The organism is Bradyrhizobium sp. AZCC 2289 (genome assembly GCF_036924615.1).
GTDB lineage: Bacteria > Pseudomonadota > Alphaproteobacteria > Rhizobiales > Xanthobacteraceae > Bradyrhizobium.
In genome coordinates this window covers 4,297,013-4,351,798 of record NZ_JAZHRY010000001.1, presented here as the reverse complement: position 1 = coordinate 4,351,798, position 54,786 = coordinate 4,297,013, and the positions used below count along the sequence as shown (strand labels likewise).

The 54,786-nt window shown below is 62.2% G+C and carries 58 protein-coding genes, 1 tRNA gene and 5 pseudogenes (2 of these 64 only partly in view); 33 read left to right on the top strand and 31 right to left on the bottom strand.

Going from position 1 to position 54,786, the window contains the following annotated elements; translation table 11 throughout:
- Both rho and hemJ read right to left on the bottom strand, forming a co-directional pair.
- Window positions 1-63 carry the start of a transcription termination factor Rho gene (rho, locus tag V1289_RS20750; protein ID WP_074272080.1) on the bottom strand. 1,203 nt of this gene lie to the left of the window's left edge, so the window shows 63 of its 1,266 coding nt (coding positions 1-63); its start codon is at window positions 61-63; its stop codon lies beyond the left edge, outside the window.
- 258 nt (window positions 64-321) lie between these two features.
- Window positions 322-744 (bottom strand): protoporphyrinogen oxidase HemJ, encoded by a 423-nt coding sequence (hemJ, locus tag V1289_RS20745; protein WP_334407575.1) that lies wholly within the window; start codon window positions 742-744, stop codon window positions 322-324.
- A 453-nt stretch (window positions 745-1,197) separates the two neighbouring features.
- Here hemJ and V1289_RS20740 point away from each other — a divergent pair, with 453 nt between their 5' ends.
- The 4 genes from V1289_RS20740 to dnaQ are packed head-to-tail and all read left to right on the top strand — an operon-like array spanning window position 1,198 to window position 4,021.
- Complete coding sequence (locus tag V1289_RS20740) at window positions 1,198-2,034, top strand: pyruvate, water dikinase regulatory protein (RefSeq protein WP_334398609.1); 837 nt, start codon at window positions 1,198-1,200, stop codon at window positions 2,032-2,034.
- Between the two features lie 10 nt (window positions 2,035-2,044).
- Window positions 2,045-2,653, top strand: a complete 609-nt coding sequence (locus V1289_RS20735; protein ID WP_334398608.1) for a Maf family protein — start codon at window positions 2,045-2,047, stop codon at window positions 2,651-2,653.
- Window positions 2,654-2,680: 27 nt separating this feature from the next.
- On the top strand, window positions 2,681-3,280 hold the full coding sequence (coaE, locus tag V1289_RS20730) for a dephospho-CoA kinase (protein ID WP_334398607.1): 600 nt from the start codon (window positions 2,681-2,683) through the stop codon (window positions 3,278-3,280).
- A gap of 42 nt (window positions 3,281-3,322) precedes the next feature.
- On the top strand, window positions 3,323-4,021 hold the full coding sequence (dnaQ, locus tag V1289_RS20725; protein WP_074272084.1) for a DNA polymerase III subunit epsilon: 699 nt from the start codon (window positions 3,323-3,325) through the stop codon (window positions 4,019-4,021).
- A gap of 42 nt (window positions 4,022-4,063) precedes the next feature.
- Here the strand turns inward: dnaQ and secB are convergent, their stop codons facing one another.
- Entirely contained in the window at window positions 4,064-4,552 is a 489-nt protein-coding gene (gene secB, locus V1289_RS20720; RefSeq protein WP_334398606.1) for a protein-export chaperone SecB, read from the bottom strand.
- Window positions 4,553-4,993: 441 nt separating this feature from the next.
- On the opposite strand from secB, the gene V1289_RS20715 reads away from it, so the two are divergent.
- Genes V1289_RS20715 through V1289_RS20705 form a run of 3 tightly spaced genes read left to right on the top strand, consistent with a single transcriptional unit; the run spans window position 4,994 to window position 7,858 of the window.
- A complete protein-coding gene (locus V1289_RS20715) occupies window positions 4,994-5,698 on the top strand; it encodes a Tim44/TimA family putative adaptor protein (protein WP_309180916.1) in 705 nt (234 codons plus the stop codon).
- Window positions 5,676-7,262: a murein transglycosylase A gene (gene mltA / locus V1289_RS20710; protein WP_442896044.1), complete on the top strand. Its 1,587-nt coding sequence runs from the start codon at window positions 5,676-5,678 to the stop codon at window positions 7,260-7,262. Before V1289_RS20715 ends, mltA begins: the two co-directional genes overlap by 23 nt.
- Complete coding sequence (locus tag V1289_RS20705; protein ID WP_334398602.1) at window positions 7,259-7,858, top strand: Smr/MutS family protein; 600 nt, start codon at window positions 7,259-7,261, stop codon at window positions 7,856-7,858. The genes mltA and V1289_RS20705 overlap by 4 nt, the downstream gene beginning before the upstream one ends.
- A gap of 154 nt (window positions 7,859-8,012) precedes the next feature.
- Here the strand turns inward: V1289_RS20705 and V1289_RS20700 are convergent, their stop codons facing one another.
- From V1289_RS20700 to hslV, 5 genes are all read right to left on the bottom strand, one after another.
- Window positions 8,013-9,155, bottom strand: a complete 1,143-nt coding sequence (locus V1289_RS20700) for a hypothetical protein (RefSeq protein WP_334398601.1) — start codon at window positions 9,153-9,155, stop codon at window positions 8,013-8,015.
- A gap of 185 nt (window positions 9,156-9,340) precedes the next feature.
- The gene (hslU, locus tag V1289_RS20695) at window positions 9,341-10,642 is read right to left on the bottom strand and encodes an ATP-dependent protease ATPase subunit HslU (RefSeq protein WP_309180911.1); all 1,302 of its coding nucleotides are present in this window, start codon (window positions 10,640-10,642) and stop codon (window positions 9,341-9,343) included.
- A gap of 64 nt (window positions 10,643-10,706) precedes the next feature.
- On the bottom strand, window positions 10,707-11,318 hold the full coding sequence (locus V1289_RS20690) for a DUF2585 domain-containing protein (protein ID WP_334398600.1): 612 nt from the start codon (window positions 11,316-11,318) through the stop codon (window positions 10,707-10,709).
- Complete coding sequence (locus tag V1289_RS20685) at window positions 11,315-11,800, bottom strand: GNAT family N-acetyltransferase (protein WP_334398599.1); 486 nt, start codon at window positions 11,798-11,800, stop codon at window positions 11,315-11,317. Before V1289_RS20685 ends, V1289_RS20690 begins: the two co-directional genes overlap by 4 nt.
- A gap of 14 nt (window positions 11,801-11,814) precedes the next feature.
- Window positions 11,815-12,366: an ATP-dependent protease subunit HslV gene (hslV, locus tag V1289_RS20680; protein WP_074272092.1), complete on the bottom strand. Its 552-nt coding sequence runs from the start codon at window positions 12,364-12,366 to the stop codon at window positions 11,815-11,817.
- 202 nt (window positions 12,367-12,568) lie between these two features.
- On the opposite strand from hslV, the gene hisB reads away from it, so the two are divergent.
- The 7 genes from hisB to coaA all read left to right on the top strand — a co-directional run bounded on the left by hisB (window position 12,569) and on the right by coaA (window position 17,332).
- Window positions 12,569-13,162: an imidazoleglycerol-phosphate dehydratase HisB gene (hisB, locus tag V1289_RS20675; protein ID WP_334398598.1), complete on the top strand. Its 594-nt coding sequence runs from the start codon at window positions 12,569-12,571 to the stop codon at window positions 13,160-13,162.
- Window positions 13,163-13,248: 86 nt separating this feature from the next.
- Complete coding sequence (locus V1289_RS20670; protein WP_334398597.1) at window positions 13,249-13,782, top strand: DUF2628 domain-containing protein; 534 nt, start codon at window positions 13,249-13,251, stop codon at window positions 13,780-13,782.
- Window positions 13,779-14,429, top strand: a complete 651-nt coding sequence (gene hisH, locus V1289_RS20665; protein ID WP_334398596.1) for an imidazole glycerol phosphate synthase subunit HisH — start codon at window positions 13,779-13,781, stop codon at window positions 14,427-14,429. Before V1289_RS20670 ends, hisH begins: the two co-directional genes overlap by 4 nt.
- Complete coding sequence (hisA, locus tag V1289_RS20660; protein ID WP_334398595.1) at window positions 14,417-15,166, top strand: 1-(5-phosphoribosyl)-5-[(5-phosphoribosylamino)methylideneamino]imidazole-4-carboxamide isomerase; 750 nt, start codon at window positions 14,417-14,419, stop codon at window positions 15,164-15,166. Before hisH ends, hisA begins: the two co-directional genes overlap by 13 nt.
- A gap of 10 nt (window positions 15,167-15,176) precedes the next feature.
- Window positions 15,177-15,953: an imidazole glycerol phosphate synthase subunit HisF gene (gene hisF, locus V1289_RS20655; protein WP_334398594.1), complete on the top strand. Its 777-nt coding sequence runs from the start codon at window positions 15,177-15,179 to the stop codon at window positions 15,951-15,953.
- Between the two features lie 80 nt (window positions 15,954-16,033).
- Window positions 16,034-16,357: a phosphoribosyl-ATP diphosphatase gene (locus tag V1289_RS20650; RefSeq protein ID WP_334398593.1), complete on the top strand. Its 324-nt coding sequence runs from the start codon at window positions 16,034-16,036 to the stop codon at window positions 16,355-16,357.
- Window positions 16,358-16,375: 18 nt separating this feature from the next.
- Window positions 16,376-17,332: a type I pantothenate kinase gene (coaA, locus tag V1289_RS20645; RefSeq protein ID WP_334398592.1), complete on the top strand. Its 957-nt coding sequence runs from the start codon at window positions 16,376-16,378 to the stop codon at window positions 17,330-17,332.
- Between the two features lie 151 nt (window positions 17,333-17,483).
- Here the strand turns inward: coaA and V1289_RS20640 are convergent, their stop codons facing one another.
- The 3 genes and pseudogenes from V1289_RS20640 to V1289_RS20630 all read right to left on the bottom strand — a co-directional run.
- Window positions 17,484-19,736, bottom strand: coding sequence for an ATP-binding protein (locus V1289_RS20640; protein ID WP_334398591.1), 2,253 nt, complete (start codon window positions 19,734-19,736; stop codon window positions 17,484-17,486).
- Window positions 19,737-19,889: 153 nt separating this feature from the next.
- On the bottom strand, window positions 19,890-20,354 hold the full coding sequence (locus V1289_RS20635; protein WP_334398590.1) for a hypothetical protein: 465 nt from the start codon (window positions 20,352-20,354) through the stop codon (window positions 19,890-19,892).
- Between the two features lie 920 nt (window positions 20,355-21,274).
- Window positions 21,275-22,093, bottom strand: a pseudogene (locus V1289_RS20630) (ATP-binding protein); the annotation flags it as partial.
- Between the two features lie 93 nt (window positions 22,094-22,186).
- Here V1289_RS20630 and V1289_RS20625 point away from each other — a divergent pair.
- The 3 genes from V1289_RS20625 (at window position 22,187) to V1289_RS20615 (ending at window position 23,528) form a co-directional block, all read left to right on the top strand.
- The gene (locus V1289_RS20625) at window positions 22,187-22,624 is read left to right on the top strand and encodes a hypothetical protein (RefSeq protein ID WP_334398589.1); all 438 of its coding nucleotides are present in this window, start codon (window positions 22,187-22,189) and stop codon (window positions 22,622-22,624) included.
- 165 nt (window positions 22,625-22,789) lie between these two features.
- Complete coding sequence (locus tag V1289_RS20620; RefSeq protein ID WP_334398588.1) at window positions 22,790-23,035, top strand: hypothetical protein; 246 nt, start codon at window positions 22,790-22,792, stop codon at window positions 23,033-23,035.
- Window positions 22,971-23,528, top strand: coding sequence for a GNAT family N-acetyltransferase (locus tag V1289_RS20615; RefSeq protein ID WP_334398587.1), 558 nt, complete (start codon window positions 22,971-22,973; stop codon window positions 23,526-23,528). The genes V1289_RS20620 and V1289_RS20615 overlap by 65 nt, the downstream gene beginning before the upstream one ends.
- Window position 23,529: 1 nt before the next feature.
- Here V1289_RS20615 and V1289_RS20610 read toward each other — a convergent pair whose 3' ends face one another.
- Window positions 23,530-24,483, bottom strand: a complete 954-nt coding sequence (locus V1289_RS20610) for an IS1595 family transposase (protein WP_334398586.1) — start codon at window positions 24,481-24,483, stop codon at window positions 23,530-23,532.
- 105 nt (window positions 24,484-24,588) lie between these two features.
- Between V1289_RS20610 and V1289_RS20605 the strand changes: the two genes are divergently transcribed.
- The gene (locus V1289_RS20605; protein ID WP_334398585.1) at window positions 24,589-24,816 is read left to right on the top strand and encodes a helix-turn-helix domain-containing protein; all 228 of its coding nucleotides are present in this window, start codon (window positions 24,589-24,591) and stop codon (window positions 24,814-24,816) included.
- 260 nt (window positions 24,817-25,076) lie between these two features.
- On the opposite strand, the gene V1289_RS20600 is transcribed toward V1289_RS20605, so the two are convergent.
- Both V1289_RS20600 and V1289_RS20595 read right to left on the bottom strand, forming a co-directional pair.
- Window positions 25,077-25,889 carry a hypothetical protein gene (locus V1289_RS20600; RefSeq protein WP_334398584.1) on the bottom strand — a complete coding sequence of 271 codons (813 nt, stop codon included), beginning with the start codon at window positions 25,887-25,889 and terminating at the stop codon, window positions 25,077-25,079.
- A gap of 619 nt (window positions 25,890-26,508) precedes the next feature.
- A pseudogene (locus V1289_RS20595) lies at window positions 26,509-27,156 on the bottom strand (magnesium chelatase domain-containing protein); the annotation flags it as partial.
- Between the two features lie 115 nt (window positions 27,157-27,271).
- Between V1289_RS20595 and V1289_RS20590 the strand changes: the two are divergent.
- Window positions 27,272-28,387, top strand: coding sequence for a recombinase family protein (locus V1289_RS20590; RefSeq protein WP_334398583.1), 1,116 nt, complete (start codon window positions 27,272-27,274; stop codon window positions 28,385-28,387).
- Window positions 28,388-28,842: 455 nt separating this feature from the next.
- Here V1289_RS20590 and V1289_RS20585 read toward each other — a convergent pair whose 3' ends face one another.
- Window positions 28,843-29,385: a recombinase family protein gene (locus tag V1289_RS20585; RefSeq protein ID WP_334398582.1), complete on the bottom strand. Its 543-nt coding sequence runs from the start codon at window positions 29,383-29,385 to the stop codon at window positions 28,843-28,845.
- Between the two features lie 209 nt (window positions 29,386-29,594).
- On the opposite strand from V1289_RS20585, the gene V1289_RS20580 reads away from it, so the two are divergent.
- Window positions 29,595-30,089 carry a hypothetical protein gene (locus V1289_RS20580; RefSeq protein WP_334398581.1) on the top strand — a complete coding sequence of 165 codons (495 nt, stop codon included), beginning with the start codon at window positions 29,595-29,597 and terminating at the stop codon, window positions 30,087-30,089.
- Between the two features lie 135 nt (window positions 30,090-30,224).
- A tRNA-Pro gene (locus tag V1289_RS20575) sits at window positions 30,225-30,310 on the top strand.
- A 76-nt stretch (window positions 30,311-30,386) separates the two neighbouring features.
- Here the strand turns inward: V1289_RS20575 and V1289_RS20570 are convergent.
- From V1289_RS20570 to rsmI, 9 genes and pseudogenes are all read right to left on the bottom strand, one after another.
- Window positions 30,387-30,491, bottom strand: a pseudogene (locus tag V1289_RS20570) (ATP-binding protein); the annotation flags it as partial.
- A gap of 136 nt (window positions 30,492-30,627) precedes the next feature.
- Window positions 30,628-31,026 (bottom strand): type II toxin-antitoxin system HicB family antitoxin, encoded by a 399-nt coding sequence (locus V1289_RS20565; protein ID WP_334398580.1) that lies wholly within the window; start codon window positions 31,024-31,026, stop codon window positions 30,628-30,630.
- Window positions 31,027-31,031: 5 nt separating this feature from the next.
- Window positions 31,032-31,210 (bottom strand): annotated as a pseudogene (locus V1289_RS20560) (type II toxin-antitoxin system HicA family toxin).
- A 324-nt stretch (window positions 31,211-31,534) separates the two neighbouring features.
- Complete coding sequence (locus V1289_RS20555) at window positions 31,535-31,738, bottom strand: hypothetical protein (protein ID WP_334398579.1); 204 nt, start codon at window positions 31,736-31,738, stop codon at window positions 31,535-31,537.
- A 371-nt stretch (window positions 31,739-32,109) separates the two neighbouring features.
- Window positions 32,110-32,421, bottom strand: a complete 312-nt coding sequence (locus V1289_RS20550) for a hypothetical protein (RefSeq protein WP_334398578.1) — start codon at window positions 32,419-32,421, stop codon at window positions 32,110-32,112.
- Window positions 32,422-32,732: 311 nt separating this feature from the next.
- A complete protein-coding gene (locus V1289_RS20545) occupies window positions 32,733-33,704 on the bottom strand; it encodes an MBL fold metallo-hydrolase (RefSeq protein WP_334398577.1) in 972 nt (323 codons plus the stop codon).
- A gap of 176 nt (window positions 33,705-33,880) precedes the next feature.
- On the bottom strand, window positions 33,881-34,828 hold the full coding sequence (gshB, locus tag V1289_RS20540) for a glutathione synthase (RefSeq protein ID WP_334398576.1): 948 nt from the start codon (window positions 34,826-34,828) through the stop codon (window positions 33,881-33,883).
- A gap of 96 nt (window positions 34,829-34,924) precedes the next feature.
- The gene (locus V1289_RS20535) at window positions 34,925-35,350 is read right to left on the bottom strand and encodes a YraN family protein (protein ID WP_334398575.1); all 426 of its coding nucleotides are present in this window, start codon (window positions 35,348-35,350) and stop codon (window positions 34,925-34,927) included.
- Window positions 35,337-36,290: a 16S rRNA (cytidine(1402)-2'-O)-methyltransferase gene (gene rsmI, locus V1289_RS20530; RefSeq protein ID WP_334398574.1), complete on the bottom strand. Its 954-nt coding sequence runs from the start codon at window positions 36,288-36,290 to the stop codon at window positions 35,337-35,339. The genes V1289_RS20535 and rsmI overlap by 14 nt, the downstream gene beginning before the upstream one ends.
- Before the next feature lie 233 nt (window positions 36,291-36,523).
- On the opposite strand from rsmI, the gene V1289_RS20525 reads away from it, so the two are divergent.
- Window positions 36,524-37,750 (top strand): penicillin-binding protein activator, encoded by a 1,227-nt coding sequence (locus tag V1289_RS20525; protein ID WP_334398573.1) that lies wholly within the window; start codon window positions 36,524-36,526, stop codon window positions 37,748-37,750.
- A gap of 4 nt (window positions 37,751-37,754) precedes the next feature.
- Here the strand turns inward: V1289_RS20525 and hemW are convergent, their stop codons facing one another.
- Genes hemW through rph form a run of 3 tightly spaced genes read right to left on the bottom strand, consistent with a single transcriptional unit; the run spans window position 37,755 to window position 40,259 of the window.
- Window positions 37,755-38,912, bottom strand: coding sequence for a radical SAM family heme chaperone HemW (hemW, locus tag V1289_RS20520; protein ID WP_334398572.1), 1,158 nt, complete (start codon window positions 38,910-38,912; stop codon window positions 37,755-37,757).
- Entirely contained in the window at window positions 38,905-39,534 is a 630-nt protein-coding gene (gene rdgB / locus V1289_RS20515) for an RdgB/HAM1 family non-canonical purine NTP pyrophosphatase (protein WP_334398571.1), read from the bottom strand. Before rdgB ends, hemW begins: the two co-directional genes overlap by 8 nt.
- An 11-nt stretch (window positions 39,535-39,545) precedes the next feature.
- Window positions 39,546-40,259 (bottom strand): ribonuclease PH, encoded by a 714-nt coding sequence (rph, locus tag V1289_RS20510; RefSeq protein ID WP_334398570.1) that lies wholly within the window; start codon window positions 40,257-40,259, stop codon window positions 39,546-39,548.
- Between the two features lie 245 nt (window positions 40,260-40,504).
- Between rph and hrcA the strand changes: the two are divergent.
- Together hrcA and grpE are read left to right on the top strand one after the other, a co-directional pair.
- Window positions 40,505-41,595, top strand: a pseudogene (hrcA, locus tag V1289_RS20505) (heat-inducible transcriptional repressor HrcA).
- A gap of 105 nt (window positions 41,596-41,700) precedes the next feature.
- Window positions 41,701-42,306 carry a nucleotide exchange factor GrpE gene (gene grpE, locus V1289_RS20500; protein ID WP_334398569.1) on the top strand — a complete coding sequence of 202 codons (606 nt, stop codon included), beginning with the start codon at window positions 41,701-41,703 and terminating at the stop codon, window positions 42,304-42,306.
- 71 nt (window positions 42,307-42,377) lie between these two features.
- On the opposite strand, the gene V1289_RS20495 is transcribed toward grpE, so the two are convergent.
- The 3 genes from V1289_RS20495 to V1289_RS20485 all read right to left on the bottom strand — a co-directional run bounded on the left by V1289_RS20495 (window position 42,378) and on the right by V1289_RS20485 (window position 46,206).
- Window positions 42,378-44,138, bottom strand: a complete 1,761-nt coding sequence (locus V1289_RS20495; protein WP_334395305.1) for an IS1634 family transposase — start codon at window positions 44,136-44,138, stop codon at window positions 42,378-42,380.
- A 276-nt stretch (window positions 44,139-44,414) separates the two neighbouring features.
- Window positions 44,415-45,134, bottom strand: coding sequence for a bifunctional nicotinamidase/pyrazinamidase (gene pncA / locus V1289_RS20490; protein ID WP_334398568.1), 720 nt, complete (start codon window positions 45,132-45,134; stop codon window positions 44,415-44,417).
- A gap of 124 nt (window positions 45,135-45,258) precedes the next feature.
- The gene (locus V1289_RS20485; RefSeq protein WP_334398567.1) at window positions 45,259-46,206 is read right to left on the bottom strand and encodes a hypothetical protein; all 948 of its coding nucleotides are present in this window, start codon (window positions 46,204-46,206) and stop codon (window positions 45,259-45,261) included.
- Window positions 46,207-46,613: 407 nt separating this feature from the next.
- Between V1289_RS20485 and dnaK the strand changes: the two genes are divergently transcribed.
- The 9 genes from dnaK (at window position 46,614) to V1289_RS20440 (ending at window position 54,529) form a co-directional block, all read left to right on the top strand.
- Window positions 46,614-48,515 carry a molecular chaperone DnaK gene (gene dnaK / locus V1289_RS20480; protein ID WP_334398566.1) on the top strand — a complete coding sequence of 634 codons (1,902 nt, stop codon included), beginning with the start codon at window positions 46,614-46,616 and terminating at the stop codon, window positions 48,513-48,515.
- Between the two features lie 154 nt (window positions 48,516-48,669).
- Entirely contained in the window at window positions 48,670-49,803 is a 1,134-nt protein-coding gene (gene dnaJ, locus V1289_RS20475) for a molecular chaperone DnaJ (protein WP_309180879.1), read from the top strand.
- A 202-nt stretch (window positions 49,804-50,005) separates the two neighbouring features.
- Window positions 50,006-50,608, top strand: coding sequence for a class I SAM-dependent methyltransferase (locus tag V1289_RS20470; RefSeq protein WP_334398565.1), 603 nt, complete (start codon window positions 50,006-50,008; stop codon window positions 50,606-50,608).
- 133 nt (window positions 50,609-50,741) lie between these two features.
- Window positions 50,742-51,320 carry an NADPH-dependent FMN reductase gene (locus V1289_RS20465; RefSeq protein ID WP_334398564.1) on the top strand — a complete coding sequence of 193 codons (579 nt, stop codon included), beginning with the start codon at window positions 50,742-50,744 and terminating at the stop codon, window positions 51,318-51,320.
- A 6-nt stretch (window positions 51,321-51,326) separates the two neighbouring features.
- Entirely contained in the window at window positions 51,327-52,037 is a 711-nt protein-coding gene (pyrF, locus tag V1289_RS20460) for an orotidine-5'-phosphate decarboxylase (RefSeq protein WP_334398563.1), read from the top strand.
- Between the two features lie 30 nt (window positions 52,038-52,067).
- Window positions 52,068-52,370 carry a DUF1330 domain-containing protein gene (locus tag V1289_RS20455; RefSeq protein ID WP_334398562.1) on the top strand — a complete coding sequence of 101 codons (303 nt, stop codon included), beginning with the start codon at window positions 52,068-52,070 and terminating at the stop codon, window positions 52,368-52,370.
- A 154-nt stretch (window positions 52,371-52,524) separates the two neighbouring features.
- Window positions 52,525-53,340: a 4-hydroxy-tetrahydrodipicolinate reductase gene (dapB, locus tag V1289_RS20450; protein ID WP_334398560.1), complete on the top strand. Its 816-nt coding sequence runs from the start codon at window positions 52,525-52,527 to the stop codon at window positions 53,338-53,340.
- A gap of 38 nt (window positions 53,341-53,378) precedes the next feature.
- Window positions 53,379-54,002: a 2,3-bisphosphoglycerate-dependent phosphoglycerate mutase gene (locus tag V1289_RS20445; protein ID WP_334398559.1), complete on the top strand. Its 624-nt coding sequence runs from the start codon at window positions 53,379-53,381 to the stop codon at window positions 54,000-54,002.
- Window positions 53,999-54,529 (top strand): GNAT family N-acetyltransferase, encoded by a 531-nt coding sequence (locus V1289_RS20440; RefSeq protein WP_334398558.1) that lies wholly within the window; start codon window positions 53,999-54,001, stop codon window positions 54,527-54,529. The genes V1289_RS20445 and V1289_RS20440 overlap by 4 nt, the downstream gene beginning before the upstream one ends.
- Window positions 54,530-54,559: 30 nt before the next feature.
- Here V1289_RS20440 and V1289_RS20435 read toward each other — a convergent pair whose 3' ends face one another.
- Window positions 54,560-54,786 carry the final stretch of a glutamate ligase domain-containing protein gene (locus V1289_RS20435; protein WP_334398557.1) on the bottom strand. The gene runs 1,129 nt beyond the window's last position, so 227 of the gene's 1,356 nt are visible here — the last part of the coding sequence; the start codon falls outside the window, past its right edge; it ends in the stop codon at window positions 54,560-54,562.

Below are 54,786 nucleotides of genomic sequence, written 5' to 3'. Positions count from 1 at the left end.
CGCAAACGAGACGAGCTCGGCCGGCGTTTTTGCTTTGAGGTCTTGAAGTTTCATTTCCCGCATTGGGATGGTCCTGTGGAGAGTAACTAGAGGAGGGGTGCGAGGTGGCTTTAAGAAAAAGCGGACACGAAAAAAGGAAGGTCCGCAGGTCTAAGCAAGGAAAGCGCCGGTGAGGCTTCAAACCTGATGCGGCGGCCGGTCCAACGAAGAAACCGGAACGCAACCACATCCGCCTGCGTGGGGTGGGATTTCGACAATATAGAAAATCGGCTGGCTCTCCGCAAGCAGGCCAAGGGCCCGGATTGTGAGCACCGGCATGCCCTAAAACGGTTTGACCACTACCAGGATAACTATCCCGATCATCAGAACGGTTGGTACCTCATTGATAAGACGATATAATTTCTGGCTGCGGGTATTCCGGTCGGCGGCGAAATCCTTAACGCAACGGGAAAAAAAGCCGTGGACGCCCGACAGCACGATCACCAGCAAAAGCTTTCCGTGCAGCCAGCCGGCCGAAAACCAATGCCCGCTCCAGGCGAGGTAAAGCCCGGCCAGCCAGGTCAGGATCATCGCCGGGTTGATGATCGCCCTGAGCAGCCGCCGTTCCATCAGCTTGAACGTCTCGGACTGCTTCGATCCGGTCTCCGCCTCGCAATGATAGACGAACAGCCGCGGCAGATAGAGCATGCCGGCCATCCATGCGATGACCGAAATGACATGCAGCGCCTTGATCCACTCGTACATCGCGTTTCGCCTTGCCTTCAGCCGCGCCTGGAACGTTCCGACCACATCGGTATTTCGATCGACGTTCCGCCAGCGTGGGAGGCAGACATATCCGCATTCACCGCTTCCCTACACTAATAATTTTAGAATCTTAGGTTTGAGTCTAAGTAGCGGTGAATTGGACTCACACAAATCTATTCCGCCATTTCCTGTGCTTGTTCACATCGCTCAACAATTTTGTTGGCGAATTCGGTTATGCGAATAAGGCCACTCGCTTCAATCGCTTGCGCCATTTTGCGGTCAGCTTATCCAGAGACAAATCCACATATTCTCACTATCATCGCGGCACACCGGCGGACTTGTCCTCATGAGGGGCCCTGTGAACAAAAAGCCGGGTTATCCCTGAGACGGGAGCCCGCGGCCGATTCTGTCGGGTAAGGTCCACAAGGATTCACAGGATACACAGGGGTTCTGGTGCCTACGACCGGCAATTATTTTCATCTTCATCTGGTCTCCGATTCGACCGGCGAGACGCTGATCACGGTGGCGCGCGCGGTCGCTGCGCAATATGCCAACGTGACTGCCGTCGAGCATGTCTATCCGTTGGTGCGCAGCCAGAAGCAGCTCGACCGCGTGCTCGACGAGATCGAGGAAGCGCCGGGCATCGTGCTTTTCACGCTGCTGGAAAAGGATCTGGTCGGCCGGCTGGAAGCCAAGTGCAAGGAAATCAACGTGCCGAGCCTGTCGATCATCGGCCCGGTGATGCAATTGTTCCAGGCCTATCTCGGTGCTGTGACTACCGGGCGGGTCGGCGCGCAGCACGTCCTGAATGCGGAATATTTCAAGCGCATCGATGCGTTGAACTACACGATGATCCATGACGACGGCCAGCATGTCGAAGGTCTGGAAGAGGCCGACGTGGTTCTGGTCGGCGTGTCCCGCACGTCGAAGACGCCGACCTCGATCTATCTCGCCAATCGCGGCATCCGCACCGCCAATGTCCCGCTGGTGCCGGGCATTCCGCTTCCGCATCAGCTGGAGATGCTGAAAAAGCCGCTTGTCGTCAGCCTTCATGCGACGCCCGAGCGGCTGATCCAGGTCCGGCAAAACCGGCTCTTGAGCATGGGCGACCGCGACAACGACACCTATATCGATCGCCAATCCGTTGCCGATGAAGTGGCGTTTGCCCGCCGCCTGAGCGCCAAATTCAATTGGGCGTTGCTCGATGTGACGCGGCGCTCGATTGAGGAAACCGCCGCGGCGGTGATGAAACTATACGCCGACCGGCAGCGGCAGCGGCTTCCCGAATGATCCTTTCGCAATGAGCATCTGGCGCGGAAAAGACCCCTTGATCCTGGCTTCGCAAAGCCGCGCGCGGCAGATGCTGCTCGCCAATGCCGGCCTGCGATGTGACGCCATTGCGGCCGACATCGATGAACGCGCGGTGCAGAAGGCTTCGGGCCTATCGGCGCCCGGTGATATTGCAGGCCTGCTGGCGCGGGAAAAAGCCCTCGCCGTATCGTCGCAGATGCCGGGACGCTTTGTCGTCGGCGCGGATCAGACGCTTGCGCTCGGAAGCCGGCTGTTCAGCAAGCCCGCCGGGCGTACGCAGGCCGCCGATCAATTGCGCGCGCTCGCCAGCGGCACCCATGAACTGCACTCGGCCGTTGCCGTTGCGCAGGGTGGCAAGATATTGTTCGCCGATGTCGGCGTCGCGCGCATGACCATGCGGCGGTTGGGCGACAGCGAGATCGAGGCCTATCTGGATCAGGCTGGCGAAGCGGTCACGACCAGCGTCGGCGCCTATCAGCTGGAGGGGCTGGGAGTGCATCTGTTCGAGCGCATCGAAGGCGATCATTTCACCATCCTCGGCCTGCCGCTGCTGCAACTGCTCGCATTTCTGCGCAGCGAGAACCTGCTTGCCGTATGAACGAATTGCGAAAATGGCTGTGGTAAAATGTTGATCCTGGGACTGACCGGCTCGATCGGGATGGGAAAATCCACCACCGCAAAGCTGTTTGCGGAAGCCGGCGTCCCGGTTTACGACGCCGACGCCATCGTCCATCAATTATACGAGGGAGAGGCGGCGCCCGCGATCGAAGCTGCATTTCCGGGTACGACGTCGGATGGCAAGGTCGATCGCAACAAGCTGTCGGCGCGCGTGGTGCATGATCCCTCTGCCCTGAAGCAGCTCGAACAGATCGTGCATCCGATGCTGGGCGCCTCGCGGCAAAAATTCTTTGCGGATGCGGAGGCGTCGGGCGCACCGGTCGTGGTTGTGGATGTGCCGCTATTGTTTGAGACCGGCGGCGAAAAGCGTGTCGATGCGGTGGTGGTGGTGACGACCTCGCCGGAAAATCAGCGCGAACGCGTATTGGCGCGGGGCATCATGGACGACGCCAGGCTCGACGCCATTCTGGCACGGCAGTTACCCGATGCCGAAAAACGCAAGCGTGCGGATTTCATAGTGGATACCTCGCATGGCCTCGAGCCGGTGCGGGACCAAATCCGGGACATTCTGGCCGAGGTTGTTAAGATGCCGCGGCGGCGGGCTTGATTCGCCGTTCTCCGCCCTGAAAACCCGTGTTCTGAAAAGTCCATGCGCGAAATCGTTCTCGATACCGAAACCACCGGCCTTGATCCCTTGCGCGGCGACCGGCTGGTCGAAATCGGCTGCATCGAGATCTACAACCGCATGCCGACCGGCCAGACCTTTCACCGCTACATCAATCCCGAACGCGACATGCCGGCGGAGGCCTTTGCGGTGCATGGCCTGTCCGCCGAGTTCCTCGCCGGCAAGCCGGTATTCACCGAGGTGGTCGACGAATTCCTGGAGTTCATCGCCGACGCGCCGCTGGTGATCCACAACGCCTCGTTCGATATAAGCTTCATCAATGCCGAGCTCGACCGCATCAAGCGAACGCCGATTTCGCGCGACCGGCTGGTTGACACGCTGCTGCTGGCGCGCCGCAAGCACCCCGGCGTCTCGAACCGGCTCGACGATCTCTGCTCGCGCTATTCGATCGACAATTCCCGCCGCACCAAGCACGGCGCGCTGCTCGACGCCGAACTGCTCGCCGAAGTCTATATCGACCTGATCGGGGCGCGGCAGTCGCAACTGATCCTGGCCTCGGAGACCCGCGCCGCGCAATCCGGCGGCTACGGCGACACGCCGCGGCGGCAGCGCGAGGTGCCGCTCGCGCCACGGATCACCGACGCCGATCGCGAGGCGCATCGGGCCTTTGTCGCCACGCTCGGCGACAAGCCGATCTGGAACGATTTTCTGGCAGCCGGTTAGCCCAGGCCTGGCTGCCCAGGCTTTCCTGGAACCGGCTTGAACCTAGCTCGGCTTGACGCCGGACGCGGCCTGCGCGGCGGCCTGCCGCTCCATGTTCTGGCGGTACAGGCCGACGAAATCGACGGGATCCAGCATCAAGGGCGGAAAGCCGCCATCGCGCACGGAAGTGGCGATGATCTCGCGCGCGAACGGGAACAACAGCCGCGGGCACTCGATCATGACCAGCGGGTGCAGGTTCTCCTTCGGCACATTGACGATGCGGAACACGCCAGCATAGGCGAGATCGAAGCTGAACATCACCTTGCCGGCGTTTTCAGCCTTGCCTTCGACCGAAAGCACCACTTCGAACTCGTTTTCGGCCAGATTGTTGGCGGAAACGTTGATCTGGATGTTGATCGCAGGCTGCTGCTGCTGCGGCGCCAGTGAGGCCGGCGCGTTCGGATTTTCGAACGACAGGTCCTTGGTGTATTGCGCCAGCACGTTCAGCTGGGGAGGGGCCTGCTCGGCGGGCGCGCCGTTGCCGTTGGTCATGAAAATTTCTCCTGAAGCTCCAGCGAGCGGAGACCGGGTTTCGTCTGAATTCGCTCGGAAGGCGGAAATGCCTGTGCCGGGCGAGTGGCTATCATAGCCCCGCCTCATCCCACAAGGACGACGGATCGGGGCTGGTCCAAACCATCGGCGATTTGTGCCGGATATGGCTAATACCGCTCGGCCAGCCGCCTTCCGCCCATCCTAAATATTTGAATATGCGTGATTTCCGGGCATGATCGGGTTTCCCCTCGCGGCCAAAACGCGCTACAATTCACCCGCGCCAAAACGCGCCATTGGCCTGGCAAAGTTTCATGCCTACATGCTCCAGACTCAATCGTTGATGTAAACTCTGCCGTTCCCGGGTTCTACCAAGTGAGCTCTCGAGGGAACGCTCGACCGCCGGGCCCGTTGCCGGCGTGAGAATCAGAAAGCGAATACGACGTGGATATCTACACCATCATCTTCCTGGCGCTGGCGGTCTTTATTTTCCTGCGCCTGCGCAGCGTCCTCGGACAGCGCACCGGGAGCGAACGGCCGCCCTATGATCGCGCCGCGCCCAACGTCGTGCAGCGTACGCAGGACAATAACGTCGTTCCGATGCCCGGTGCCGTGATCGACCAGACGCCGCTGGCGCCGACCGCTGATGTGGTGGCGCCGACCGATCGCTGGAAGGGGATTGCCGAGCCGGGCACGCCGCTGGCCCAGGGCCTCGACGCCATTGCCACGCAGGATACCTCGTTCGATCCCAGGCACTTCCTGTCGGGCGCCAAGAGCGCGTACGAGATGATCGTGCTGGCTTTCGCCAACGGCGATCGCCGCGCGCTGAAGGACCTGTTGTCGTCCGAGGTCTATGAGAGTTTCGACGCCGTGATCAAGGATCGCGAGAAACACGAGCAAAAAACCGAAACGCGATTTGTTTCGATCGACAAGGCCGAACTGGTCAATGCGGAAGCCCGCGATCGCGCGGCGCAGCTGACGGTTCGTTTCGTGTCGCAGATGATTTCGGTCACCCGCGACAAGGCCGGCACTATTGTCGATGGCAACCCGGATAAGGTCGCCGATATCACCGATGTCTGGACATTCGCCCGCGACACGACGTCTCGCGATCCGAACTGGAAGCTGGTTGGCACCGGAAGCGCTAACTAACACGCGCAACCTTGCACGGTTGGCGTTGGCTGTGATCGCTGTCCTATTGCTGCTGGTACCGTTGGGTGCGTTTGCGGCCCGTCATCTCCGTCACGTGCATCCGCATCAGCCAACTCCTCGTGCCCTGCCATATCCGCAGCTCGAATGGCCGCTTCAGATCAGCGGCGGCCAATATTTGCCGCTGGCCTGGTCGGATATCGCGGGCTGGAACGACGACGATCATCTCGCCGCCTACAAGGCGTTTCGCACCAGCTGCAAACCGATCGCCGCCCAGACCGCGCCTCCCGCAGATTCGAAGGCGCTGGGCACGTCGCTGCGCGATCCCTGCCGTATCGCCAGAGGCCTCGAGCTGTCCGATGGCGCCAGGGCGAGGGCTTTCTTCGAGGAGCATTTTCTGCCCCTGCGCATTTCGCGGCTCGGCGAAGGCGAGGGGTTCGTCACCGGTTACTACGAGCCTGTCATCGACGGCTCCCGGACCCAGACCGACGTCTACAACGTGCCGGTCTATCGCCGCCCGTCCAACCTGTTCGTTCGCGGCACCACGCAAAACTCCGTCGGGCTGCCCAACAAGGGCGAGGTGTTCCGCAAGATCGGCCGCCGCAAGCTCGTGCCTTATTACGACCGCGCCGAGATCGAGGACGGCGCGATTGCCGGCCGCGGCCTCGAAATCTGCTGGCTGAAGGATCAGACCGATCTGCTGTTCTCGCAGATCCAGGGCTCGGCCCGCGTCCGTCTCGAGGACGGCTCGACCATCCGCATCAACTACGATGCGCATAATGGCTATCCCTATACGCCGGTCGGCCGCATCCTGATCGATCGTGGCATCATTCCCAAGGAACAGATGTCGATGCAGAAAATCAGGGAATGGATGGCGCAGAACCCCGACGGCGCCAAGGAACTGCGGCGGCAGAACCGTTCCTACATCTTCTTCCGGGAGGTAAATCTCTCCGACAAGGATGAAGCGGTCGGCGCGCAGGGCGTGCCGTTGACGCCGGGCCGCTCGATCGCGGTCGATAAATCGCTGCACGTCTATGGCACGCCGTTTTTCATCGAAGGCGAGCTGCCGATCGAGTCGGAGCAATCCAGGACGCCGTTTCACCGCCTGATGATTGCGCAGGATACCGGCTCCGCCATCGTCGGGCCGGCGCGCGCCGATCTCTATTTCGGCGCCGGCGTCGACGCGGGGAGGGTTTCCGGTCGGCTCCGGCACACTATGCGCTTCGTCATCCTGGTGCCGAAAGGCCTCGATCCGCTGGCGCGGGGCCGCAAGATGCCGGTGCCGGACGAGCGGCCTTCGGAGAAGATCGCAAAGCTGTTTCCGCAAACGGATCCCCTGAAGAGCGCCGCGAAGCCCCCGGTCACGGCCGCCACGCAGGCTTCAAACAATGCGGGCAAAGCTGCAGGCAGCGCGAAAGGCGCGGTGCCTGCGACAGCGCCTGTCGCTCAGGCTGCGCCCGCACCACTAGCCAAGCCGGTACCGTTGCCGGAAGCCCGGCCCAGGATCGAACCGAGCCCTGAAGGGCGCCGCCGTCGGCGTATCCGCCGCCATTACTGCTGCCGATGAAACGCCGGCCTTCGAATTCGATCCCGGAATTGCCGCCGCCGCCGCGGCGCAAGCGCGGCCTCAGCGAAGAAGAGCGCGCGCTGTGGGAAAGCGTTGCCAAGCAGGTCAAGCCGCTGCGCAAGCTCCACCGCGCCGCGAAGCCGCCAGCCGCCCTGCCTGAGGCGGAAGCCCCTGTCGGGCCAAAACCCGTTGCTTCGCCAAAGCCGCTAGCGCCGCCGAAAATAATTACTCCGCCCAGCCAGGAACCGCCGCCGCTGGCGCCGATCGGACGCCGCGAACGTTCGCATCTCTCGCGCGGCCGAAAGGAGATCGATGCCCGGCTCGACCTGCACGGCATGACGCAGTCGCGCGCGCATCGCGTGCTCTTCACGTTCCTGCAGCGCGCCCACAGCGACGGCCTGACCTTCGTGCTCGTTATCACCGGCAAGGGCAAAGTCGGCGGCGCCGAATCCGAACGCGGCGTGCTGCGCCGCCAGGTGCCGCTATGGCTGAGCCTGCCGGAATTCCGTTCGCTGGTGGTTGGATTCGAGGAAGCCCATATCGGCCATGGTGGCGAGGGCGCGCTGTATGTCCGGGTCCGGCGGTCGCGGCTGTAGAGAATTTTTCTGGTTTAGTGGCTTTCATGGTTCGAGGCGCAGGGCGTCGCCGTGCTCCTCACCATGAGAATCTCAGATCTCATCCTGAGGAGCGTCGCGAAGCGATGCATCTCGAAGGATGAAAGCCACAGAGCTGGAGATTGCCCCAGTTTTCTCAGAACGGCCGCACGATCCCGACCCGCGGGATGATCGTGACGATCCAGCCAAACACCGTGGTCCTTCGATCATCCGTCGGGATCAACGGCACGTCTTTTGAGGCGGGCAGCGTCTTCACCGCGTGCAGGATCAGGAACAGGCACACCGCCCAGTTCGAAATCCACCGCGAATAGTCGAACACCATCGCAAACATCACGAGGTAAGCGGCGCTGACGACGACGATCGCCGCGATCACGATGCGGCCATGCAGCTCGCTTGAAAGCGCGCCGATCAGCCGCGCGAAATATTGCCAGAGCGGCGTGTGCAGCCAGATCAACAGCGCAAACACCGGCAGGCCCAGCAGATTCGCGGGCATGCGCTCCCAGGTATCGTGGATTTCGCGCGAGAGCGGCTGATACCAGATGTAGACGAAAGCATCGGTGTATCTCGGCAGATCCTCCCGCGAGGTGTCGGCGATGCGGCTTTGCAGATGGGCGCTGAATTCGTTCGGGGATACCGTCATCGTTCCATAGAATTGCGCGGCGAAGAACAGTGCGGCGACGGCCAGCGCCGCTGTCATGCCGACGATGGCGTTCTGTCGCGTCAGGCCGACGACGAGGTAATGACGCAGCACCACGATGACGGCGATGGTCGGCACATACATCAGGAAATGGATGTGATGAATCAGGATCAGGAGCATCGACGCCAGTGCGGCGGAGATCACGAAAGCGACCGAGCGCGCCGGCGCCAGCAACAGACAAATCGCAATCGCGCAGCCATAGATGTCGAAATGCCCCAACGTATAGATGAAGTTCTTGAGGAAGAACGGCGATCCCGCTGTCAATACGAACAGCGGCAGCTGCGCGCGGTCGAAGCCGAACGTTCGCCGGAATAATTGAACGAACAAGCCGGCCGTGATCAGCAACATCGCGCCGCCGAGCGCGAATACCGGCCATACCGGCATCTTGTGGACGAACAGGGACGCGATTGCGCCAATCAGCGCGCGCTTGGTGAAGCCGAAATGATAGTCGACCAGCAGATGGATGTAGGGGACATAGGGTACAAGCGTGATCTTGTAGAGAAAAACCCCGATCAGTACGGCGACATTGACGGCAACCATCAAGGGCCAGGGGTTTTTCGGCATCCGCAGATTTAATTTCATCGTCGTCCCGGCCAAGCCAACGGGTCACGCGAATGCGCGCCCGATGATAAACTCCGCGGCGAGCCGGGACCCATAACCACCGTCGCCTGTCGTAAGCGGGATAGTGGCTCCAGCACGGCACCAAAGCTAATATTGGTGGTTATGGGTCCCTGCTTTCGCAGGGACGACGATCTTACCGGCAAACGTTACAAAATAAACCGGCTCAAATCCGCATTCTTGGCGAGATCGCCGACGTGCTTCTGCACATAGTCGGCATCGACCTGGATGGTCTCGCCGTGACGGTCCGGCGCGGCGAACGAAATTTCGTCGAGCACGCGCTCCATCACGGTCTGCAGCCGCCGCGCGCCGATATTTTCCACCGTGGAATTGACGGCGACCGCGATGTCCGCCAGCGCGTCGATGGCGCTGTCGGTGATGTCCAATGTCACGCCCTCGGTCTTCAGCAGTGCTACATATTGCTTGATCAATGAGGCTTCCGGCTCGGTCAGGATGCGGCGCATGTCGTCACGCGACAGCGCTTCCAGTTCGACTCGGATCGGCAACCGGCCCTGCAATTCCGGCAACAAATCCGATGGTTTTGCGATGTGGAACGCGCCCGACGCGATGAACAGGATGTGGTCGGTCTTGACTGCGCCGTGCTTGGTCGAGACGGTGGTGCCCTCGATCAGCGGCAGCAGGTCGCGCTGCACGCCCTCGCGCGAGACGTCGCCACCGACGCGGCCATCGCGGACGCAGATCTTGTCGATCTCGTCGAGGAACACGATGCCATTGTTCTCGACCGCGTTGATCGCTTCCAGCACCAGCTGATCGCTGTCCAGCAGCTTGTCGGATTCCTCGTTGACGAGGATCTCATGCGAGCCCTCGACCGTCAGGCGGCGGGTTTTGGTGCGCCCGCCCATCTTGCCAAAGATATCGCCGATCGAGATCGCGCCCATCTGGGCGCCGGGCATGCCCGGGATTTCGAACATCGGCATGCCGCCGGAAGATTGCGTCTCGATCTCGATTTCCTTGTCGTTGAGTTCGCCGGCGCGCAGCTTCTTGCGGAAGGCATCGCGGGTCGCGGGACTGGAGCCGGGCCCGACCAGCGCGTCGAGCACGCGGTCTTCGGCCGCGAGCTGGGCGCGGGCCTGCACATCCTTGCGCTTGCGCTCGCGGGTCTGTGAGATTGCGACTTCGACGAGGTCACGGATGATCTGTTCGACGTCACGGCCGACATAGCCGACCTCGGTGAATTTGGTGGCCTCGACCTTGATGAACGGCGCGCCGGCGAGCTTGGCCAGCCGCCGCGCGATCTCGGTCTTGCCGACGCCGGTCGGCCCGATCATCAGGATGTTTTTCGGCAGCACCTCCTCGCGCAAGGAACCGGTGAGCTGCAGCCGGCGCCAGCGGTTGCGCAAGGCGATGGAGACCGCGCGCTTGGCGTCGGACTGGCCGACGATAAAACGGTCGAGTTCGGAAACGATTTCGCGGGGGGAGAAGTCGGTCATAGGTCCTAGTTAAGGTTCGTATGTTGCGAGAACAAGCCGCATTTAATCGGATTCATTCAAGGCATCAAATGATCGGCGGCCCGGCCTGCCATTGCTTGATCGCCTCAAAGGGGTGGATCAGCATGATGATGTTCAAAGTGAGATTGTCGCGGATGTGAAGCGCCATCACGAGTTCGAACAACAGCGCCAACGCGATCGTGATCGCGACCGGGAGCTTTCTGGCCAGCAGAAACCCCAAAACCATGGCCAGCGTATCGGAGATCGAATTGACGATGGTGTCGCCAAAATAATCCAGCGAGATCGTGCCGGCGCGGTAGCGGTTGATGATCCAGTTCGAGTTCTCGACCAGCTCCCAGCCGCCTTCCACCAGCATGGCGATGATCAGGCGGCCCGGCCAGGCAAGGCGCGGGAAGGCGAGGAAGGCCGCGCCGTAAAACAGAAAGCCGTGCAGGATATGCGACAGCGTGTACCAGTCGGTAATGTGCTGCGAGTTTTCCGAGCTTTGCACCACGCCGTGCCAGAGTTTGACATAGCCGCAGGCGCAGATCGGCAGCCGGCCCATCGCGTAGAGGGTCGAGGCCTGCACGGCGAGGATGCAGGCCGCGATCGCCAGCCAGTGCCAAGCCGAAAGACCGTTGAAGACGGGAGGTTTGTCGGCGGAGTTGCCGGAGGTCATGGGTTGCGGACCATCAGAAGGGCTGCGCCATCGGGCGTATCCACTATGCGGACTTTTTCGAACCCGGCATTTTCATAGGCGCGCACCGCGCGGCGGTTGGCAGGATCGGGATCGGTGACGATGCGCGGCGCGCCGTTTCTCAGCTGGTCGTCGACGAAGGCGCGAATGAACGCCGAACCATGGCCGCGCGCGATCATGGCGGGCTCGCCAATGAAGAAATCGATGCCACGCGTACCCTCTGGATGGGTTCCGAAGCCTGAATTCCACGCGGTCAGATCATAACACTGGATGTAGCCGAAATCGCTGCCGGTTGCCGCGACGACATATTGATCCATTGCCGGCTCCGCGAGGTCGCCGCTGACCAGGGCATATTGCTCGTCCGGATCGCCCCACCATTCGCGGACATGGGGCTGGGCGAGCCACTGCCGGATCTTGGGAAGGTCTTTTGTCGTCATCGGTCGGAAGGCATAGAGCGCCGCCATGCTCGGCCGCCCTCCTACAGCGTTTCGATCGTCACGTTCCGGTTGGTGTATACGCAGATGTCGGCGGCGATATCCAGCGCGCGGCGTACGATGGTCTCGGCATCCTTGTCGCTGTCGACCAGCGCCCGCGCCGCCGCGAGGGCGTAATTGCCGCCCGAGCCGATCGCCATCACCCCGGCCTCCGGCTCCAGCACGTCGCCGGTGCCGGTCAGGACCAGCGATACATCCTTGTCGGCGACGATCATCATCGCCTCCAGCCGGCGCAGATAGCGGTCGGTACGCCAGTCCTTGGCGAGCTCGACCGCCGCCCTGGTCAATTGCCCCGGATATTGCTCGAGTTTGCTCTCCAGCCGCTCGAACAACGTGAAGGCGTCGGCCGTGGCGCCGGCAAAGCCGCCGATCACGTCGCCCTTGCCCAGTTTGCGGACCTTTTTGGCGTTGGATTTGATGACGGTCTGGCCGATCGAGACCTGGCCGTCGCCGCCGATCACCACCTTGCCGCCCTTGCGGACAGTCAAAATCGTGGTGCCGTGCCAGACCGGCAGCTCGTTCTGTGATGCTTGCATAGGAAACCCTCGTGTCCGGCCAGATTTAGGGATTCGCGGGAGGGGTTACAATCGCGCGATTCACCTCGGATTCTGGTCACCATAGGGGGAAGTTCGGTCTCCAAAAGCGTCATCCCGCAGTAGCGAAGGCGACATCGGCCTGTTAAAAGGGCCGCGTTTTCGGCCAAAGATCGATTAAGGGCCGACAGGGAAAGCACTTTTCATGCGCACGGCGACCATCAAGCGCAAGACCAAGGAGACCGACATCGAGGTTGCGGTAAACCTCGATGGGTCAGGCATATCCAAGGTTTCGACCGGTATCGGCTTCTTCGACCACATGCTGGATTTGCTGGCCCGGCATTCGCGCATCGACATCACGGTGAAGGCGGATGGCGACCTCCACGTCGACCACCACCACACCACCGAAGACGTCGGGATTGCGCTCGGACAAGCCGTGAAGCAGGCGCTCGGCACCATGGCCGGCATCACCCGCTATGCCTCGATCCATATGCCGATGGACGAGACGCTGTCGCGCGTCGTGATCGACATTTCCGGCCGCCCGGTGCTGGTGTTCAAGGTCGATTTTCCGCGCGACAAGGTGGGTACCTTCGACACCGAACTGCTGCGCGAATGGTTCAACGCCTTCACCATCAATGCCGGCGTGACTTTGCACGTCGAGACCCTATATGGCGAGAACAGCCATCATATCGCCGAATCCTGCTTCAAGGGTCTGGCAAGGGCGCTTCGGGCCGCGGTCGCCATCGATCCACGCGCCGCGGGTGAAGTGCCTTCCACCAAGGGTCAGCTCGGCGGCTGATTTTCGAGCATGATCCGGAAAAGTGGGAACCGGTTTTCCGAAACGATCATGCTCAATAGAACAGTTTTCATCGGCGGAGAGTGACGATGCCGGTCTATACAGTGCATGCCCCCGTGGCCAACGGCGCCGATCTTGAGGCGGCCGACAAGTTCAGGTTCGTGCGCGACGGTTTCCATTTCTGGGCCGCGGTCTTCAGCGTGCTGTGGCTGATCTGGCACCGGCTGTGGCTGGCGCTGCTCGGCTGGATCGTCGTGACGGCTGCCGTCGAAATCGGACTGGCACAGCTCGGGGTCGGCCGCGGCACGATCATGCTCGCCAATATGTTGATCGCGATCCTGATGGGGTTCGAAGCGGCCAGCCTGCAGCGCTGGACGCTGTCGCGGCGCAAATGGCGTCAGCTCGACATCGTGGTCGCCGATGACGAGGAGGCAGCCGAGCGGCGCTTCTTCGACCGCTGGACCGCCCGGCAACGTGGCCTCGCCAACGACCAATGGGCGGTCGATCGCGGTGGGCCGCCGCCGACGCGCAATATTCCGGGCCAGCCGTTCTCAAAGCCGCCGCCGCCGTTGCCGCAGGGCGGCATCATCGGATTGTTTCCGGAGCCGGGAGGGTCACGATGAGCGTAGCGATCATCGATTACGGCTCCGGCAATCTGCACTCGGCGGCCAAAGCCTTCGAGCGCGCCGCGCGCAGCATGGAGAATCCGCAGAAGATCGTGGTGACGCGCGATCCCGAAGTGGCGTTCCGCGCCGATCGCATCGTGCTGCCCGGCGTCGGCGCCTTCGCCGATTGCCGCCGGGGACTGGATGCAGTCGACGGCATGCTCGAGGCGATGACGGAAGCGGTGCGGGTCAAGGCGCGGCCGTTCTTCGGCATCTGTGTCGGCATGCAGCTGATGGCGACGCGCGGCAAGGAACACGTCACCACCAACGGATTCGACTGGATCGCGGGCGACGTCGTAAAGATTTCGCCGCGCGAGGAAAACCTGAAAATTCCGCACATGGGCTGGAACACGCTCGACATGATCCGCGAGCACCCGGTGCTGGAGCGGCTGCCGCTGGGGCCGAAGGGCCGCCACGCCTATTTCGTGCACTCCTATCACCTCAATGCGTCGAATGAGGCCGACGTGCTGGCGCGCGCCGATTACGGCGGGCCGGTGACGGCGATGGTCGGCAAGGACACCGCTGTCGGCACCCAGTTTCACCCGGAAAAAAGCCAGCGCTTTGGGCTGGCGCTGATTTCGAACTTTTTGAAGTGGAAGCCGTGATCCTTTTTCCCGCCGTCGACCTGAAGAACGGCCAGTGCGTGCGCCTCGAACAGGGCGACATGGCGCGCGCGACGGTGTTCAACCTCGACCCAGCTGCGCAGGCTCGCGCCTTCGCCGCCCAGGGGTTCGAATATTTGCACGTCGTCGACCTCGACGGCGCCTTTGCCGGCAAGCCGATGAACGCGATGGCGGTCGAGGCGATGCTGAAGGCGGTCACCATGCCGATGCAACTCGGCGGCGGCATCCGCGATCTCAAAACGGTTGAGGCCTGGCTCGACAAGGGCATTGCGCGTGTGATCATCGGCACCGCCGCGGTGCGCGATCCCGAGCTGGTCAAAAGTGCCGCGAAAAAATTCCCCGGCCGCGTCGCCGTCGGTCTCGACGCGCGCGACGGCAAGGTCGCGGTCGAAGGCTGGGCCGAGACCTCGCAGGTGACCGCGCTCGAAATCGCGCGGCGATTCGAGGATGCCGGCGTCGCCGCGATCATTTTTACCGACATCGCGCGCGACGGCCTGCTCAAGGGCCTCAACCTCGATGCGACCATCGCGCTTGCCGAGCGGATCTCGATTCCCGTCATTGCCTCGGGCGGCTTTGCCTCGATCGAGGATGTGAAGGCGCTGCTGGCGCCGCGTGCCAAAAAGCTCGCGGGCGCCATCGCCGGCCGCGCGCTCTATGACGGCCGCCTCGATCCCGCCGCGGCCCTGGCGCTGATCCGCACCGCGCGCGCCGCGGCTTAGGAGACCGTCCATGTTCAAGGTCCGCGTGATCCCCTGCCTCGACGTCAAGGACGGCCGCGTGGTCAAGGGCGTCAATTTCGTCGATCTGCGCGACGCCGGCGATCCCGTCGAAGCGGCGATTGCCTACGACGCCGCCGGCGCCGACGAGCTCTGTTTCCTCGACATCACCGCGACCCACGAAAACCGCGGGACCATGCTGGACGTGGTGCGGCGGACCGCGGAAGCCTGCTTCATGCCGCTGACCGTCGGCGGCGGGGTTCGCACCATCGACGATATCCGCACGCTGCTGCGGTCCGGCGCCGACAAGGTCTCGATCAACTCTGCCGCCGTCAGCCGGCGGGAATTCGTCAAGGAGGGCGCGGAAAAATTCGGCGAGCAATGCATCGTGGTCGCGATCGACGCCAAGCGCGTCAAGCGCGGCGGCGGTTCGGACCGCTGGGAGATCTTTACCCATGGCGGCCGCAATTCCACCGGGATCGACGCCATCGAATACGCCCAGGAAGTGGTCTCGCTCGGCGCCGGCGAAATTCTGCTGACCTCGATGGACCGCGACGGCACCCGGCAGGGCTTCGACCTGCCGCTGACGCAGGCGATCGCCGACAGTGTTCCCGTACCGGTAATCGCATCCGGCGGCGTCGGCAATCTCGACCATCTCGTGGACGGCATCCGCCAGGGGCACGCCACCGCGGTGCTGGCGGCGTCGATTTTCCACTTCGGAGAATTTACCATACGTGAGGCCAAGGATCACATGGTGCGCGCCGGGCTGCCGATGCGGCTCGATCCCTGACGACTCCCCGTCACAAAAGTGCTAAGGCGGTTTGGGGATGGCGTCCGGTCGTTGCGGGCGCATTTGTTTGAGTGCAGTTGATGTCGCGTTTTACGGTCCATGATCTGGCCGCCACCATCGATGCTCGCGCAGCGTCGGGAGGAGAGGCGTCCTACACAAGAAAGCTGCTCGACAAGGGCGCGGAGCACTGCGCCAAGAAATTCGGCGAAGAGGCGGTGGAAACCGTGATCGCCGCAGTCGAGAACGACCGCGATCACCTGATCGCCGAAAGCGCCGATCTGTTGTTTCATCTGCTGGTGCTGCTGAAGTCGCGCGGCGTGAAGCTTGAAGACGTCGAGGCGGCGCTGGCGCAGCGCACGAGCATGTCCGGTCTGGAAGAGAAAGCCGCGCGCAAGCGCGATTAGTTCATCAAGGGCGACGCCATGGATATTCGGGCACCGGAGCAGCAGTACAATCCCTACCGGATTTTCACGCGCGATCAGTGGGCGCGGTTGCGCGACGACACGCCGATGACGCTGGAGCCGGGCGAGTTCGAGCGGCTGCGCTCGATGCATGACCGGCTCGACCTGCAAGAGGTCGAGGACATTTTTCTGCCGCTGTCGCGGTTGTTGTCGATCTATGTCGATGCGACCCACCGGCTCTATCAGGCGCAACGCCAGTTCCTCGGCATCCGGGATCGCAAGGTGCCCTATATCATCGGCGTCGCCGGTTCGGTGGCGGTCGGCAAATCGACCACCGCGCGCGTGCTGCAGGCGCTGCTGGCCCGCTGGTCGCCGCGGCCGAAGGTCGATCTGGTGACGACAGACGGTTTCCTGTTCCCGAATGCGGCGCTGGAGCGGCAGGGCCTGATGCAGAAGAAGGGCTTTCCCGAAAGCTACGACCTGCCGATGCTGCTGTCGTTCCTCAGCGACATCAAGGCGGGCCGGCGGCCGGTGCGCGCGCCGGTCTATTCGCATCTGACCTACGACATCGTCCCGAACGAATGGATCGAGGTCGACCGTCCCGACATCATCATCGTCGAAGGCGTCAACGTGCTGCAGACCGGCCGGTTGCCGCGCGACGGCAAGGCGATTCCGGTGGTCTCCGACTTCTTCGACTTCTCGGTCTATATCGACGCCGACGAGCCGGTGCTGCGCCAATGGTATGTGCGCCGTTTCCTTGCGCTGCGCGACACCGCGTTCACCGATCCCAGGTCGTATTTCCACCGCTACGCCCCGCTCTCGGACGAAGAAGCAACCGCCACGGCCCTCGCGATCTGGGAACGCACCAACCTTGCCAATCTCGAGGACAACATCCTGCCGACGCGGCCGCGCGCGACGCTGATCCTCAAAAAGGGCGCCGACCACGTGGTCGAATCGGTGGCGCTGCGGCGGCTGTAGGCCACCGTACGCCATCTGCAATGATCGTCATTGCGAGCCAACGGGTCGCGCGAACGCGCGCCCGATGACAGGCTCCGCGAAGCAATCCATTGTGCAGCAAACCAAGTGTGGATTGCTTCGTCGCTTCGCTCCTCGCAATGACGGGAAACCTTCACGCCGCGAGATGCCGCGACGCGGCGAGGCCTGCGAGCGCCTCGGTCAGCTTTTCGCGATCGAGCGGCTTGATCAGGAAACCGTCCATGCCGGACTCGAAGCAGGCGTAGCGGTCTTCCACCAGCGTGTTGGCGGTGAGCGCCAGAATCGGCGTGCGTCGTCCCGACTGTGCAGCCTCCAGGTCACGAATCCGCTTGGTGGTCTCGATGCCGTTGAGTTGCGGCATCTGGATATCCATCAAGACCAGATCGTAGGCCGCACCGGCCGATTTCGCCGACAGCCAGGATTCCAGCGCCTCTTCGCCATTGGTGGTGATGACGGCGTGATGCCCGAGCCGGCCGAGCAGCGAGCGCATCAACAGCGCATTGATCTCATTGTCTTCGGCGACCAGGATCGAAAGCCCCTTGCTCGGCGGCGTGGCCGCTTTCTCGACCTCGTCGGCAGGCGCGATCGGGGTTTCGCCGGCAAGGCTGAACGCTGGAATCTCGGGTGTCGCGGTCAGGCGCGCAGCGAGCGAGGCGGCGCGCAGCGGTTTGACCAGATAACCGGTGAAGGCGGACGCCGTGGATGGTTGCAGTTCGTGCCGCGTCGCCGGCGTGAACATCACGATCCGATGCATCGCGTGAAGGCGCGCGGCTTCGCCGAGTTTTTCGATGCCGGCCGTGCCCAGCGCGTGATCGATCAGGATCGCCTGCCAGGAACGCTCGGGCAACAGCGCCAGCGCGACGTCGACATCCCCGACCAAGCAGGTCTGGCCGCCCCAGCGCTGCAGCCGCCGCGCCGTCAGCGACGCTTCGATGCTCTCGGATGAGACCAGCATGATCGATTGGCCGGTCAGATCCGGTGCTGCGAAAGTCTTTTGCTCGCCGCCGGCGGCAACCGCGAGCGGGATCGATACTTCGAACGTCGAGCCTGTGCCGGGCGTGCTTTCCAGCGTGATGCGGCCGCCCATGCGCTTGACGATGCGCTCGGAGATGCTGAGGCCGAGGCCAGTGCCGCCATAGCTGCGCGCGATGCGGTCGTCGGCCTGCTCGAACTCGCGGAAAATCCGCTGCTGGGCCTCGGGCGCGATGCCGATGCCGGTGTCGCGCACCAGAAAACTGATTTCGTTGGGCCAGATGCCGGGCTCGACGATCAGCGCGACGCCGCCGGTCGCGGTGAACTTGATGGCGTTGCCGGCGAGATTGAGCAGCACCTGGCGCAGCCGCGCCGCGTCGCCGATCACCTGCATCGGCAGCCGCTCGTCGATGTAGGCAGCGATCTCGATCTTCCTGGCCTCGGCGCGCGGCGCCAGCAATTCGGTGATGTCCTCGATCAGCACCGAGAGCGGGAACGGGCGATGTTCGAGATCGATCTTGCCGGCTTCGATCTTGGAATAGTCCAGCAATTCCTCGATCAGCGCGAGCAGCGCATCTCCCGAGGTTTTCACCGCCTTGGCGTAGGTGGTCTGCTCCGGCGTCAGCGGCGTATCCATCAACAGGCCGCTCATGCCGATGATGCCGTTCAGCGGCGTGCGGATTTCGTGGCTGGCCATCGCGAGGAATCGCGACTTGGCGCGGTTCGCGGCATCGGCCTGGTCGCGGGCCTCGGCCAGCGCGCGTTCGCTCTCGGTGCGGTCGGTGACGTCGCGGCCGACGCTTTGCATTTCCGCAGGGCTCCCCGCATCGTGGCGGACCAGGCCTTCGCGCCAGGCGATCCATCGCGGCCCCAGCGGACCAGCGACTTTTTGATCGTGGATGCGGGTGCCGTTGGATTCCAGCGCGGTGTCGCCCTGTTCGAGGATGGTGAGCGTGGCGCGACTGCCGATCAGGGCGCTGCGCGGCATCTCGGCCAGTTCGCAATAGGCATCGTTGACGTAGCTGATGCGGCCATCGGCATCGCGCAGCACGATCAGATCGCCCTGCGATTCGAACAGGCGGCGGGCGCGCGCTTCGGCCTCCTGCAATTCCCAGTTTCGATCGGCCAGCGCTTCATTATGCAGGGCGATCCGGCGCATCTTCCGGCGCATCAGGCGCAGCCGGACGCTTAAGGTAACGAGCGCGACGCAGGCGATAGCGAACAGGAAACTGGTGCCGATCGCAAAAGCTTGCGGATCATAACCGGAGACCTCCGTCCGGCTGCCGGCGATGAAGCCATAGGCGCCGCCGAACGTGGCGGAGAAGATCATGAACGAGCGCAGGGCGAAGGCGATCCACGGATGGCGGCGCCCGAAGCGGCGTAGGCCTATCTTGATCCGGAACGTTCGCCCCATCGCCAATGTCCCTGAGATGCTCGCCCGAAATTGAGGCGGTGTGATCCGCTTTATATGTTGTGGAGACGATGCGTCGGCGACACTTGCAAAGTGCTTGAAGGCGGCTGCGATTGCGCCTTGCGATGCGAACAGGGTTGATGAAACGTTAACGGCTCAAAGGGACGCCGCGGTGAGGCGGTGCCCGCCGCGGGCGCCGACAATGAGCGCGGCGGCGTCGCGCGCCGAAAACGTCCTCGAGCGGACAAAAATCCGGTAATCGGCGGGTCCATCCTGCGAAAGGTAGATGAGCGGCTCGGACGCCGCCGGAGTTTGGGAGATCGCGACCAATTGTGGCGGCGCGCTGGTTTCGCAGGCACCGGCCTCGGCATCGTCGATATCGTCGATGACGGTGAAATCGGCGTCGGTGACGCTGTCGGTAATCTGGACCCGCACCGTCGCGAGCCGTGGGTCGCGGGTGAAGCCGACGTGAAGCTGGGCTTGCCAGGCGAGCGAGGCGATCTGCACCGAAGTGCCGGCAACCTCGATGCAGGGCTTTGGGCCCGGCAGCAACTCGCCGCGCGCGAATACGGCGGTAACGGCCAACGGAACAACCGAGGCCAGAATCTTGAAACGCAACATGACGCTACACTCGCTCGACATAAGCCCGCGACGACGGGCTTATGGTTGGCAGACCGTAAACAAAACTCGTTACCGCCGGGTTTATGCGGGGGAATGCTCGTCATTCCGGGGCGCGCGCAGCGCGAGCCCGGAATCCATACTCACGATCATGGTTATGGATTCCGGGCTCAGCCCTGCGGGCTGCCCCGGAATGACGAAGTGTGGCGATGATGGCTACGGATTCAATTTTCAAACAGCCGGTTCCGTCATTGCGAGGAGCGAAGCGACGAAGCAATCCATTCTTTCTTTCCGTGGCGAGATGGATTGCTTCGCTTCGCTCGCAATGACGGTGCAAACGCAGTTTCCCGTTCCCGCGGCGCGATACGCCCGGGTGGTGCAAGGAATCTCTCGCCCAAAAAGAAGAGGGCGCAGGAAATGCCGGGGGCGCGCTGCACCCGCGGTCTCGTGTGCAAAGTGCACGAAAGAAAACGCACACGAGCATACAGGTTCAGCGGAGGCACCCCGGCATTCCCTGCGCAATGGTTTTACGGCTTATGCCGTGCTCTCCCCGGCGACGAATTCGTCTTGTCACCGTCGTCGGCGGATGAGCGGTCTTTTCGAATCCGGTCGGATTCGTAAAACCTCCGCCGACTTGACACCAGCAACGGGTGCCAGAACCACACGGTTTTGCCGTACGCCGCAGCGCCGTCGTCAGCGTGCCGGCATCGCTCACGGGAAACCCGCCCTGCGATTCCGTTTCACGCCTGACGCTGCCGCGTCCACCGCATCCCATCCCAACGTTCGTGACGATGGCCAACGCCCCTCTTGAGGGATGAGACGTCGGAATCTCAAGACCTGATTTGGGAAATTTTGAAAGAGGGATATTTTCTTGATCGAGGCTTGACAGCTTTTTTTGATTTGCCCGTCGGGCACCGCGATCATTACGCCGCGCGCCGCAAATCTTCCGCCAGCGCACGATACGACAACGCTTCCGCCAGATGCAGCCGCCCGATTTTTTCCGCACCGTCGAGATCGGCGAGCGTGCGCGCCACGCGCAGCACGCGGTGATAGCCGCGCGCGGTCAGCTTCATGGTCTCGGCGGCGTCGCGCAGCAGTTTTTGGCCATGACTGTCCGGCTGCGCGATGGTTTCCAACAGCGACGCTGGCGCTTCCGCATTGGTGCGGACATGCGGCATGCCCGCGGCGGCATAGCGCGCGAGCTGGATGTCGCGCGCCGCGGCGACTCTCGCGGCGACTTCGGCAGAACCTTCGCTCGGCGGCGGCAGGATCAGATCGGCGGCGGTCACCGCCGGCACTTCGATGCGCAGGTCGATGCGGTCCATCAGCGGACCCGAGATGCGCATCTGATAGTCCGCGGTGCAGCGGTCGATCCGGCCGCGCTTGCAGGAATAGCCGGGCTCATAGGCATGGCCGCAGCGGCACGGGTTCATCGCCGCGACCAGCATGAAGCGCGCCGGATAAGTGACGCGGTGATTGGCGCGGGACACCGAAACCTCGCCGTTCTCCAGGGGCTGGCGCAGCGAATCCAGCACGCGCGGATCGAACTCCGGCAATTCGTCGAGGAACAGCACGCCCTGATGCGCCAGCGAGATCTCGCCGGGTTTGGCGCGCATGCCGCCGCCGGTCAGCGCGGCCATGCTGGCGGAATGATGCGGCGAACGAAATGGCCGCCGCGCGGTCAGCGCGCCGTCGCGGATTTCGCCGGCGACGGAGGCGATCATCGAGACCTCCAGCAGTTCCGGCATTAGGTAGCAAACTCACCAAGCCCTATCTCGCCGCCATGCTGCCTGCCGGGCTACCCTTCCCCGTGAAATTAATTGCACGGGTGCCCCATGAACGAATTTGTCTTGAGCGGGCTGGTAAAGCGCCGCGCCCAACTGGCGGGCGATATCGAAAATGCCCATGAGGCCCTGCGAAAGATGGTGCTGGACCTCGAAAGCCTGGACGCCACGATAGTCCAGTTTGACCCGGATTTTCAGGTTGAAACCATCAAGCCCAAGGCGTTCCGACCGCCAAAGGACTGGTCAAACCGTGGCCAGATGAGCCGAATAATCCTGTCCGTTTTGCGCCAAGCCTCAGAACCGCTCACCACGCGCGACATTGCGGTGCAGCTTCTCATTGAACGGGCGCTGGATAAGAGCGACCTACGGCTCTTGCGGCTCATGACCAAGCGGGTCGGGGTTGCCCTGCGGGGCCAGAAGGAAAACGGGGTTGTCCGGTGCGATCAGGGGCCGGGGCAGTACATGCTGTGGGAGATTGCTCGGGACTAAAAATGGGAACAAATTAGGAATATTCACCAATTTAGAATTTTATTCTCCGGTTCAGGCGAAATTTCCCTAGGGATGCCTAGACCGTCAATTGAACTTTTAGGAAATTATACTATTAGTGTAGGAGCAAATCAGTTGGCCGAGCCAGCGACCATACTGGAACACCCAATGAACAATGCCCTCATACTCGCCTTTATGCGTTGGTGGAACGCCCTTGCGCTCCGCAACGGAAAGTTGAAGTTTAGGAATCAGCGCGAAGCCGCCGATTTCGTTCGCCGTGTGCAGAACGAAAACGGAGGGCCGAACGCCAAGGTTCTCGCCATGCGCCAACGGTATGTTGAAGTAAATCGTGCCAAAGCAGGGCGCAACACGCCTCGATTTAACGAGAGTAACAATCGAGCCGTTCTCGGATAGAGCGGTCGTAAATCGCTTTTCATGCGGTAAGCGACCGCTCGATTCATTCCTAAAAAACAAAGCCAAAAAGGTTGTGAAGCGGTGTGAGCATCGCGTGTTTTGCGCCCATCTGGATGGATCGCCGAACGTGATTGGTTACTACGCTTTGCAGTTGGGAAATGAGAGCGTTTCGGAACTGCCGGACGCTAGAAAAGACAACCATTACCTCCAAAATTACGTTGCCTTCCCCGCGCTTAATCTGAGCTTTGTTGGTGTTGATTCAAACTACCAACGTCAGGGGCTGGGAGAGCATCTTTTAATGGATGTTTTTGCGCGTGTGGCCGCCATAGCGGAACACGCGGGATTCTATGCGCTCACGCTGACGTCGCTAGATGATGATTCGACGGCGTTTTATAAGAGCCTAAATTTCGCGGTATATTCGGCGGAAAACGCTAGGCTTCCAAAGATGCTGTATCCCTTGGAAGATATTCTCACCCTGATGAACGCGGTCTAGTCTACCTCTGCCAATACCCTTTCCACTGGCGCGATACCGGGTGAGTGAGGGCCGCGCTGGTGGTCATCAAATACTGTTCGCCATTGCTCACGCGACGGTTGTTTTCACGCCATGCCATTTCGCTTGCGTAGGCCGATAGATACGGCCCGGCGATATGGTGATGAATGCCGATTTCAGCGCGGCGCAAGCGGGAGAAAAACGACTCCGCTTGGTTGGTGTTGGCTTCCTCCGTCGAATACGCCTCAGAGTGGTTGATCCGCTTCGTCAGGAAGCGCGCATGTAGCGCGTCCCAATGCGTCGCTTCATCGGCATAAACGGTGCTGCCGGGCGCTACGGTGCGGGCAATCGTCAGGACCGAAGCATCCTCAGACTTGAACACGAAGGGCAGCGTGCGACCTTTACGTTCGCGCATGATGACAACCACGCGGCGCTTGCCGGTCTGGTTTTCGGCAAGGCGACGGTCAATGCGATCGGCCTTTTTGTTCGCGGGGCGAACGTGGCCGCCGAAGTATGCACCATCAACTTCGACATGGCCAGATATGGTCGCGCCGTTGGCTTCTGATGCCAGCGCTTCGCGGATCTTGTGAGCCATCACAAAGGCCGTCTTGTACTGGCAATCCAGGTCGCGGCTCAGTTGGAGAGCGCTATGGCCCTTTGCGCCGTTCACGAAAATGGCGATCGCCAAGAGATAGTCGCGGACCGGCAACTTGCGGCTGGCGAAAATCGTGCCGCTGGTAACGCTGAATTGGTGGTTACAGGCCTTGCACTTGAACAGCTTGCGGGTCGCGTAGGTGTAGACGGCGACACAGCCGCAACGCGGGCAAACCGGCGCGCCGTCAGTGGCGGCCCAACGAACCAGCTTGAAGGTCTGATAGGCTTCCTCGTCCGACAAACGGGCGACCTTCGCTAAACTTAGCGACCTCGCCTTTGCCGTGAGAAGGAAGTGCTGCGACATGAGACCAACGTTTTCCGTTGACCTCAGTGATAAGTGATGAAAGTGATGGCGTCAACGTAAATCGATGACCTTGACGAAAATAACTTACATCGCTATTTTCCTCAAATGACCCCGGAACAGTGTCGAGCCGCCCGAGCATGGCTAAATTGGCCTCAAGACGCGCTTGCAAAAAGCGCGAACGTGGGCGTTTCGACGGTTCGTGACTTTGAGGCTGGTCGCCGTGAGCCGACGCGAAACAATCTAACGGCAATGCAAGCTGCACTGGAAAAAGGTGGCGTTTCATTTGTCGATAACGATAAGGAGCGCGGAATAAAGGTCCCGCGCTCGACATGAATCGGTGAGTCTGTTATAAAATAACGGTGGACCGGTTGGGGATTGGACCCAAGCGTCGCGGGTGGAAATCCAGCTAGCGGCACCAGCCCCGGCCCCCAGAGAAGCTACCAGTCACGCTCGTAACGCGACCGGCAGTGTCTCGGTATTCGACGGCTTCATGTTGTCATGTACCACCTACCTTTCGACCCGCTGATGGGCGGGTGCCACACTTGGTTAGAGAAACCTCCGGGGCCTTGCGGCCCCGGATTTCGTTTGAGCCATCATTCAAAAATAGAAGGGCTCTTATTTTTTGCCTTCCGTGCGGTTAAGTACTGCACGAGAGACCAGATTGCTTGCTTGACGGCGTCATCAATGTCCGGTTCGGCCATTAAGTCGATTAGTTGATATTCCAAAGCTTTCTGCGTGGGCGGAGTACCGCCGCCAGCACCGCCACCGCTGTTCCCGCCACCACCAGCACCACCACCGCCGGGCAGGTCGATCTTTTTCGTATCAACAATAGAATCGGCCGCAGCGTCATCCTTACGGGGCAAGGAGTCCGCCCGCGGCCGGACAAGACGGTCTTCACCGCTCTCAAAGTAGCCAGCTTGCTTTGCAGATCGCTCGAATGCTTGCCGCGCCTTGTCGGTTTGCTTGCTAGAAACGCCCAGGCTCAACATCTCGCGTTCTAGCGCCTTTGGCGGCGGCAGCATATGCCCCCGGTACTTCTCGTAGACCGCTCCATAGAGCGGCACCCGCATAAAAGATTCGGCGCGGGCGGCGCGCTCAGTGTCGGGGGAGATGATTTGGCGGCCAAGCTCACTGAGTTTGAAGCCGCTCTTCCCATCCTTGTCGATCAAATCGAAAATCTTCGCAGTACCGGTCTTCAATCGAAAGGCGCCGCTTACGGTCTGATTCATCTCAGCCGCCAACTCGTCAACGTTGCAGCTACCGTGGCCGCCGCGATTATAAACGGCGCGAGCAACCTCGACTGCGGAATCGAGATCAAGATAAGGGAACGTAATCGTTGACTGCTCGCGTTTCGCGTCGTCACCGCCTTCAACCGGCTTCTCAAACTTAACCGTTTCGCCCGTCATGGAGACACCTCGTGCCTTGCGTGTAGGAATCAGTAAAACACACCGAGGCTGTAGAGTCAAACAATGTTTGCGGGAATGCCCAAACAAATTGTTCCCGCCTTCATCCGCCTTATAAAGCAAACTCCTTACTAAATAGTGTATTTCGCGTTAATACATATTTAGTTGATATATCAATGGCTTAGTTGAGTATAAGGAACGAGAGTTAGGGATTTGGTAAGGCGAGGCCTGCGCAGGGCAGAAAAAGGCAGGGAATCTAACATCCTGTGAAGAACGGGGGAAAGTCGAATTACAGGAAAAAGCCCCGGCGGTGAGGCTGGGGCTATTTGCGCGTATAAGCGCTGCCGGGCGGCAACGACCGTCCCGAAGTCAGGCAGTTCTGGCGGGAAGCAAGAAAGGAGGGTGCCCATGGAAAACGTGGCCCACTTCTTCCTGATCATTGGCTACGCGCTACTGATCATGAAGCACTTCATCGGCCTATAAGGGTCTGAGGTGCCAACTTCATTATGAAGTTGCCATGACGTAGTTCTGGCAACGGATACCCCGAATGGGCGGCGCGGCGGGCTTGGCACTACCCGTCGTCCCTCATTCGGGGTCTTTCATGAAGGTGAGTTTGCTACCTAATGCCGAGCAGTTCGGACGGCGACAGCGGCGGCAGGATCGAGGGCAGCCGCGCCGCCAGCATCGATTTGCCGGCGCCGGGCGAGCCGATCATCAGCAAATGATGCCCGCCGGCCGCTGCAATCTCGAGCGCGCGTTTGGCGCTCTCCTGGCCCTTGATGTCGCGGAGATCGAGCAGCGTCTCCTCGCGCTCATGCACTTTCGGCTGCGGCCGCGACAGCACCTGCGTGCCTTTAAAGTGGTTGGCGATCTGGATCAGCGACTTTGCCGCAATGATCTGGATGTCGGGGCTCGCCCACGCCGCCTCCGAGCCGCAGGCCGCGGGACAGATCAGCCCCTCGTCGCGCGAATTGGCGCCGATCGCCGCCGGCAACACGCCCGCGACCGGCGCGATCGATCCATCGAGCCCGAGTTCGCCCAATACCGTGAAACCGGACAGCGCGTCGGGCGGGATCGCGCCGATGGCGGCCATCAGGCCGAGCGCGATCGGCAGATCGTAATGGCTGCCTTCCTTCGGGACATCGGCCGGCGCCAGGTTGACCGTGATCCGCCGCGCCGGCAGCGCCAGCCCCGAGGCGATCAGCGCCGAGCGCACCCGCTCGCGCGCCTCGGAAACCGCCTTGTCGGGCAGGCCGACAATGGCCATTGCAGAGTGCGAATGCCAACTGTAAAGGCATCATCACACGGAGACTGCAATGGAATTGAGGAAGAGCACCACCCTCATCGCCCCGCTTACCACCGCCGCCAGAGGCTGAGGCAGGCCCATGAACGCCCCTGTGCGCGCCGAGACCAAGACACTGGCCTATTCCTATGTCCGGTTCTCGACACCATCGCAAGCCGCTGGGGCCAGTCTCCAGCGCCAGACCGAGAAGGCGGCCAAGTATGCCCTTGATCACGGGCTTACGCTCGACACCGAGCTGAACATGACGGACCTCGGTGTGTCAGCCTACCGGGGGAAGAACGCGCACACAGGGGCACTCGGTGGTTTTCTCAAAGCTGTCGATGCGGGGTATGTCGAACGTGGCAGCTACCTGCTGATTGAGAACATGGACAGACTCTCACGCGCTGACATCGTCACAGCGCAGGGCCTGTTCCTTCAGTTGGTTGGAAGCGGCATCAATCTGGTGACGCTGACGAACGGTGAAGCGTACTCAGCCGAACGCTTCCAGAGGGAGCCCGAGGCAATCTTCTTGGTGGTGCTGGAGCTAATCCGGGCGAACAAGGAGAGCGTGCGCAAGGGACAGTTGATCGGTGATGCTAAGGCGCGGAAGAAGCAGCGTCTTGCTGAGCACGGGCTGGAGGGGAAGCCGTACACCCGACAGGACGATATCCCAGCAATAGTGTTTAACGGCAGCTTGGATGAAGCCGTCAGGGAGGCACTGAGGCGCAATACTAAGAACCAGCTACCGATGACACCCCAAGATAGGAGAGAGGCGGCATGGCGGCTGGTGAAGGAAGGAAAGCCGGGAGAGTGGCCGGACAGCATCAGCGAAACACAAGCACTGAGCGGGGCCGGAAAAGGCACAGTGGACCGAATGCGCGCGGCATGGACGAAGTTGCACAGCGGGCAATACGGAGACCTGAAGGATATTGAGGGCCTCAGTTGGAGCCAGGCACAATCCAAGCTCAAGGGAACGGGGGCGCAGGCGTTCGACGAAGATAGCTGGCTAGAGGGGCGGGCGCAGAACTTAGCCGCCGCTATCGACAGAGCGAAGCTGCATCTGTCAAAGGACATCGAGGTCACCGCACTCGCTCTGGAAATGCTAGACCCACAATTACCAGCGGCGCTCATGGCGCATTGGGCCCCGCCTCGTCGCTTTGATCCGCACGCGGTAGACGAGGACGAACTGGACGAAGATGGCGAACCACTGCCTTTCTAAGGGCGTCCCAGCGCACCAAATGCCAGCCATGGGGACCCATAGGTACCCCAACCCATGGCACCCCATTGGGGTAGGAAGGCCCACCCCGTCAAGAGGCAGGCGGGGCAGAGGCAGGAACGTTCATAAGGAGATACAATAGGTTATCTAGATATAGGTCCGTTTCGGCCATATATCTGCGCACGGGATTAGGGGCTAGCTGTTGGCTGAGCGTAGGCATCCCTGTATGCCTCTGTGTGCCCCTCGGAAGCCGCTGGGGGCGTTAGGTGCTATGGGGACGTGGGGGGCATTATGGGCCCCAATACGGTACTTCCAGAGAAGCACACCCCTCTGTTTAGCCAAGCAGAGGCCCGAGGCTTTAGCCCGACTTTTTTGAAATAGGGGGCCCCAAACTGCTGGCCCGGGGGCCCCACCGGGGGCCGGAGTCCCTTTAGCCGCACCTTAGCGGCGCTCACCCCTCAGCCCTCAAGGACGCGGTAGACCGAGGCGCGGCCAATCTTGAGGGCCTTCGCGATGTCCGACGCCCCCATGCCTTGCGCCCGCAACGCCTTCACCTGTGCAGGATCGATGGAAGCCTTGCGACCTTGGTACACCCCGCGTGCCTTGGCGTCCGCTATGCCCTCAAGCTGACGCTCTCGGCGGAGGTTGGTCTCGAACTCTGCGAACACACCGAGCATGTCCAAGAAACACTTGCCCGCCGCTGTGCTGGTGTCGATGGGTTGCTCCGTAGCCCGCAGGGAAGCGCCGCGCGCCTTCACGGTGCGCACGATGTCCTGAAGGTCGCCAATGCTACGTGCGAGGCGGTCAATTCTGGTCACCATCAGCACGTCACCAGCCCGCAGGAAGTCCAAGACTGTCCTGAGTTCCTCGCGGCCCGCCGTGGTGGTGCCGCTGCGCTTCTCCGCGCGGATCAGGCCACACCCCGCCGCCCGTAGAGCCGCTTCCTGCAATTCGAGGTTCTGGTCAGTGGTACTAACTCGGGCGTAGCCGATGACGGTCATTGATGGGTGCTCCTGTCTCGTTAGGCTCTAGACCACCAGACTATGGTGTTTCGAAATAGAGAAGTCAACCCTAATAAGACAGTATTGGCGTCTCACCGCCGTGTCTCGGGAGGGCAAACCCAATCGAGACGAACTATTCGGTGGATGATCCATTGAATAGTCGGAACTCGCCCTTGCAGTAATTCGCGGAACTATGGTAAAAGCTTGTTATGGACGAATCGAAGAAACATTTTCCCACTGAGCAGGAGTTGGATGACGCCGTTGCTAAGGCGTACGCCGAACTCGCAGCGGCGATAGGCAACTACGCTGACAAAGTACGGCGTCGCGGCTGGTCGCAGGGCTGGGATACGGGCTGGGCAACAGGGCGAAAGAGGCTGCTTGAGGAATTTCAGAGCCGTTCCGCGGACAAACCCTCAGCACCATCAGCGCCGCCAGCGCCGCCAGCGAAGGTTGATGCACCCCGTATGACCTTGCTGGGAACCACGGGAACAGCCAGCACAAACGTGCTCAACTATATTGAGAGGTTCCCGGGCCAACGGGGGGTCGAGATAGCGGCAGCACTCGGCGTCGCGTTTCCCGAACGTACTGTGCGGACGGCGCTCCACAGATTGAGGAATACGAAAATAAAGATTGTGAACGGTCGATGGTACACTAACGAAGCAGCACCGACCGATTCACCTGAATCGACGAAAGAGGAGGATTGAATATGCCGCCGCCTTAGTTCCAAGCCAGCGCGCCGCGACGAACCAACTTGCGACGCTGGTATTGCCCGGGAGTTGGGCTGAGAGGAAAGGCGCTTACGACGCCCTCCTCCCAGTGGGTTACCCCAGTCTCTCTGTGCCCTCGTGGTGGAATTGGTAGACACAGCAGCTTTGGAAGCTGCCACCTGCTCGGTATGTCGGTTCAATTCCGGCCGGGGGCACCATTTCTATATAACAATGCTGGACTCGCCGTCAAAGGCGAGTTTTCGACGCGGTTAAGATGTCGATTTGTCATTGACACCCAACGAGGGCAAAGGCGGGCAGCCCGGGCGCGACCTGCACCTGCACGTCGACCGCGCGGGCCTCGATCCCCTCAAAAGCGACGGTGGAAACGCGTTGGACCATGCTGCCCCTCTGCCGCAACGGAGGGTAGCGGAAGGGGCGAAGGCTGGCAAGAACATTAAGGGAACATGCCGGGGAGCGGCCGGCGAAGCAGCGAAGGAAGTGGTCAAAAGGCTCGAAGGTGATCCCGGCTGTTATCCTAAGCCGCTTCGGCCATCAGCTTTTTCGCTGCTTGCGTCAGGAGCCCCGATCGCGTGTAGCCGTGAGCTTCCGCATATTTATCAATCTGCTCCAGAACATCTCCGGGCAAAGTGACGTTGACGCGAACGGCCTTCGGTTGCTCGCTCTTCATCGAAACCAGAATAGCCACGCCAGTTCGGTTGCCCGGATCGGACATAACCTCTTCCAGGGCCGAAGGCTCGGGGACGGCTTCTCCGTCCTCCACCAGGCCTTCGATATGAAGAGCAAGGGCTTCCTCAGCCATGGCGCGAGCATCATCCAAGGTGGTGCCTGCAGTGATAACGCCCGGAAAATCCGGAAAGGAAACGCCGAAGTCGCTGTCGGCGTCCTTATGGATAAGACCAATATAGTTGGGCATCGCTCTTACCTCAGCTTCAGGCCTGACTGCTTCTCGATACTTTTCAGCGTCCCAATCGGGATGTCCCGTTCTGGATGGGGAACAGTGACGCGGCCTTTTTTGGTGGGATGCTTGAATTGGACATGGCTGCCCTTTTGAGCCACCCATCTCCCTGAAGCGCCGAGATAATCTCCCGGCTTTTCATAGTGTGTATTTATACACACGGCGTATGTTTGTCAACATATCCGACAACCCACGCGCGATCTGCACCTGCACGTCGACCGCGCGGGCCTCGATCCCCTCAAAAGCCACAGTGGAAACCCGTTGGACCATGCTGCCCCTCTGCCGCAATCGAGGGTAGCGGAAGGTTAGAAGGCTGGCAAGAACATTAAGGGAACAGACGCGCGTTTGGAACATGATGCCGCACCGCCACAATCAAGAGTAGCGGACCCAAGCGGCGAGCGGTAATGCCTCAGTTTGAAATTTGACGGCCTTAATGCCGGCCAGGCAATGATGCCGACGACAATGGCTACCTTGGTGGCTGCAATCCCGGTGACGTAAGCCATTTGTTTGTGTGCGAGGCCTCGTCCGCCTGCCGGGCTTTTCCTCGGGCCATCTTGACCAGGGTATCACGCTCTTCGCCGGGCGGCATATTCTCCGCTTTCGCTCGAAGACGCTTGGCTACAAGACGATCGAGGAATGACAGCAGATATTTGAAGCGACGGCGCTGCATGGTTTCACTCCCATGTCTGGCCTGCCCAGCAAGAAAACGCTCTAATACTTGGGTGGGTTCCCGTTCAAATTAACATATAAGTAGCTGAATTTGCTAGCAGATTTTCAATTGAACCGTCGCCAATAAAACTGTCATATATTGATGTTAGCCGGGGCCTGTCGTGGCGCTGGAAACCGTCATGGCGACTCAAACCCCGCTCGCGGTTCGAGCGGGGATTTTTGTTGGCCCCCTCAGTTGGTGGCCTCTGACATCACGCGCTCCTATACGGACCGCGCTTCTTCGGCGCGCCCCTCGCGCTTATCGATTAGAGTTACGATGTCGCTCATTGAGGCATTACCCGGCAGGCGCACGAACATTACAGGTAGAACCGATCAGTTCAGCTTCGACCCCGCCACCGCGACCGTATTGGCCTGCGGCTGCTCCAGCATCTTCAGCGCGGCATCAAGGCCGTTGCGCAGGTTGATGGCGGCGTTCTGGCTGCAGCGGATCCGGCCGCTCGAGATGAACTTCACTTCGGTGGTGCCGTCCGGCTTGGGCACCAGAATCCGGGTCGCCAGTTCCACCTCGACGGCGCCGTTCATGGTGCCGTAGGCGCCGACGATGTCGAAATAGACCAGCGGGGCGAGGGCGCCGGTGTCCTCATAGATGAGATCGGCCGGCTTGGTGGTGGTTTGGTCAGCCAATGGGACTCTCCCAACGCAGGATTCGCGGATGATCTCCACTTACGCCAGTCGGAGCTTCATCCCTAGCGCGGGGTGACATCAGATCGGGCCGGAGCGCTCGAACCATCTGTCTTGCGTCATCCTGAGGTGCGCGCTCTTGCGCGCCTCGAAGGATGAGTGTCGCCCGTGGCCCATCCTTCGAGGCTCGCTGCGCTCGCACCTCAGGATGACGAGTGCCCGGTTTCAACCCAAAGTCATCCTACTATAGCCTGGATTGGCTATCCTCGCGGCCCGGGGGCCGGCAAAAGCCGGCCCCCGGAAACGCCGTCGCCTCACAGCACCATCTGCATCGGCTCGGGATAATAGTGGAATCCCTCGCCAGCCTTGGCGACGTGGCCATAGCCCGGCCAGGCGAAGTGATAGGACATCACGGGCGTCTTGTTGGCCGCCAGCATGTCCAGCGTTTTTACGCGCGTGGCCGCCGCCTGCTTTGGATCGGTGTCGTAGGAAAATTCCATCCGCGGCTTTTCGAGCAGCAGCACCGAATGGTGCGAGAGATCGCCGAGGAAGGCGAAGGATTTGCCTTCAGAGGTCACCATAAAGATGTGGTGGCCGACGGTGTGGCCGGGTGCGGCAAGCGCCTGCACGCCGGGCAGGAACTCCTGGCCGTCCTTGAAGTACACCATGCGGTCCCGCACCGGCAGCAGGTTCTTGCGCGCATGGACCACAAAATCCTTCAGCGGACTGCCCATCTTGCCTTCATCGGTCCAGTAATCGAAATCGCTCTGGGCGATGTAGTACTGCGCGTTCGGGAATAGCGGCTTGCCGTCCTCGCCGACGACGCCACCGATATGATCGATATGGGCGTGCGAGAACACCACCGCGTCGATGTCAGCGGGTTTGATGCCGGCTTCCGCCATGCTCTTTTGCTGCCGCCCGGTGGTCGGGCCGAACGCTTTCGAGGTGCCCATGCCGGTGTCGAACAGCACGAGCTTGTCGCCCATGTTCACGATCGGCGAGTTCTGCTCCAGCACGATATTGTCGGGCGAGAGGAAATTGTCGCTCAGCATCTTCTTCACTTCGTCATCGGGCACGCCGATGAAGGTGCCCTTCGGAGGGCCGAGCGGCAACGGGCCGTCGGAAACCACCGTCACCTCGGCGGCGCCGAGATTGAAGCGGTGCCAATAGGGCGATTGGGTGCCGAGTTTGGGGGCGCGCGCCTGCGCGCTGCCGCCGAGGAGCGTCGTTGCGCCAAGGCCTGCGCCGAGCGCAAGCAAGGATCGTCGCGAAACATTTGATGTCATGCGTCTTCCTCCACTCTTTTTATGAGATTTGTCGCGTCTGGTGCCCGGACGGATTTTTCCGACGGCTTGAAGCGGGCACAGAAAGGCTGCGCCCGCTTCGGCAGACGGGCAAGCAGAATCAGGCTGCAAAAATCGCGGAGTAGCAATGTTCTGGCGACACAACCGCGTGAAGAAAATTATTTTCCGCCGCGTTTCGCCTCGATCGTGTCCCAAATCATCGCCGCGACATCCGGGCCGCCGAGCCGGGCGATGGCGCGGATTCCCGTCGGCGACGTCACGTTGATCTCGGTAAGGTTGCCGTCGATCACGTCGATGCCGACGAACAGCAGGCCGCGCTCGCGCAAGCTTGGGCCGAGCGTCGCGCAGATCTCGCGCTCGCGTTCCGAAAGCTCGGTCGCGTGCGCGGCGCCGCCGCGGACCATGTTGGAGCGCAGATCGTCCGGCGCCGGCACGCGGTTGACGGCGCCGGCGAATTCGCCGTCGACCAGGAGGATGCGCTTGTCGCCATGTTTGACCTCGGAGAGGAAGCGCTGGATCACCCAGGGTTCCCTGAAGGTGACGGAGAACATGTCGAACAGCGAACCGAAATTCATGTCCTGTTGCATGACGCGGAAGACCGCCGCACCCCCATGGCCGTGCAGCGGCTTCATCACCACAGCGCCGTGCTTGTCGCGGAACGCATTGATCTCGTCGAGGTCGCGCGAGATCAGCGTCGGCGGCATCAGCTGCGGAAAATTCATCACGAACAGTTTTTCCGGCGCATCGCGGACGCCGGTGGGATTGTTCACCACCAGCGTCTTCGGATGGATGCGCTCGAGAAAATGCGTCGAGGTGATGTAGGCGAGGTCGAACGGCGGATCCTGCCGCAGCAGGATGACGTCGAAATTGGTCAGCGGCTCGCGCTTGGGCTCGCCCAGGGTAAAGTGATCGCCGGCCTCGTCGCGCACGGTGAGTAGCTGCACCGGCGCCACCAGTTCCTCGCCGTGCAGCGAGAGCTTGTCCGGCGTGTAATAGGAAATCCCGTGGCCGCGCTTTTGCGCCTCCAGGAGCAGCGCAAAGGTGGAATCGCCGCGGATGTTGATGCGCGCGATGGGGTCCATCTGGACGGCGACGTTCAATTTCATTGGGAGGTCCGGGTCTCTGGAGGGAGGGCTTTTCTATAGCGTTTTCAAGCGAAGTGGGTACCGGTTCGCGTCAAGAAAACGCGTCAAAATGAAAGTCTAGGTGCTGGCGTCGAATGCCGCTAACAGATGGCGCGGCAAACGCCTGGGCGCAATCAGGACGGCGTCAAAACGCAGATCAAATTCCGCATGCTCGGGATGCGTCATCAGCCAGGCCCCTGCTGCATCGATGATGCGCGCCTGCTGGCGCGGCGTCACCGCATAGGCCGCTTCATCAAGGCTGGCGCGGGCCTTGACCTCGATGAAGACAAGCAGGTTTCGCTTGCGCGCGACCAGGTCGATCTCGCCATAGGGGGTGCGAAAGCGCTTGGCGAGGATGCGATAGCCCTTGGCCATCAGATAGGCCGCGGCGCGGCTTTCGGCGGAGACGCCGGTTCGGAACGCCGCGACACGCGCGGGCGAGGCTGACTTTGCGGCGCTGGATTCAGGTTTCTCTTGCGGCGACGCGCTGTCAGTCTTCGCCATCGTCGCCCCGGATTTCTTTGGCGAGCTCCAGCGCGCGGGCGTAAATCTCGCGGCGATGCCGGCCGGACAGTTCGACCGCATGCGCCACCGCATCCTTGACGCTGTCGCGCTTCAGCGACGATCGCAAGAGATCATCCAGCGCGTCCTGCCCCATGATTTGTGCATCCGCCGGCGGCGGGCCGATCACCAGCACGAACTCGCCGCGCGTCTCCAGCGTATCGGCGAGCCTTGCCAGTTCGGAAACCGGCGCGCGCGTGATTGTTTCGTGCAGCTTGGTCAATTCGCGGCAGATCGCCGCATCGCGCGCGCCCATGACGGCAGCGAGATCGGCGAGCGTGTCCTGCACGCGGTTGCCGGATTCGAACATCACAAGCGTCGCGTCGATCTTTGCAAGCTCGGCCAGCCGGGTGCGGCGTGCGCCCTCCTTCGACGGCAAAAAACCCTCGAAGAAAAACCGGTCGGTCGGGAGTGCCGCGACCGACAGCGCCGTCAGCACCGACGATGCGCCGGGCACCGCGATCACGGCGTGGCCGGCGGCGCAGACCTCGCGCACCAGCTTGAAGCCGGGATCGGAAATCAGGGGCGTGCCGGCATCCGATACCAGCGCGATGGAAGCGCCCTGCGCCAGCTTTTCCAGGATCTTTGGCCGCGCCATCGCCGCATTGTGTTCGTGGTATTGCTTGAGTTGCGCCGAGATCACGTAGCGGTCGGTCAGGCGGCGGGTGATGCGAGTGTCTTCGCAGGCGATGATGTCGACGCCGGCCAGCGTTTCCAGCGCGCGCAGCGTGATGTCGCCGAGATGGCCGATCGGGGTTGCCACCAGATACAGGCCGGGAACCGGTTTTGGGGCGGTCAGGACATGGCCGTGGATCGAAAATGTCCGGTCTGGCGAACCCGCCTCGACTTCAGTTCCGTAGCTGGCGGTGGTTTTTGCGCGCATAATGCCAATCTAGAGGGGAGGGAGCGCCGGCGCCACAGCGGGGAGAGATTTGTGGTGGCGCGCAAAATCGGTGACGAGCCAAGTCTGCAACCAGGTCCCTGCAACTGGCAATGCCGCCATGGGACCATAATCCTTTTGTTTTGGTTAACTATTCGCCGACAATATGCCTGATTCCATCCCCTTTGATGGGATGGAGTCCTGGCCGATCGTGGTCGGTCAAGAGAAGAGATACGATGGTGGGGCCCCTCAATCGCACGTCCAAATCGGGTCAGCCGCCGTCGGGCGCAACCCGGCGGACGGCGCTCGGCCTGATTCTCGGCGCGCCCCTGCTCGGGGCGTGCTCGAGCGTCCAGCAGAGTCTTGGCCAGTTCTCCAATCCGTTCGGCGGCTCGCCCGATGCCGGGCCGGCCGGACCGCAGCAGCAACCGCTCGCGGTGGGCACCGGCCAGGTCAAGGTCGGCCTGATCCTGCCGCTGTCGGCGTCCGGCAATGCCGGCGTCGCAGCCCAATCGATGAAGAACGCGGCCGAAATGGCGCTGGCGGAATTCCAGAATCCCAACATCCAGCTTCTGATCAAGGATGACGGCGGCAGCCCGCAAGGCGCGAGCCAGGGCACCCAGCAGGCGCTGAGCGAAGGCGCGGAAATCATCCTGGGGCCGCTGTTTGCAGCCTCGGTTCCGGCGACCGCGCAGTTGACGCGCGCACGCGGCACCTCGGTGATCGCGTTCTCGACCGATTCCAGCGTCGCCGGCCGCGGCGTCTATCTGCTGAGCTTTCTCCCGGAGTCCGACGTCAACCGCATCGTCGGTTACGCCGCCGGAACCGGCAAGCGGTCGTTCGCGGCAATGGTGCCCGATAATGCCTATGGCAACGTGGTCGAGGCCGCGTTCAAGCAGGAGGTCGGCCGCAAGGGCGGGCGCGTCATCGCGTTCGAGAAATACGGCGCGGATCGTGCGACCCCGGCGCGCAGCGTGGCGCAGTCGCTGGGACAAGCCGATGCGCTGCTGCTCGCCGATGACGGGGATTCCGTGGTCGCAACCGCCGACGCGCTGACCGCGGCGGGGGCTAATCTGCGCAACATCCAGCTGCTCGGCACCGGGCTTTGGGACAATCCGCGCGTGTTCGCGAGCCCGGCGTTGCAGGGCGGCCTCTATGCAGCACCCGATCCGGCCGGCTTCCGCAGCTTCTCCGGGCGTTACCGCACCAAATTCGGCGCCGAACCGGTGCGCACCGCAACGCTCGCCTATGACGCGGTGGCGCTGGTCGCGGCATTGGCACGAACCCAGGGCGCGCAACGTTTTGCGCCGGAGACGCTGACCAATCCGTCCGGCTTTGCCGGCATCGATGGCCTGTTCCGGTTCCGCTCCGACGGCACCAACGAACGTGGCCTCGCGGTCATGAAGGTCGCGACCGGCGGTGGCCAGGCGGTCGCCGGTTCGCCGAAGAGTTTTGGGGCGTAAAAATTTACGCCGCCAGATCCGCGACCACGGCGTCGAGCACCGGGAATCCGGATTGCGTCACCCGCAGCCGGCCGTCGGCGTCGACGGCGATGGCGCCTTCTTCGCGCAGCACCTTGATCCGGTTTGGATCGAGCGCGCGGCCTGACAGCGCCGTGTAGCGCTTGGGATCGATGCCCTCGGCGAGCCGCAGCCCCATCAGCAGAAATTCATCGGCCCGCTCCTCGCTGTTGAGGAGATCGTCGGTGACGACGCCATGGCCGTTGGCCTCGACCCGCATCAGCCAGGCCTCGGGGCGCTTTTCGGTCGCGGTCGCGTGCCTGAAACCATCGATGTCGAGGCGGCCATGCGCGCCGGGACCGATGCCGGCATATTCCTCGCCGCGCCAGTAGACGAGGTTATGTTTGCACTCGGCTCCCGATCGCGCGTGATTGGAAATCTCGTAGGCCGGCAGGCCGTGCGCGGCGCACACCTCCTGCGTCACATCGTAGAGCGCGCGCGCGGTCGCTTCATCCGGCGTCTTCAACTTGCCGGCCGCATGCAAGCCGAAGAACGGCGTGCCTTCCTCGATGGTGAGCTGATAGAGCGAGAGATGTTCGGCGGCTTCCGAGATCGCGAGTTTTAATTCGTCCGCCCACATTTGCGGCGTCTGGTCCGGGCGGGCGTAGATCAGGTCGAACGAATAACGGTCGAACGCCTGGCGCGCGATGGCTACCGCATCGAGCGCCTCGCGCACGCTGTGCAATCGTCCCAGCGCCTTCAGCGAGTCATCGTCGAGCGCCTGCACACCGAGCGACACCCGGTTGACGCCGGCTGTGCGATAGCCGCGAAATCGCGTCGCCTCGACGCTGGTCGGGTTGGCCTCGAGCGTGACTTCGACATCAGGAGCGACGCGCCAATGTTTGCCAATCGCGTCCAGCACAGCGCCGACGGTTTGCGGCGCCATCAGCGACGGCGTGCCGCCGCCGAGAAAGATCGACGAGACCTGCCGTCCCGGCGTGCGCGCGGCCGTGGTCTCGATCTCTCGCGTGAACGCGCGGACAAAGCGTTCCTCGTCCACGGGCGCATGCCGGACATGGCTGTTGAAATCGCAATACGGGCATTTCGACAGGCAAAATGGCCAGTGCACGTAGACGCCGAAGGCTTCCTGCTCGCGGCTAGTCAAGGCAGATCTCCGCCAGCTTCACGAAAGCACGCGCCCGGTGCGACAGGCCGAGGCCGAGCGGCGGCAGGCCGTGCTTCTCGATGCTGGTCATCTCGCCGAAGGTACGCGTATGTCCGTCCGGAAGAAACGCCGGATCGTAGCCGAAACCGGCGGTGCCGCGCGGCGGCCATACCAGAGTTCCGTCGGCCCGCGCCTCGACTTCCTCGAGATGATCGTCCGGCCAGGCGACGCACAGCGCCGAGACGAAATGCGCTCTGCGCTGATCCGGCGCCGTGGCGCCGCGTTCCTGCAGCAGGCGCTCGATCCGGGTCATCGCCGCGGTGAAGTCCTTGCCCTCGCCGGCCCAGCGCGCCGAATAGATCCCGGGCGCGCCGTCGAGCGCATCGACCACCAGTCCGGAATCGTCGGCAAACGCCGGAAGGTTGGCGGCTTTCGCGGCCGCGATCGCCTTGATCGCGGCGTTGGCGCGAAAGGTTTTTCCGGTTTCCTCGGGCTCGCCCAAGCCCATTTCACCCACCGATACCGCTTCCACGCCATGCGGGGCCAGCAATTCGCGCATCTCGGCGAGCTTGCCGGGATTATGGGTCGCGATCACGAGTTTGCCGGTGATTCGACGGTGCATGGCCAATGAGACTACGCCACCGCCATTTTTTGCAAGTCGACCAGACGCGCGACACCTTTGCGCGCCAGGGCCATCAGCGCCAGAAACTCGTCCTGCGAGAACGGGGTCTTTTCGGCGGTGCCCTGCACCTCGATGATGCGGCCGTCGCCGGTCATGACGAAATTGGCGTCGGTATCGGCCTCGGAATCCTCGGCGTAATCGAGGTCCAGTACCGGTATGCCCTGATAGATGCCGCAGGAGATCGCCGCGACATTGTCGCGCAGCACATTGGCCTTGATCATGTTGCGGGTCTTCATCCAGGCGATGCAGTCGGCGAGCGCGACCCAGGCGCCGGTGATCGAAGCCGTGCGGGTGCCGCCATCGGCCTGAATGACGTCGCAATCGACCGTGATCTGGCGCTCGCCCAGCGCTTCCAGGTCGACGGCGGCGCGCAAGGAGCGGCCGATCAGGCGCTGGATCTCGACCGTGCGGCCGCCCTGCTTGCCGGCGGCGGCTTCACGGCGGGTGCGTTCCAGCGTGGCGCGCGGCAGCATGCCGTATTCGGCCGTGACCCAGCCGCGGCCCTGGCCCTTGAGCCAGGGCGGCAGCCGTTCTTCCAGGGTTGCGGTGACCAGCACATGGGTATCGCCGAACTTCACCATGCAGGAACCCTCGGCGTATTTGACGACGCCGCGTTCCAGCGACACGGGGCGCAGTTCATCGGGCGCACGGCGGCTTGGCCGCATGGGGAAATCCTCCGGAAAATCCAGTAAAAGTCGGTTCGCGGTGCTTGTAGGTGCGGGAGAGGGGCGCGGCAAGGCCGTTTAACGGAACTCTCTATCTTGGTTGTTTTGACGCGTTTTCTTTACGCGAACCGGTATCCACCCCCGGATCAAGCCCGAGGGCATGCTTTGCTTGAAAACGCTCTAATACGCGCTTGTCACCGGCCTCCGGGATAGACAGATTAGAGGGCCTTGGGAGGGAATAGTTAGTGGCCCACCACGATCCGATCGGCCTGATCGCCCCGAATGCCGGTCTGGCCCAGCTCAACGAGCGCTCGCGCGACATTTTTCGTCAAATCGTCGAGAGTTATCTCGCGACCGGCGAACCTGTCGGCTCGCGCAACATCTCGCGCCTGATCGCAGTACCGCTGTCGCCGGCCTCGGTGCGCAACGTGATGTCGGACCTCGAGCAGCTCGGCCTGATCTATGCGCCACATACTTCGGCCGGGCGGCTGCCGACCGAGCTTGGCCTGCGCTTCTTCGTCGATGCCCTGATGCAGGTCGGCGACCTCACCGAACCGGAACGGCTGTCGATCCAGAACCAGCTCGCCTCCGTCGGCCGCGCGCGCAATCGGTCGAGGCGGCGCTCGGCGAGGCGCTGACCCGGCTGTCAGGTCTGACCCGGGCCGCGGCCGTGGTGTTGACCGCCAAATCCAATTCGCGGCTGAAGCATATCGAGTTCGTGCGGCTGGAGCCGGAACGCGCGCTGGTGGTGCTGGTCGGCGAAGACGGCCAGGTCGAGAACCGCGTGCTGACGCTGCCGCCGGGCGTCCCCACCTCCGCGCTGACCGAAGCGACCAATTTCCTCAATTCCCGGATCCGCGGCCGCACGCTGGCCGAAGCGCGGCTCGAACTCGAAACCGCGCTGACGCTGAGCCGCACCGAGCTCGATCAACTGACGCAGAAGGTGATTGCCGCGGGCATCGCGAGCTGGTCCGGCGGCGACAACGAGGAGCGGCAGCTGATCGTGCGCGGCCACGCCAATCTGTTGGAAGATTTGCACGCGCTGGAAGATCTTGAACGCGTCAAATCGCTGTTCGACGATCTCGAGACCAAGCGCGGCGTGATCGACCTGCTGGGCCGGGCCGAACGCGCCGAAGGCGTGCGGATTTTCATCGGGTCGGAGAACAAGCTGTTTTCGCTGTCCGGTTCCTCCACCATCATTGCGCCCTACAGCGACGCCACCGGCCGCATCGTCGGCGTTCTCGGCGTGATCGGGCCGACGCGGCTGAACTATGCCAGGGTGATTCCGACGGTGGATTACGCCGCGCGGATCGTCAGCCGCTTGCTCGGCGGCTGATCCAGCCTCGGATCAGCGCTTGATTTTCTGCCCCCAAAGCACGATATCCGGGCCAGCAAATCCCAAATTGATCCAGTTCCATGCGATTTTTCGAGAAGGCAAGCCATGACCGATCCGACCCGGCCGAACGATGACGCGGCAAATCCGGCCCAGACCGGCGAGCCCGTGGTCTCAAAGCCCTACATCATGCCCGACGATCCCGAGGAAGGATCGGTCGAGGCGTTGGCGAAGGAGGCCGCCGAATCGCGCGACAAGATGCTGCGCACGCTGGCGGAGATGGAAAACCTGCGCAAGCGCACCGCGCGCGAGGTGGCCGATGCCAGAATCTACGGCATCACCGGCTTTGCCCGCGACGTGCTCGATATCGCCGACAATCTGCAGCGCGCGCTCGATGCGGTTCCGGCCGAAGCAAAAGCCAACGCCGATCCCGGTCTGAAAGCCCTGATCGAAGGCGTCGAACTGACCGAGCGTTCGCTCCTCAACGCGCTGGAGAAAAACGGCGTCAAGAAATTCGATCCGGCGGGCGAGAAATTCGATCCTAATTTCCAGCAGGCGATGTACGAGGTCCCCGACCCGTCGGTGCCCTCGGGCACCGTGGTGCAGGTGGTGCAGGCCGGTTACATGATCGGCGAGCGCGTGCTGCGGCCGGCGCTCGTCGCGGTCGCCAAGGGCGGCGCGAAAGCGGCCGCGGCGCCTTCGGAACAGGCCTAGACCGAAGTTTTCACCCATGAATCGCATAAGTATCTGATGCGGTTTGATCATTCGTCCGCGAGGCTACTCGGTTACTGGACACGAACGGGATTGAGCCCGAGCAGATCGAAGGCCGCCTCCTGGAGGGCGGTTGGTTTGGAGTGAAGGGTAAAGCGGTGCTTGGGGCGCGCGGGCACGTGCATGGTGTTGCGAGCGAGTGTTCCGAGATGCGCAATGAGGTCACCGAAGCTCATGACGCGCTGACCGTCTGCCGATCGCCTGGTTGTCTTCTTGACCTTGACGACGTCTGACGGTGCGGTGGCCGCAACTGGAGAAGTTCGCTCCGCTTTGGCTGCTGCCAGATCGGTGTCGTGGAACAACAGCGGCGCTAGGGCCTCCCGTAGGAGCCACTCGACATGGTAGGCGAGCATGCACAGGAAGACATGAGCCCGCACCCTGTCCGCGGTCCAATGACGGATCGGCCGGATTTCCAGATCGACGCTCTTCAGGGATCGGAATGCCCGTTCGACGTGCGAGAGATCCTTGTAGGCCTGAACTGCTTCTGCGGCATTCAGATGCTCGGCAGGCATGCTGGTTCGGATCACATAGATGCCGTCGAGGCGCGCCTCTGCCTCGATCTGATCGAGCCGTCTATGCCAGGAGAGATGACCATCGCGGATCGTAACGACGAAGTGCTTGGCCATCTTTCTTTTGTTAAGAACCGCGCCGACCGCCAGACCTATTTCGGCAGCGTCACGCAAGGGAGCGTTCCTGCGCCGGACCTTGGCTTCGATCCGGGCCAGTTCGCGTTCAGTCACTGCTAACAAGTCCTCACGCTTGCGCGCCCGTTCGGCGGCGAGGTCGTGATTGCGGCACGCGATCAGCCGTTCGCCTGGGAACATGTCCGGCGCGCTGATTTCGGCGAGATCGCGATCATCGAACAACGACAGCTGTAACGGCCCATTTTCCGCGGCCAGCGCCTGCACCGCCGGTGCACGCAGGCAGGTGATCCAATCGAGATTCGCGGGCCTAAGTTCGTCGCGAATGCGGGCCGAGGTGATCATGCCGCGATCTCCGACCAGCACCAGACGACTGATCCTGAAGCGATCCTTCACCTTCTCGATCTGCGCGCTCAAGGTTGAGGGATCCGCGGTGTTGCCGTCGAACACCTCCACGGCGATCGGCAGTCCCTCGCGTGTGCAGAGCAGCCCATAGACAATTTGCGGCCGGTCCTTGCGGTGATCCCGGCTGTGGCCATAGCGCGCCAGCGGGCAGCAGCGGCCCTCGAAGTAAGATGAGCTGACGTCATAGAGGACCAGCACGCCGTCTTCGAGATGCCGCCGCGCCAAGCCATTTTCGACGCGGCCCTGACGTTCGAGCAGCCAATCCAGCGCCTCATAGGCCTCCCGCTCCTTGACCCGGCCAAGGTGCAAGACCGCGCCCAGACTCGATACCGCCGTCTCCTCATCGATCGCGCGGACAAAGCCCAGCTTCGATCGTGGCGCAATCAACCGATCAACCACCATGGCGACAACGAGATCGCAGCAGCGTCGCGAGGCCGGATCCTTCGCCGCACCCAGAATCAACCGGTCGAGGCCAATCTTGCGGATCATTCCAAGCGCCGCCGCAACATGGCCGTGCGGCAATGAGCGCTCGACTTCCAGTTCCTGCGGACCAGTGCCGATGACCGTTCCGCCCTTCAGCACCGCCTTCAACGTATCGATCATATCACGCGGCAGCTTGCTGAGATTGGCCAACGTCCGCTTCTGCGAACGGCCTTGCTCGTCGCGATAACTCTCCCGCAGCAACACCGCAGGCGGAGAGTCTCGATTGGGCACCATCTCGATGAACATGCCCGAATCGAATCATATCCTCGCCGATTTGGGAATCCCCTTACATGGACACAATCACAGGATCATTCCCACCCTAACCCACTGCACTGACTCAAGTCTCTCCTGACGACACGAGCAAACTTCGGCCTAGAGAGGCTCGGAGCGTTGTCTTCATCCTTCGAGACGCGGCTTTCGCCGCTCCTCTCAAGATGAGGTCCGGAATTCCACTCCCTCATGGTGAGGAGCGCGGCAACGCCGCGCGTCTCGAACCATAGGGCAATCTGATCGGATCATGCCCTAAGCCGCCGCGATATCGCCGGACTGGATGCGCTTGACGCCGGCCTTGGCCATGTCGGCCCAGGCTTTGGCCAGCGAGCCCTGGGTGTCGATGCCGCGGCAGGCGTCTTCCACCACATAGGCCTCGAACCCGGCCTTGCGCGCATCCAGCGCCGTCCACGCCACGCAGAAATCGGTGGCGAGCCCGGCCACGAACACGCGGCTGACCTTGCGGGCCTTCAGATAGGCGGCCAGCCCGGTTGTGGTCTTGCCGTCGGCCTCGGTGAAGGCCGAATAGCTGTCGACGTCCTTGTGGAATCCCTTGCGGATCACGAGCCCGGCCTGCGGGATCGAAAGGTCCTTCGAAAGCGAGGCGCCGTCGGTTCCCTGGACGCAGTGATCGGGCCACAGTACCTGCTTGCCGTAAGGAAGATCGATGGTCTCGAACGGCTTTTTGCCGGCGTGGGTCGAGGCGAACGAGATGTGACCCGGCGTATGCCAGTCCTGCGTCATCACCACATTGGCAAAGCTCTTTGCCATCCGGTTGATCACCGGAATGACCTGCTCGCCGTCTTTGACGGCGAGGCTGCCACCGGGCAGGAAACAATTCTGGACATCGATCACCAGCAGCGCCGATGCATCGTCGGGTTTGATCGGTGTCGCCGCTCCAGCCCGCGCAGACATAACAGTTGCGATGGTCGTCATGCCCAGACCTCCGAGAATCCGCCTTCGATCCAACATGGTACATCTCCCTGCAAGGAATTTGCGCCAGCAAATCAAATCGCCGGGAGACCGTAAAGCAGGTTTAACCGGCGTCGAACGCTCGAGTCTTCGGCAGCCAAATATCGGCTGACGAGTGTCAGCCTCAGCGCGGCTGAATTCCGTCGCGCACCGCGCGGAACCGCGGAAATGCCTTCGCCCAAACGTCGCGCGGCGAGCTGCCGATGATACGCAGCGAGCTCTGGCCGCCGAAGCGCAGCCATTGCACGATGGTCACCGGCGTATTGTCCTTGCCGCTGGTGGCATCGATCCGCGTCTCGTAGCCGGGCTGGCCGTCGATGCGGACCGGTTCCGACATCGTGATCCGCCCGTCGCGCACGCCGGGGATCGTGGTTGCGATCTGCTGGGCAAAGCGGCCGCGATCGTCGGGCGATGCCGCGGTCGAGCCGATGATGCCGATGATCATGAAGGGCGCGGCTTCAAAGCCGGTCTTTTCGTCGCCGTCGGCCAGAATGAGCGCCGCCCCCGGTGCCAGCGTGCGGATATTCTTGAAATTGCTGAGCTCGCCCATGTTGAACGGCATCAGGGAGAGTTGCTCGTCGACCGGGACTTCGTTGCGGATCACGGCGGTGGCAAACATCTGACGCACGGCGTCGTCGGTATAGATCTTGGAAGCATTCTCGGGCACCTGCACGGCGACATAGCCGGAGAAGGTGGGGCCGGGCAGGATCATCGAGTAGCGCCGCACATTGGCCGCACCTTCCTTGGCGTTTTCCTTGGCGCTCTCCACGGTGTAGTAGGCGAGCCCGGCCGCGGTCTCGATGGTCTCCGGCTTGACCCCGCCGGTGCCGGTGGGATTGGCCTTGAAGGCGTTGGCGACTTCGCCATAGGCCTCGGCCGGCAGGTCCGTCACCAGCACCTTGACGCCCTGGTCCTCGGTTTCGAACCCGACGAATGATTTGGCTTTGACCAGGCCGACCAGCGGCACCATGCCGACCCGGGCGCCCGGCGGGAAAACCGGGTCCGCGGCAAACGCAGAACATGTAGCGGCGATGGTGAGGGCAACCGCAGCGAGGTATCGAAGTGGCGTCATGAAGGGTCTACCGGGTTTGCATTGAGGCCGTTCAATGGTCGGCCGGCGCAGCCCTTAAGGGTTCAAGGGCGTCGGTTCAGTCGGCCCGCTTTTAGCGGTTTTGATGTCCGTGCAACAGGGGAGGGCCTCCGTTCCCCTCATGTACTCCCGCCGCCCCCGATGCGGCTTTCTTGCTCATCCGTTAACGCCGCCTTTTGGCCTGAACCGGCCCCTGCCCTGAGCTGACACAATCTTTCAAACCTCAGCCTTTTCAGGCCCCAAGGTTGCGTTCGGTCCTTGCAGGCCCGACCCCCCCTCCTATATGAGGCTCACCGTCGCAATATCGCGAGTATTTGATCGTTGGGGGTTCGGTTAGGTGCGCCGTCAGGGCCCAGCCAACCTGCCGCAAAAAGAAGGATATGAGGACCATGGGAAAGGTCATTGGGATCGATCTCGGCACCACCAATTCGTGCGTCGCCGTCATGGACGGCAAGACAGCGAAAGTCATCGAGAACGCGGAGGGCATGCGCACGACGCCGTCGATTGTCGCTTTCAGCGATGATGGCGAGCGCCTCGTCGGCCAGCCCGCCAAGCGCCAGGCGGTGACCAATCCTGAGCGCACCTTCTTTGCGGTCAAGCGCCTCGTCGGCCGCCGCTATGACGACCCGATGGTCGAGAAGGACAAGAAGCTCGTCCCCTACAAGATCGTCAAGGCTTCCAACGGCGACGCCTGGGTCGAAGCCGACGGCAAGACCTATTCGCCCTCGCAGGTTTCCGCTTTCATCCTGCAGAAGATGAAAGAGACCGCCGAAGCCCATCTCGGCCAGAAGGTCGAGCAGGCCGTCATCACGGTTCCCGCCTATTTCAACGACGCGCAACGTCAGGCCACCAAGGATGCCGGCAAGATCGCCGGCCTTGAAGTGCTGCGCATCATCAACGAGCCGACCGCGGCAGCGCTGGCTTACGGCCTCGACAAGACCAAGGCCGGCACCATCGCGGTGTACGACCTCGGCGGCGGCACGTTCGACGTCTCGGTGCTGGAGATCGGCGACGGCGTGTTCGAGGTGAAGTCGACCAATGGCGATACCTTCCTCGGCGGCGAAGACTTCGACATGCGGCTCGTCAGCTATCTGGCCGATGAGTTCCAGAAGGAGCAGGGCATCAACCTGCGCAACGACAAGCTCGCGCTGCAGCGCCTGAAAGAGGCCGCCGAAAAGGCCAAGATCGAGTTGTCCTCGACCACGCAAACCGAAATCAATCTGCCGTTCATCACGGCCGATGCGTCCGGGCCGAAGCATCTGACGATGAAACTGACGCGCGCCAAGTTCGAGGCGCTGGTCGACGATCTGATCCAGAAGACCATCGAGCCCTGCCGCAAGGCGCTGAAGGATGCCGGCCTCACCGCCGGTGAGATCGGCGAAGTGGTGCTGGTCGGCGGCATGACCCGCATGCCGAAGGTCCAGGAAGTGGTGAAGCAATTGTTCGGCAAGGAGCCGCACAAGGGCGTCAATCCGGACGAAGTCGTCGCCATCGGTGCGGCGATCCAGGCCGGCGTGCTGCAGGGCGACGTCAAGGACGTGCTGCTGCTCGACGTCACGCCGCTGTCGCTCGGCATCGAGACGCTGGGTGGCGTGTTCACCCGCATCATCGATCGCAACACCACGATCCCGACCAAGAAGAGCCAGGTGTTCTCGACCGCCGAGGACAACCAGAATGCCGTTACCATCCGCGTGTTCCAGGGCGAGCGCGAAATGGCGGCCGACAACAAGGTGCTCGGTCAATTCGATCTGATGGGCATTCCGCCGTCGCCGCGCGGCATGCCGCAGATCGAGGTCACCTTCGACATCGACGCCAACGGCATCGTCAACGTCTCGGCCAAGGACAAGGCGACCGGCAAGGAGCAGCAGATCCGGATTCAGGCATCCGGCGGCCTGTCGGAAGCCGACATCCAGAAGATGGTCAAGGACGCCGAGGCCAATGCGGCCGAGGACAAGAAACGCCGCGAGGCGGTCGACGCCAAGAACCATGCCGACGCGCTGGTGCATTCCACCGAGAAGGCGCTGGCCGAGCACGGTTCGAAGGTCGAGGAAAGCGAGCGCCGCGCCATCGAGGACGCCGTCAGCGATCTGAAGGAAGCGCTGAAGGGCGACGATGCCGAGGCGATCAAGGCCAAGACCAATACGCTGGCGCAGGCTTCGATGAAGCTCGGCGAGGCCATGTACAAGCAGCAGGCCGAAGCCGACGCCAAGAAGGATGCGGCCAAGGACGACGTCGTCGACGCGGAATTCACCGAGGTCGACGACGACAAGAACAACAAGAAGTCTGCTTAAAGACGGGCAATCGATCATGACCCTCATTCCAGAGAGCACGCAGCGCGTCTCAATGGGTGGGGGTCATTTTTCGATAGGCCCAAGATTTCATGTTCAAGGATTGCATCTTTTGGGACGCATTCCTTCGGAATTAAACTGCGGGCGGATCTGACGCATGTCCACCAAGCGCTGCTACTACGAAACCCTCGAAGTCGAACGAAACGCGGACGAATCCAAGCTCAAGGCGGCGTTCCGCAAGCTCGCGATGAAATGGCATCCGGACAAGAATCCGGGCGATGCCCAGAGCGAAGTGAAGTTCAAGGAAATCAACGAAGCCTACGAAGTCCTCAAAGACGGCGAGAAGCGCGCCGCCTATGACCGGTTCGGTCACGCGGCCTTCGAGCAAGGCATGGGCGGCGGCGGTCCCGGCTTCGGCGCCGGCTTTGCCTCCTCATTCTCCGATATTTTCGAGGATCTGTTCGGCATGGCCGGCCAGCGCGGACGCGGCGGCGGCCGCGAGCGCGGCGCCGACCTGCGCTACAACATGGAAATCACGCTGGAAGACGCCTTTCAGGGCAAGACCGCCCAGATCGAGATCCCGGTGTCGGTCACCTGCGAATCCTGCTCGGGCACCGGCGCCAAGGCCGGCACCAAGCCAAAGACCTGTTCCATGTGCGGCGGGCAGGGACGGGTGCGGCAGGCTCAGGGCTTCTTCACGCTGGAGCGGACCTGCCCCGGCTGTCAGGGCCGCGGCCAGATGATCGAAGACCCCTGTCCGTCCTGCGCGGGCCAGGGACGGGTGACGCGCGACCGGACCTTGTCGGTCAATATCCCGCAAGGCGTCGAAGACGGCACGCGGATCAGACTCGCCGGCGAAGGCGAGGCCGGCGTCCGCGGCGGACCGCCCGGCGATCTCTATATTTTCCTGTCGCTGGCGAACCACGAATTCTTCCAACGCGACGGCGCCGACCTGCATTGCCGGGTGCCGATCTCGATGGTGACGGCCTCGCTGGGCGGCGAATTCGAGGTGCCGACCATCGACAAGGGCAAGACCAAGGTGAAAGTGCCCTCCGGGACCCAAACCGGCCGGCGTTTCCGCATTGCATCAAAGGGCATGCCAGTGCTGCGTTCGCGACAGACCGGCGATATGTATGTCCAGGTCATGGTCGAAACGCCGCAGAATCTGACCAAGAAGCAGCAGGAATTGCTGATGGAGTTCGAAAAGCTGTCGTCCGGGGCAACCCAACCGGAGGCGGCGGGCTTCTTCTCCAAGGTCAAGGACTTCTTCGGTAACCGCGCCAACCCCTGAAGTGGCGGGCGAAAGGGTCCGGTTTGGCGTTCGACCGTGCTGAAATAATTAATTAGTGCATGGTCTTATCGCCGAATCGCAACCACGCTGGCCGATCAGGCGCGATACCGTTCTGCTTGACCATGTAGGCTTCGACCTATACCTCTTTATGACTGTTTGTTGACATTCCCCGCTCGCTTTTGCGGTCCCGCCTGGTAGCGACATGCCTTTGCAATCGTCCGTGCGTGCGTTGAAGAAACCTCTCCGTCTTGACGACGAGGTTCGTTTCCTCCGTTCATGGATCGAAAAGCCGCTCCATATGGGCGCCGTGATGCCGTCGGGCCGGGTGCTCGCCCGCACCATGGCGCAATATGTCGATGTTGCATCTGAAGGACCCGTCGTCGAGCTTGGACCCGGGACCGGCGCGATCACCAACGCGCTGATCGAGCATGGCATCGATCAAAAACGCCTCGTGCTGGTCGAATATAATCCGGGGTTCTGCGCACTGCTGCGCGACCGCTATCCGCACGCCAAGGTGGTGCAGGGCGACGCCTATAAGCTGCGGGACTCACTGTGGGAGGTCCTGAAGGTCCCCGCGTCCGCCGTGGTCTCCGGCCTGCCGCTGGTGACCAAACCGATGCTGACGCGCCTGAAGCTGATCCGCGATTCCTTCGCAGCGCTCGCGCCCGGCGCACCCTTCGTTCAGTTCACTTATTCGGTCGCGCCGCCGATTCCGAAATCGCTGCCGGGCGTGTCCACAGAAGCTTCCGAGCGGATCTGGATGAACCTTCCGCCCGCCCGGGTCTGGGTGTATCGCAAGGGCTGACAGGCGCGTATTCCGCAAAAGTGGGTACCGGTTTTGCGCATAGAATACGCGCGAAAATCTAGTTAAGAGCATTTTCTGAGAAAATGCTCGCCTGCGCCGTCGCGCAGGGCTCGCCTGAACGCGATTTCTAAATATGTCCGCACTGAAAATCCTCGTGATCCCGGGATCGCTTCGCACCGGCTCGCTCAATGCGCGGCTGGCGGCGGCCATCGCCCATGAACTGGCGCAATCGGGTGCCGAAATCACCCGCATCTCGCTGTCGGATTTTCCGCTGCCGATCTATGACGGCGATCTGCAGGCCAAATCCGGCGTGCCGAAAAACGCGGTCAATCTCAAGCGCATGATCGGCGCCCATCATGGCGTGCTGATCGTGACGCCGGAATATAATTCGTCGGTTCCGGCACTGGTCAAAAATACCATCGACTGGGTGAGCCGGGTGCAGGACGGAGGCGAGAGCCGCGGCCAGGTATTTCGCGAGCGGGTATTTGCGATCGCGGCCGCCTCGGGAGGCCGGCTCGGCGGCACCCGCGCGCTGGCGGCGCTGCGGCTGATCCTCTCCGCCTGCCATGCGACCGTCATTCCGAACCAGCTCGCGCTGTCCTTCGCCGATCAGGCCTATGACGAGATGGACCGCCTGAAACTTTCCGCCGATATCGAGGCGCTGAAAGCGCTGGTGCGGCAGCTGATCGAAATTTCCCAACGCATGATGTGAGGTGACATGCAGCCTGCCAAGATCGCTCCGAAAGACCGGTTGATTGTGGCGCTCGACCTGCCCGGCGTAGCCGAGGCGGAAGCGATGATTGCAAGGCTTGGCGACAGCGTGACCTTCTACAAGATCGGCTATCAGCTCGGCTATGCCGGCGGATTACCGCTGGCGCGCCAGCTTTCGGACCGCGGCAAGAAGGTGTTCGTCGACCTCAAGCTGCACGACATCGGCAATACGGTGGCGCGCGGTGTCGAGAGTGTCGCGAAGCTGGGCGCGACCTTCCTCACCGTGCACGCCTATCCGCAGACCATGAAGGCCGCGGTCGAGGCGCGCGCGGGCTCCAGCCTCAAAATTCTCGCCGTCACCGTGCTGACCTCCTACGACGATGGCGATCTCCATGCCGCGGGTTACCGGCTCAACGTCTCCGACCTGGTCGAGGCGCGGGCGCAGCAGGCGCAGGTGCTCGGCGTCGACGGGCTGGTCTGTTCACCTGAGGAAGCCGCCGCCCTGCGCAAGATCGTCGGCCACCAGATGCATCTGGTGACGCCGGGCATCCGGCCGGCGGGCGCGGCCGTTGGCGATCAGAAGCGCATCATGACGCCGGCGCGGGCGATATCGGCCGGCGCGGATTATCTGGTGGTCGGGCGGCCGGTTACCGAAGCCGCCGATCCGAAGCTCGCGGCCGATGCCATTCAGGCGGAAATCGCGCAGGCGCTGGGTTGAGCAAGCTGAACAACAAGAAGGAGAACGGAAATGGCAAAGGGCTACTGGATTGCGCGCGTCGACGTTCACAATGAGGACGGCTACAAGCCTTATGCTGCGGCCAACCCGGCCATCTTCAAGAAATTCGGTGGGCGCTTCGTGGTGCGTGCCGGCAAATTCACCGCCATCGAAGGCGAAAGCCGCTCGCGCAATGTCGTGATCGAATTCCCCGACTACGAGACAGCGCTGGCCTGCTATCGCTCCCTGGAATACCAGGAAAACATCAAGGTGCGGCAGCCGCATTCGAACGCCGACCTCGTCATCATCGAAGGCTATGACGGCCCGCAGCCGTAGCCAAAAAATGCCCACTATCGTGATGCCTGAGAGCGCAGACCAGTTAACGTAGTCTGCGAAAAGCCGACGACTGGCCTGGGCATGACGACGAGCTAACGCCCAATCGGTTGCCGGAACGGCCTGCTCCCGCTATAGGGCGTGAAGAGGTAAAACCATGGCAGACATGCGTTTGATCGTTGCGGGGGCCGGCGGCCGGATGGGCCGCGCGCTGACCCGCGTCATTACCGAAACACCAGGCGCGGTTCTTGCCGGCGCGCTGGAGGCGCCCGGTTCCGAACTTTTGGGCAAGGATGCCGGCACCCTCGCCGGCCTGCCCGAAAATGGCGTCAAACTCTCCGCCGATCTGTGGACGATGACGGCCAATGCCGACGGCATTCTGGATTTCACCGTGCCGGGTGCCACCATCGCCAATGTCGCGATCGCCGCCCAGCGCGGCCTCGTCCATGTCATCGGCACCACCGGCCTGTCGTCGTCGGATGACGCCGTGATCAAGAGCGTCACCTCGCGCGCCATCGTGGTGAAGTCGGGCAATATGAGCCTCGGCGTCAATCTGCTGGCGGCGCTGGTCAAGCGCGTGGCGCAATCGCTCGATGCCGATTTCGATATCGAGATTCTGGAGATGCACCACCGGGCCAAGATCGACGCGCCGTCGGGTACCGCCCTGATGCTGGGCGAAGCCGCGGCTGCGGGTCGCAAAATCGCGCTGGCGGAGCATTCGGCGCGCGGCCGCGACGGCCATACCGGCGCGCGGCGGTCGGGCGATATCGGCTTTGCGTCGTTGCGCGGCGGCACCGTCACCGGCGATCACAGCGTGATCTTCGCCGGCGCGATGGAGCGCATCGAACTGACCCACAAGGCCGAGGACCGCACCATGTTCGCGCAAGGCGCCGTCAAGGCCGCATTATGGGCGCAGGGCAAGAAGCCCGGGATGTACTCGATGGCCGACGTGCTTGGGCTCACTGATTTCTAAGTTTAGCTACCCTTCGAAACGAAAACGGAATCCCTGGAATGAGCGACCGCCTTCTCGTGCTCGTGCGTCACGGCCAGAGCGACTGGAACCTGAAGAATCTCTTCACCGGCTGGAAAGATCCCGATCTCACCGAGCAGGGCATAGCCGAAGCCGAGGAGGCCGGACGCAAATTGAAGGCGCAGGGGCTGACATTCGACGTCGCGTTTACGTCGGTGCTGACGCGCGCCCAGCACACGCTCGATCTGATGCTCACCGAGATCGGCCAGACCGGGCTTCCGACCAAAAAGGACCTCGCGCTCAACGAACGCGATTATGGCGATCTCTCGGGCCTCAACAAGGACGACGCCCGCAAGAAATGGGGCGAGGACCAGGTGCTGATCTGGCGGCGTTCCTACGACGTGCCGCCGCCCGGCGGCGAAAGCCTGAAGGATACGCTGGCGCGGACGCTGCCCTATTACGTGCAGGAGATTCTGCCCGGCGTGCTGCGCGGCGAACGGACGCTGGTCGCCGCCCACGGCAATTCGCTGCGGGCGCTGATCATGGTGCTGGAGAAGCTGACGCCCGAATCGATCCTCAAGCGCGAACTCGCCACCGGCGCGCCGGTGATCTACCGGCTCAATGCGGATTCCACCGTCGCTTCCAAGGTTGATCTGGCGGCGTGAGCGCGGCTGCCGAAATCTCCGTTCTCTTCGCGCCGATTGCGGATGAAGCACTCGAGCAACTCGCCTCCGTGCTGGTCGACTGCGTCGCGGGCGGCGCCAGCGTCAGCTTTATGGCGCCGTTCTCGCAAGATCAGGCGCTGGCGTTCTTCCGCAAGGTTTCAGGCTCGGTGGCGTCAGGCGACACCGTGCTGCTGGCGGCAAAACTCGACGGCAAGATCATCGGCACGGTCCAGCTCGGGCTGGACACGCCGCCCAATCAGCCGCACCGCGCCGATATCAAGAAAATGCTGGTGCATCGCGCCGCGCGCGGCCACGGCATCGGCGCCGCATTGATGGCGCGGGTGGAAGACGAAGCCCGACGTCACGGCCGCTGGCTTTTGGTGCTCGACACCGTTCCCGGCGATAACGGCTATCGGCTTTATCGGCGCGCCGGCTGGACCGAGAGCGGGATCATCCCGGATTACGCGATGTTTCCGGACGGGCGGCTGTGCGACACCGTGCTGTTCTGGAAGCGGCTGGATCGGTGATTGCCACAGCGGTTTCGAGCCAGCGCCGCCTTACGGCGCAAGCCGTCGCAGCAGTTCACGCGCGAATAGTGAAAGCGTATCGTCGCGGGCTCCCATGACCAGGATGCGATCGCCAGGACGGGCCAACTTGACCAGCCTGTCACCGCAAGCGATCCGATCCGGCGGGGCGAAGGCCTTTCGACCGCGCCGCTCGATTTCGCATACGAGTTCATGGCTGCCAACGCTGCGGTCAACCGTGCCGCCGAAATAGACGGGCT

Excerpts from the sequence above, each read along its gene's own strand:
- gshB (WP_334398576.1), bottom strand. The coding sequence starts at position 34,828 with ATGAAATTGAACGTCGCCGTCCAGATGGACCCCATCGCGCGCATCAAC.
- pyrF (WP_334398563.1), top strand. The coding sequence starts at position 51,327 with ATGCAGCCTGCCAAGATCGCTCCGAAAGACCGGTTGATTGTGGCGCTC.
- rsmI (WP_334398574.1), bottom strand. The coding sequence starts at position 36,290 with ATGCGCGCAAAAACCACCGCCAGCTACGGAACTGAAGTCGAGGCGGGT.
- V1289_RS20625 (WP_334398589.1), top strand. The coding sequence starts at position 22,187 with ATGAACGAATTTGTCTTGAGCGGGCTGGTAAAGCGCCGCGCCCAACTG.
- V1289_RS20650 (WP_334398593.1), top strand. The coding sequence starts at position 16,034 with ATGTCGCGTTTTACGGTCCATGATCTGGCCGCCACCATCGATGCTCGC.
- V1289_RS20600 (WP_334398584.1), bottom strand. The coding sequence starts at position 25,889 with ATGACGGGCGAAACGGTTAAGTTTGAGAAGCCGGTTGAAGGCGGTGAC.
- coaE (WP_334398607.1), top strand. The coding sequence starts at position 2,681 with ATGTTGATCCTGGGACTGACCGGCTCGATCGGGATGGGAAAATCCACC.
- secB (WP_334398606.1), bottom strand. The coding sequence starts at position 4,552 with ATGACCAACGGCAACGGCGCGCCCGCCGAGCAGGCCCCTCCCCAGCTG.
- V1289_RS20535 (WP_334398575.1), bottom strand. The coding sequence starts at position 35,350 with ATGGCGAAGACTGACAGCGCGTCGCCGCAAGAGAAACCTGAATCCAGC.
- hisH (WP_334398596.1), top strand. The coding sequence starts at position 13,779 with ATGAGCGTAGCGATCATCGATTACGGCTCCGGCAATCTGCACTCGGCG.
- V1289_RS20605 (WP_334398585.1), top strand. The coding sequence starts at position 24,589 with ATGACCCCGGAACAGTGTCGAGCCGCCCGAGCATGGCTAAATTGGCCT.
- V1289_RS20465 (WP_334398564.1), top strand. The coding sequence starts at position 50,742 with ATGTCCGCACTGAAAATCCTCGTGATCCCGGGATCGCTTCGCACCGGC.
- hisB (WP_334398598.1), top strand. The coding sequence starts at position 12,569 with ATGCGCACGGCGACCATCAAGCGCAAGACCAAGGAGACCGACATCGAG.
- V1289_RS20640 (WP_334398591.1), bottom strand. The coding sequence starts at position 19,736 with ATGGGGCGAACGTTCCGGATCAAGATAGGCCTACGCCGCTTCGGGCGC.
- V1289_RS20700 (WP_334398601.1), bottom strand. The coding sequence starts at position 9,155 with ATGAAATTAAATCTGCGGATGCCGAAAAACCCCTGGCCCTTGATGGTT.
- dnaJ (WP_309180879.1), top strand. The coding sequence starts at position 48,670 with ATGTCCACCAAGCGCTGCTACTACGAAACCCTCGAAGTCGAACGAAAC.
- V1289_RS20590 (WP_334398583.1), top strand. The coding sequence starts at position 27,272 with ATGAACGCCCCTGTGCGCGCCGAGACCAAGACACTGGCCTATTCCTAT.
- V1289_RS20620 (WP_334398588.1), top strand. The coding sequence starts at position 22,790 with ATGAACAATGCCCTCATACTCGCCTTTATGCGTTGGTGGAACGCCCTT.
- hslV (WP_074272092.1), bottom strand. The coding sequence starts at position 12,366 with ATGCAAGCATCACAGAACGAGCTGCCGGTCTGGCACGGCACCACGATT.
- V1289_RS20470 (WP_334398565.1), top strand. The coding sequence starts at position 50,006 with ATGCCTTTGCAATCGTCCGTGCGTGCGTTGAAGAAACCTCTCCGTCTT.
- V1289_RS20610 (WP_334398586.1), bottom strand. The coding sequence starts at position 24,483 with ATGTCGCAGCACTTCCTTCTCACGGCAAAGGCGAGGTCGCTAAGTTTA.
- dapB (WP_334398560.1), top strand. The coding sequence starts at position 52,525 with ATGGCAGACATGCGTTTGATCGTTGCGGGGGCCGGCGGCCGGATGGGC.
- dnaK (WP_334398566.1), top strand. The coding sequence starts at position 46,614 with ATGGGAAAGGTCATTGGGATCGATCTCGGCACCACCAATTCGTGCGTC.
- rdgB (WP_334398571.1), bottom strand. The coding sequence starts at position 39,534 with ATGCACCGTCGAATCACCGGCAAACTCGTGATCGCGACCCATAATCCC.
- V1289_RS20685 (WP_334398599.1), bottom strand. The coding sequence starts at position 11,800 with ATGGCGGCGCTCTATGCCTTCCGACCGATGACGACAAAAGACCTTCCC.
- V1289_RS20525 (WP_334398573.1), top strand. The coding sequence starts at position 36,524 with ATGGTGGGGCCCCTCAATCGCACGTCCAAATCGGGTCAGCCGCCGTCG.
- hemJ (WP_334407575.1), bottom strand. The coding sequence starts at position 744 with ATGTACGAGTGGATCAAGGCGCTGCATGTCATTTCGGTCATCGCATGG.
- rph (WP_334398570.1), bottom strand. The coding sequence starts at position 40,259 with ATGCGGCCAAGCCGCCGTGCGCCCGATGAACTGCGCCCCGTGTCGCTG.
- V1289_RS20545 (WP_334398577.1), bottom strand. The coding sequence starts at position 33,704 with ATGACATCAAATGTTTCGCGACGATCCTTGCTTGCGCTCGGCGCAGGC.
- V1289_RS20455 (WP_334398562.1), top strand. The coding sequence starts at position 52,068 with ATGGCAAAGGGCTACTGGATTGCGCGCGTCGACGTTCACAATGAGGAC.
- grpE (WP_334398569.1), top strand. The coding sequence starts at position 41,701 with ATGACCGATCCGACCCGGCCGAACGATGACGCGGCAAATCCGGCCCAG.
- hisF (WP_334398594.1), top strand. The coding sequence starts at position 15,177 with ATGTTCAAGGTCCGCGTGATCCCCTGCCTCGACGTCAAGGACGGCCGC.
- V1289_RS20555 (WP_334398579.1), bottom strand. The coding sequence starts at position 31,738 with ATGCAGCGCCGTCGCTTCAAATATCTGCTGTCATTCCTCGATCGTCTT.
- V1289_RS20485 (WP_334398567.1), bottom strand. The coding sequence starts at position 46,206 with ATGACGCCACTTCGATACCTCGCTGCGGTTGCCCTCACCATCGCCGCT.
- V1289_RS20670 (WP_334398597.1), top strand. The coding sequence starts at position 13,249 with ATGCCGGTCTATACAGTGCATGCCCCCGTGGCCAACGGCGCCGATCTT.
- coaA (WP_334398592.1), top strand. The coding sequence starts at position 16,376 with ATGGATATTCGGGCACCGGAGCAGCAGTACAATCCCTACCGGATTTTC.
- V1289_RS20585 (WP_334398582.1), bottom strand. The coding sequence starts at position 29,385 with ATGACCGTCATCGGCTACGCCCGAGTTAGTACCACTGACCAGAACCTC.
- pncA (WP_334398568.1), bottom strand. The coding sequence starts at position 45,134 with ATGTTGGATCGAAGGCGGATTCTCGGAGGTCTGGGCATGACGACCATC.
- V1289_RS20565 (WP_334398580.1), bottom strand. The coding sequence starts at position 31,026 with ATGCCCAACTATATTGGTCTTATCCATAAGGACGCCGACAGCGACTTC.
- V1289_RS20580 (WP_334398581.1), top strand. The coding sequence starts at position 29,595 with ATGGACGAATCGAAGAAACATTTTCCCACTGAGCAGGAGTTGGATGAC.
- V1289_RS20690 (WP_334398600.1), bottom strand. The coding sequence starts at position 11,318 with ATGACCTCCGGCAACTCCGCCGACAAACCTCCCGTCTTCAACGGTCTT.
- hslU (WP_309180911.1), bottom strand. The coding sequence starts at position 10,642 with ATGACCGACTTCTCCCCCCGCGAAATCGTTTCCGAACTCGACCGTTTT.
- dnaQ (WP_074272084.1), top strand. The coding sequence starts at position 3,323 with ATGCGCGAAATCGTTCTCGATACCGAAACCACCGGCCTTGATCCCTTG.
- V1289_RS20445 (WP_334398559.1), top strand. The coding sequence starts at position 53,379 with ATGAGCGACCGCCTTCTCGTGCTCGTGCGTCACGGCCAGAGCGACTGG.
- V1289_RS20635 (WP_334398590.1), bottom strand. The coding sequence starts at position 20,354 with ATGTTGCGTTTCAAGATTCTGGCCTCGGTTGTTCCGTTGGCCGTTACC.
- V1289_RS20495 (WP_334395305.1), bottom strand. The coding sequence starts at position 44,138 with ATGTTCATCGAGATGGTGCCCAATCGAGACTCTCCGCCTGCGGTGTTG.
- V1289_RS20705 (WP_334398602.1), top strand. The coding sequence starts at position 7,259 with ATGAAACGCCGGCCTTCGAATTCGATCCCGGAATTGCCGCCGCCGCCG.
- V1289_RS20735 (WP_334398608.1), top strand. The coding sequence starts at position 2,045 with ATGAGCATCTGGCGCGGAAAAGACCCCTTGATCCTGGCTTCGCAAAGC.